This window comes from Krasilnikoviella flava (genome assembly GCF_900167525.1).
Lineage (GTDB): Bacteria > Actinomycetota > Actinomycetes > Actinomycetales > Cellulomonadaceae > Isoptericola > Isoptericola flavus.
Genome location: NZ_FUZQ01000006.1, coordinates 1 through 57,201, shown reverse-complemented (window position 1 = coordinate 57,201; position 57,201 = coordinate 1). Strand labels below are relative to the sequence as shown.

Here is a 57,201-nt window from a genome sequence, read left to right as displayed (position 1 = left end):
GCACGTCGGCGAGCACTTCTCCGTCGCGGGCGCGCTCACCACCCCGCGCAGCCCCCAGGCGCGGCCGCTCATCGTGCAGGCCGGGTCGTCCGAGGACGGCAGGACGCTCGCGGCGCGGTACGCCGAGGCCGTCTTCACGGCGCACCAGACCCTGGGCGACGCCCGGGCCTTCTACGCCGACCTCAAGACGCGGACCGTCGCAGCGGGGCGCGACCCCCAGGGCGTCAAGATCCTGCCCGGCATCGTGCCCGTCCTCGGGTCCACGGAGGCGGAGGCGCTCGCGGCCGAGCGTGAGCTCGACGAGCTCATCGTGCCCGAGTACGCGCGCCGGCAGCTCGCCGCGACCCTGCGCGTCGACCCCGAGGACCTGCCGCTGGACCGGCAGCTGCCCGCCGACCTGCCCGACGAGGACGAGATCGAGGGTGCCAAGAGCCGGTACACGCTGATCGTGGAGCTGGCGCGGCGCGAGCGGTTGACCGTCCGCGAGCTCATCGGCCGCCTCGGCGGCGGGCGCGGGCACCGCACCCTGGCCGGCACGCCCGAGCAGATCGCCGACGCCCTGCAGGAGTGGTACGACGCAGAGGCCGCCGACGGCTTCAACGTCATGCCGGCCGTGCTACCGCGCGGACTGGAGGAGTTCACGGGGCACGTCGTGCCGATCCTGCAGGAGCGCGGGCTGTTCCGCACCGCCTACGAGGGCACCACGCTGCGCGAGCACTACGGGCTCGAGCGGCCCGCGAGCCGGTACCCGTCGTCGACGGCGGGGGCCCGGACCACGGCCGAGCTCGCGGGGGTGGGGGCATGAGCGCCGACGTCCTCTGGTACATCCCCAACCAGGCGCGGCCGGGGCACCGTGGCGACTCCGTGACGGCGGACCACAACAGCCTCGACTCCCTCGCCGAGCAGGCGCTCGCCCTCGAGGAGCACGGCTGGGACGGCGCGCTGCTCGGCACCGGCTGGGGCCGCCCCGACACGTTCACCGTGGCGGCGGCTCTCGCCGCGCGCACCACGACGTTCAACCCGCTGATCGCGATCCGGCCCGGCTACTGGCAGCCCGCGCACCTCGCGTCGGCGGCCGCCACCCTCGATCACCTCACGGGCGGCCGGGTGCGGATCAACATCGTGTCGGGGCAGGACGGCGTCGCGCAGTACGGCGACGACGTCACCGACCGGGCGGCGAGGTACGCCCGCACGCGCGAGTTCCTGCAGCTGGTGCGCCGGCTGTGGACGCAGGACGACGTGACGTTCGACGGCGAGCACTACCGGGCCGCCGGCGCCACGCTGCCGCTGCGGCCCGTCGCCCGGGACGCGCGCCCGCACCCGACGCTCTACTTCGGCGGCGCGTCGCCGGAGGCGGAGGAGGTGGCGGCGGCCGAGGCGGACGTGCAGCTCTTCTGGGGCGAGCCGCTGGACGGCGTCGCCGAGCGGATCGAGCGGCTGCGCGCGCTGAGCGAGCGGGTCGGCCGGGGGCTCGCGCCGCTGCAGTTCGGGCTGCGCGTCACGACCTTCGTCCGCGACACGACCGACGAGGCCTGGCGCGACGCCGAGGCGAAGGTGGCGCAGCTCGCGGAGTCGTCGGGGCGGCAGGGCTGGCGCCGGGACGCCGACCACCGGGCCGCGGACCGGCCCGTCGCCGTGGGGCAGCAGCGACTGCTCGACCTCGCCGCGCGCGGCGACGTGCTCGACGAGAACCTGTACACCGCCCCGGCGCGTGCCGGGGGCGGCGGGGCCGGGACCACGTGGCTGGTGGGCTCGCCGTCCGACGTCGCGAAGTCGCTGCGCCGCTACCAGGACCTCGGCGTCACGCACTTCGTGCTCTCGGACACCCCGTACCTGGACGAGATCCGCCGCCAGGGCGAGCAGCTGCTGCCCCTGCTCCGCGACTGACTCGCGGCCCGCCTCTCAGGCGAGGCGGGAGAGGACGGCGTCGGTGAGGCCGGCGACGTCGTCCACGAGCGCGACGGCGCCGGCGTCCGCGAGCTCGCCGGGCGCGGCGTACCCCCACGTGACCCCGACGCAGCGGATGCCGTGCTCGGCCGCGCCGTGCACGTCGTGCTCGCGGTCGCCGACCATGATCGCGGGGCCGTCGGCCGGGACCACGGGGGAGGTGCGGCCGAGGGCGGCGAGGGCCTTGGCGATGACGTCGGCCTTGGTCGAGGTGCCCCCGTCGAGCGGGGCGCCGAAGACGTCGTCGACGAGCTCCGTCAGCCCGAACCGGTCGCAGATGGGCTTCGCGTAGACCTCCGGCTTGGAGGTCGCGACGGCGAGCGTGCAGCCGGCGGCCCGCAGGGCGCGCAGCACCTCGGGGATGCCGTCGAACACCCGGTTGTCGTACATGCCGCCCGCCGCGAACACCTCGCGGTAGGCGCGGACGGCCTCGTCGACCCGGTCGGCCGGGACGCCGTGCGCGGGGAACGACGCGGTGATGGGCGGGCCGACGAACGAGCGCAGCGTGGCGTCGTCGGGCACGGGCAGTCCGAGCGCGCCGTACGCGTGGCGGATGCCCGCGACGATGCCGGGCGCGGAGTCGGTGAGCGTGCCGTCGAGGTCGAGCAGGACGAGCGGGGCGGGGGAGCGGGTCACCCCGGCAGGGTACGTGGGCGGGCCCCGCCGCCTGCCGGGACGACCGGGGCTCAGACGGCCCGCGCGTGCTCGACCAGGCGGTCGAACGCGGCGTCGAGGGCGTCGTCCACCCGCTGCGCCTCGGGGTGCGCGTCGAACCAGGCGACCTGCTCGACGGCGGCCTGGTCGTAGGTGACGGTGGTGCCGAGCTCGGGGACCAGGGCGCGCACCTTGGCGCAGTCGAACAGCATCGTGTGCGCCTTGTCGCCGAGCAGGCCCGGCCCCACGTCGGGGAGCACGCGGGCGATCGTCTCGGAGGCGACGTGGACGAGCTCGGGCTCGTCCACGCCCGCGGCCGCGGCGAGCCAGCGGTAGACCTGGTCCCACGACGGGGCGTGCGTGCCCATGATCTGGAAGGTGTCGCCCACGGCGGCAGGGTGGCCGAGCAGGCCCACGAACCCGACCGCGAAGTCGTCCGTGTGGGTCAGCGTCCACAGCGAGGTGCCGTCGCCGTGCACGACGACGGGCTTCCCGGCGCGCAGCCGTGCGACGTCGGTCCAGCCGCCCATGGTGGGCAGCAGCGTGCGGTCATAGGTGTGCGACGGGCGCACGATCGTCGCGGGGAACCCGCGGTCCCGCCAGGCGCGGACCAGCACGTCCTCGCCCGCGATCTTGTCCCGGGAGTACTGCCAGAACGGGTTGCGCAGCGGCGTGGACTCGGTGACGGGCAGCCGAGCGGGCGGCGTCTGGTAGGCCGAGGCGGAGGAGACGAAGACGTACTGACCGACGCGGCCGGTGAAGCGCTCGACGTCGTGCGCCACATGGTCCGGGCGGAACGCGCGGAACTGCGCGACCACGTCGAAGTCCCGGCCCGCGAGGGCGGCGTCGACCGCGGCGTCGTCGGTCACGTCCGCCACGAGCGTCTCCACCTCCGGCGGCAGCGGCCGCGTGGTCGACGTGCCGCGGTTGAGGACCGTGACCCGGTGACCGAGGCCCACGGCTCGGGTGACGCTCGCGGCGCTGATGACGCCGGAGCCGCCGATGAACAGGACGTCGAGGGGGGGTGCGGATGCTCATGAGGACATCGTGCCCGCGGTGGGCCCGGCCCCGCTCCCGACGGGCCGGAGCTTGACAGGCGACAGCGGCAACTGGTTCCGTATGACAGAACTGAGTTCCGTGTGACGGACCATGGATAGACCGAGGGCATCGAAGGATGTCCCGCTCGACGAGGAGCAGAAGGAGGGGCGATGAGGCTCAGACAGCTGGCCGCAGCAGGGTCGGCAGCGCTCGTGGCGGTCGTGTTGACCGCCTGCGGCGCAGGGTTCACGACCGCCGCGGCAGGGGCCGGGGCGACCGAGGGTGCGGGAGCGCCCGAGGCGGAGCGGGTCTTCAAGGTGGCCTTCAACCAGAACGCCGACCAGCCGGAGGCCGTGGCGCTCACCCGCCTGGGGGAGCGGCTCGCGGAGCGGACCGACGGTCGCTACTCGGTGGAGGTGTATCCCAACGAGACGCTCGGGGCGCAGAAGGACACCGTGGAGCTGGTGCAGTCCGGCGCGGTCGACCTCGCCCTCGTCGCCGGGTCGCTCCTGGAGAACATCAACGCGGACTTCGTGGCCCTGAACATGCCGTACGTCTACGACTCCCAGGCGCACCAGGAGGCGGTGCTCAACGACCCCGCGATCACCGGCGACCTGTACTCCTCGCTCGAGGAGCAGAACATCCGCGTGCTCGGCGGGTTCTCGGCCGGGGTGCGCAGCGTGTACACCTCGGCGCACCCGATCGAGACGCCCGCGGACCTCGCCGGCCTCAAGATCCGCGTCATGGAGACCGACACCAACAGCCGGATGATGGACCTCATGGGCGGCGTCGGCACGCCCATGGGCCAGGGCGAGGTGTACACGGCCATCCAGTCGGGCGTCATCGACGGCGGCGAGAACAACGAGTCGATCTACCGCAACCTCAAGCACGACGAGGTCGCCCCGTACTACTCGTACACGAACCACCTCATGATCCCGGACTACCTCATCACCAACCCGGCCACCTTCGACGCGATGTCCGAGGCCGACCGCGGCGTGTTCCTGGAGGAGCTCGAGGCGGCGTACGACGAGTCCAGCCGGCTCACGACCGAGGTCATGGTCTCCAGCCAGCAGGCCGCCGAGGAGGCCGGCGCCGAGTTCAGCTCGCCGGACGTCGAGCCGTTCCGGGAGGCCGTCGCGCCGTTGCTCGACGAGAAGCTCACGACGCCCGCGTCCCGCCAGCTCTACGACCGCACCCGCGCGGTGGCCGAGCAGATGGCGGGCCGGACGGAGGGCGACCGGTGACGCGCGTCAAGAACGGCCTCGACGTCGTGCTGCGCTGGCTGTGCGTGCTGCTCCTGGCGGCGCTCGTGCTGGTCGTGGCGTGGCAGGTCTTCACCCGGCAGGTGCTGTCGGCCCCCAGCGTGTGGTCGGAGGAGCTCGCCAAGTACCTGTTCGTGTGGTTGAGCTTCTTCGGCACCGCCCTCGTGTTCGGGGAGCGCGGCCACATCGCCGTCGACTTCCTGGTGCGCCGGGCGCCCGAGCACCTGCAGCGTGCGGCCGCCGTGCTCGGCCAGGTCGTGACTTTCGCCTTCGCGGCGCTGGTGCTCGTCTACGGGGGCTGGCAGCTCGCCCTGCTCACCTGGTCGCAGGACGTCCCCAGCCTCCCCCTGATGGTCGGCTGGCTCTACCTGGTGCTCCCGATCTCGGGCGTGCTCGTGCTCTTCTACACCGTCTACCACCTGGTGGCCGTCGTGCGTGGCGTCGAGGACGCCACGACCGACGGCGAGCCGGACGCAGTCTGAGGGGGCTCACATGGAGGTGGCAGCAATCGCCGGGCTGGTCCTGATCGTCGGGATCGTCGCCCTCCTCGCACTGGGGATCCCGATCTCGGTGGCCGTCGGCACGTCGTCGGCGCTCGCCGCGATCACCGTGCTCGGCTTCGAGAACGGGCTCCTCACGTCCGCGCAGCAGATGTTCCGCGGTGTCAACAACTTCTCCCTGCTGGCGATCCCGTTCTTCGTGCTCGCCGGCGTGATCATGAACAACGGCGGGATCGCGCTGCGGCTCGTCAACTTCGCCAAGATGCTGGTGGGCCGCGCCCCCGGGTCGCTCGCCCAGACCAACGTCGCGGCCAACGCGATGTTCGGCTCGGTGTCCGGCTCTGCCGTGGCGGCGGTCGCCGCCGTCGGTTCGACCATGGGTCCCCTGCAGGCCAAGGAGGGCTACCCCAAGGACTTCGCCGCCGCGACCAACATCGCGTCCGCGCCGTCCGGCATGATCATCCCGCCGAGCAACCTGATGATCGTGTACTCGCTCGTGTCGAGCACGTCCGTCGCGGCGCTGTTCGTCGCCGGGTACGTGCCGGGCATCCTGTGGGCCGTGGTCTGCATGGTCATCGTGCACCTGTACGCACGCAAGCGGCCCGAGCTGCGCGTGACCGAGAAGCTGTCCGGGCCGGCGAGGCTCCGGGTCGCCGGGCAGGCCGTGCCCGCGCTCCTGCTGATCGTCATCGTCATCGGCGGCATCCTGGCGGGCGTCTTCACGCCCACCGAGGCGTCGTGCATCGCCGTCCTGTACTCGTTGGCCCTGTCGTTCGTGTACCGCTCGATCAAGGTGCGCGACCTGGGCGAGATCCTGCTCGAGTCCGGCCGGACGACGGCGATCGTCATGTTCCTCGTCGGCGTGTCCGGGGTGATGTCGTGGGTGCTGTCGTTCGCCCAGATCCCGCAGCTCGTCACCGAGGCCCTGCTGACCGTCAGCACGAACCCGTACGTGCTCATCGTGCTCATCGTGGTCATGCTGCTGATCATCGGGTGCTTCATGGACCCGACGCCGGCCGTGCTGATCTTCGCGCCGATCTTCCTGCCCGTGGTCACGGCCTTCGGCATGGACCCCGTGCACTTCGGGATCTTCATGGTGCTCGCGCTGTCCATCGGCACGATCACCCCGCCCGTCGGGCCCGTCCTGTTCGTGGGGGCCCGGGTGTCCGGCATGTCCATCGAGAGCGTCATGCGCCGCCTCGTGCCGTTCTTCGTCGGCCTGGTGCTCCTGCTGCTCATAGTGGCCATGACGCCCGCGCTGTCGCTCTGGCTGCCCGGACTCCTCGGGCTCACCTGACCGGGCCGCACCTCGGCCACCGTCCACCACCGACTCGGAGGTTTTCATGGAACAGCGTTACGCCACCGCCCCGGACCAGGTCCCGGGCATGACCACCCAGGACCTGCGCGACCGCTATCTCGTGCCCGACCTGTTCGTCGACGACGAGATCCGCACCGTCTACACCCACCACGACCGCGTGGTGCTGGGCGGCATCAGCCCGGTGTCCGCGCCGCTGACCCTGCCGGGCTATCCGGAGATCCGCTCGGAGCGGTTCTTCGACCACCGCGAGGCCGGCATCGTCAACGTCGGTGGCCCGGGCACGGTCACGGTGGACGGCACCGCGCACCGGCTCGCGCACGGCGCGTGCCTGTACGTGGGGCGGGGGGCGGCCGACGTCGTGCTCGCGTCCGACGACGTGTCCGGCTCCGCAGCAGGGGAGGCCGGGCCGGCCCGGTTCTACCTGTTCTCGGCGCCGGCGCACACCGCCTACCCGACCACGCTCGTGGAGCCCGGTCAGGGCACCGTGCGCGAGCTGGGCGACCAGGTCACGTCCAACCGGCGCACGCTGAACCAGTACATCCACGAGAACGGCGTGCGGTCCTGCCAGGTGGTCATGGGTGTCACGACGCTGCACCCCGGCAGCATGTGGAACACCATGCCGGCGCACACCCACGACCGGCGCACGGAGTGCTACCTGTACTTCGACCTGCCGACCGAGGCGCGGGTCGTGCACCTGCTGGGGGAGCCCACCGAGACGCGGCACATGGTCGTCGCGGACCGGGAGGCGATCATCTCGCCGAGCTGGTCGGTGCACTCGGGGGTCGGCACCGCCGCATACTCCTTCGTGTGGGCGATGGCCGGCGAGAACCAGGCGTTCGACGACATGGACGGCTTCGACGTCGCCACGATGCGCTGACCAGGATGCGCTGACGACGCGCGGACGCGCAGGGACGAGGAGGAACGGTCGATGAGCGAGGCGACGACGGCCAGCGAGAAGACGCTGATGGTGCTCGAGGCGGCGATGACGCACGGGCGCTTCAGCGAGATCGTGGCGGCGGTGGACCTGCCCAAGGCGACGGTGCACCGCATCCTCGCCACGCTCGTCGACCGCGACTTCATCCGTGTCGCCGACGGCGGGACGCACGTGCCCGGCCCGAAGATCCTGTCCCTGGCCGGAGCGGCGTACGACCGGGTGGACGTCTCGACGATCGTCCAGCCGTACGTGGACGACCTCGTGCGCCGCGTGCAGTGCACGGTGCACGTGGGCGTGCGCAGCGGCGACGAGATCATCTACCTCGTCCGCACGGACTCGGACAAGCCGTACCGGATGCCCTCGCGCGTCGGCGCGTCGATCCCGCTGCACACCTCCGCGATCGGCAAGTCCATCCTGGCGCGGCTCGACGACGACGCCGTCGAGCGCTTCGTCAACCGGGCCGGCCTGCCGCGGCGCACCGCGCGCAGCCTCGCGACGCTGGACGACCTGCGCGCGGAGCTCGACGACATCCGCCGCGACGGGTACGCCTTCGACCGCGAGGAGAACGTGCCCGGCGTGGTCTGCATCGGTACCGCCGTCCGCGACCACTCCGGGCACTCCAACTACGGCCTGTCGATCTCCTCGCTCGCCCTCGAGCACACGGAGGAGCAGCTCGCCGCGATGGCCGGCGACCTGCACAAGACGGCCGCCGACATCACCCACGCGCTCGGGGGCGACCGGTAGGGCCGTGCGCCCGCCCACCCCCGGGCCAGACGAAGGACGACACACGTGAGCACCAGCACCACCGACCGCCCCGCGGCTACCGGCCCGGGTCTCGACCCCGCCGTCGCCCGGATGTTCAGCCTCGAGGGGCGCACCGCGGCCGTGACCGGCGCCAGCAAGGGCATCGGCCTCGCGATCGCGGCGCTCCTCGCCCGGGCCGGCGCCGACGTGATCGGCGTGAGCACGACGATGCCGGACGGCGACTCGGACGCCCGCCGGGCCGTCGAGGCCGCCGGACGCCGGTTCACCCCGGTCGCCGCCGACCTGTCCGACCGGGACGCCGTCGCCGCGCTCGCCGCGACGCTGGTGGAGCGCGAGGTGGACGTGCTGGTCAACAACGGCGGCACCATCCGCCGCGCCCCGGCGGCCGAGCACCCGGACGCCGACTTCGACCACGTGCTCGAGGTGAACCTGCGCGCGGCGTGGACGCTCTCCCGCGAGGTCGGTCGCGCCATGCTGGCCCGCGGGGGCGGCAAGGTCATCGGCACCGCGTCGATGCTGAGCTTCCAGGGCGGCGTCAACGTGCCGGGCTACACGGCGTCGAAGTCGGCGCTCGCGGGCCTGACGAAGGCCCTCGCCAACGAGTGGGCCGGCCGCGGCGTCAACGTCAACGCCGTCGCGCCGGGCTACGTGGCCACCGCGAACACCGGGGCCCTGCGGGCGGACGAGGGGCGCAACGCCGAGATCCTCGCCCGGATCCCCGCGGGCCGTTGGGCCACGCCGGAGGACATCGCCGGCGCGGTGCTGTACCTCGCCTCGCCCGCGTCGGACTACGTGCACGGCGCCGTCATCCCCGTCGACGGGGGCTGGCTGGCGCGCTGAGGTCCGTTCCCGCTGGTCGAGCCTGTCGAGACGCCCGTTGGTCGAGCTGGTCGAAACCGGGTCTCGACAGGCTCGACCAGCGGCTTCGACAGGCTCAACCAGCGACGGGGGCGGCCGCCGGCGCGAGCGAGGCGGCACCCAGCGCGACGGCGTCGCGGCCCAGCGCCGAGGGCCGGACACGGACGGCGGCGCCGGAGACCGGGGGCTCGCGGAGCACGCTCTCGTCCACCCCGGGACCCAGGAGGTCCCAGGCGCCGGCCACCCCGCCGCCCACCACGACGTCCGTGACGTCCAGCAGCGTGGCGACGAGCACCGCCGCCCGGCCGACGGCGTCTGCGGCGGCGTCGAGCACACGTCGGGCGTGCGGGTCGCCGGCCCGGGCGTGGTCGGCGACCTGGCGCGCGCCGAGGACGGCGACGCCCGCGGCCCGCTCGTACGCGCGGGCGACCGCCCGCCCGGACGCGAGGGTCTCGAGATGACCGTGGCCGCCGCAGGTGCACGCCAGGTCGCCGAACCCGGTCACGTGGCCGATCTCGCCGGCAGCACCGCTCGGACCGCGGTACAGCTCGCCGCGGAGCACGAACGCGCCGCCGACGCCGGTGCCGAGCATGATCGCCAGGACGTCGTCCAGGCCGCGGGCGGCCCCCAGGCGGGCCTCGCCGAGGGCGAAGGCGTTCACGTCGTTCTCGACCTGCACCGGTACTCCGAGGTCCGCACCCAGCTCCGCGGCGAGCGGGAACCCGGCCCAGTCCCGGAACGAGTCCGACGCGGCCACGACGGTGCCGGTGGCGGCGTCGACCACCCCCGCCGCGCCGACTCCTGCGCCTACCAGCCGCGCGCCGGGCGTCGCGCCCAGCGCGGACCGCACGAGGCCCGCCGCCGTGGCGGCCATGGCCCCACCGCCCTCCCGTGCGGGGGTGGGGGCGTGCTCGCGGGCGACGACGCGCTCGCCGTCGAGCAGGACGACGGACGTGCCCGTGCCACCGATGTCCAGGCCGGCGACGACGTCTCGCCCGCCACCGTCCGGCGTGCCGTGCTGCCCGCCCACTCAGCGACCCCCGAGGCCGGCGGTGGCGATGCCCTTGACCAGGTGCTTCTGGAGGGCGATGACGATGATCGTCGTCGGGACCATCGAGATGATCGCTGCCGCCATCTGGAGGTCCCACCGGGTACCGTTCTGGCCGGAGAACGTCGCCAGGCCGATGGGCAGCGTGCCGTGCGACTGGTAGTCGACCACGGTGATGAGCGGCCACAGGTAGCTGTTCCAGAACGCCATGAAGGTGAAGACGGCGAGCACGGCGACGGCCGACGTGGCCAGCGGCAGGATGATCTGCCAGAACGTGCGGAACGGTCCCGCGCCGTCGACCCGGGCGGCCTCGTCCAGCTCGAACGGGATGCCCCGGAAGAACTGGCGCATGAGGAACGTACCGAAGGCCGTGAAGGCGAACGGGAAGATCAGCGACTGGTACGAGTCCACCCAGCCGAACCACTGCATGACGATGAACATCGGCACCACCAGGACCTCCTGGGGCACCATGAGCGTCACGAGGAAGAGGACGAAGACGACGTCTCGCCCCTTCCACCGCAGGCGTCCGAAGGCGTAGCCGGCGGTCGTCGAGACGGCGAGCACCACGAGCGTGCCGGCCACGGCGACGAAGAACGAGTTGCCGATGTACGTGGCGAACGGTCCGTAGGCGAAGACGTCGGCGAAGTTGCTCCACCGCACCTCCGAGCCCACGAGCGTCGGCGGCATCGAGAACATCTCGTTGTTCGGCTTGAGCGCGGAGAAGAAGGCGTACACCAGCGGCAGCGCGAAGAGGGCTGCGGCCAGGACGATGCCGACGTGCGCGAGGACGAGGCGGACCCGGCCGGTGCCGGAGCCGTCGCGGCGCGGGCGGGGCCCGGCGTCGGGGACGGGGTCGGCGGCCGCCGCGAGGGGCGGCGCCGTGAGGACCTCGGTGCGGTCAGTGCTCATAGTGCACCCACCTCTTCTGCGCCCGGAACTGGAACGCGGTCAGCCCGATGATGAGCACGAACAGGACCCAGGCCGCGGCCGCGGCGAGCCCGAGGTCCTGGAACTTGAATCCCTGGTTGTAGATGAACTGCACCAGGGGGAGGGTCGAGTTGCCGGGCCCGCCGCCGGTGAGCAGCTGGGGCTGGGCGAAGACCTGGAGCGCCGTGATGACGGTCATCACCGTGGCGAAGAAGATCGACGGCGACAGCATCGGCAGCACGACGCTGCGCAGCATGCGCCACCCCTGGGCGCCGTCGATCCGCGCCGCCTCGACGACGGGGGCCGGTAGCTGCTCGAGCGCGGCCGAGAAGATGAGCATGTTGTAGCCCATGCCCTGCCACACCGACATGACGACGACCATGACCATCGCCCAGTTCTGGTCGGCGAGGAAGTTGGGCAGCTCGACGCCGAACACGGACACGGAGATGCCGTTGAACAGGCCCTGCGGCTGCAGCAGCATCTTCCAGACGAGCGCGTTCGCGACGATCGGCGTGACGACGGGGATGAAGAACAGCACCCGGAACGCCGCCCGGCCGCGGATGCGCGGCCCGAGGGCGAGCGCGAGCGACAGCGCCACCACGAGGTTGAGCGGCACGTACAGCAGGGCGAAGACGGCGGAGTTGCGCAGCGCCGGCCAGAAGTCGGGGTTCTGGGTGAACAGGGCGACGTAGTTGCCGAGCCCGGCGAAGCTGCGCTCGCCGAACGCGGGCCAGTGGAACAGGCTCATCACGATCGAGAGCCCGACGGGGACGATGGTGAACAGGGCGAGGCCCACCAGGGCCGGGCTCATGAAGCCCAGCGCCTGGCGGGACTCGACCCGGCTCAGCCGGGAGCGGCTGGAGCGCCGCGTCCCGGCCGTGCTGGTCGTGGTCATCGGTAGGAGGCCCCTCTCGTGCGGCTCACTGGCCGAACTGCTGCTGGGTCTGGCCGAGGACGTCCGCCATCTCTGCCTGGCCGTTGTAGACGCTCACGAGGTTGGGCTGCAGGGCGGTGTTGACCTGGTCCCAGTTCTGGGTGGAGCGCTGGCCCTCGACGTCGGCGAACGCGGCGTCGAACGCGGCCTTGACGTCGTCGCGGACCGACGCGTCGAGCGACTCGAAGTACAGCGGCTGCGACTCGGCGCGCGCGGGGTAGCTGCGGCCGGAGGTCGCCATCGCGTCCTGGGCGTCCTTCCCGACGAGCGAGCCGAGCACCTGCAGCGCGGCCTCCTTGTCCTCGCAGCCCTTCGCGATGCCGTACCCGGAGCCGAGGACGAGGCTCGTGGAGCCGTTCTCGCCGGTGGGCAGCTCGACCATGCCGGCCTCGAACCCGGCGTCGTTGGCCAGGTAGGTCGCGGCGTTCCAGGTGCCGTCCACGGCCATCGCGGCGTTGCCGCCCGAGTACTGGTTCTCGCCCCAGCCGGTGTCGGAGGCGGACGCCGCGGGCAGCGCGACCTTCTGGTCGGTGACGAGGCCGGCGTACCACTCCGAGGCGTCGACGAACGCGGGGTCGGTGAGGGCGAGCGCCCCGTCCTCGCTCACCGGCTGCTTGCCGGACTGCGCGATCGGCAGGGCCATCCACTGGAACTCGCCCAGCCCGACGGCGAAGCCGGCGTTGGCGTCCGTCGTGGCGCCCTTCGCTGTCGCCTCGAAGTCGTCGAACGACCAGCCGGTCGCCGGCTCCGGGGCGCCGGCCGCGTCGATGAGGTCCTTGTTGTAGTAGACGAGCATCGTCGCGACGTCGTAGGGCACCCCGAGGAGCTTCCCGTCGTACGTCATGATGTCGAGCGCGCCGGGGGCGAAGTCGTCCTTGCTGAGGCCGGCGGCCTCGAGGTCGGCGTCCGTGAGGGGCTCGAACGCGTCGGCGTAGGTGGACAGGCGCTGGCCGTTCATCGACGTGATGCAGGCCAGGTTGCCCGACGACAGGTTGGTCGTGAGCTTCGTGAAGTAGTCGTTCCACGGGGCCGTCTGGAGGCGGACGTCGACGTCCGGGTTCTCCTTCTTGACGATCGCGAGCGTCTCGTTGAGCGCGTCCGTGTCGGACTGGCTGCCGGACCACATGTCCCAGACGATCGTGCCGTCGTCGGAGCCGCCCGAGCCGGAGCCGGAGCCGCACGCCGCGAGGCCGAGGGTCGCGAGGACCGCGGTGCCGGCGAGGAGGGGGGTGCGCATGCGCATGGGAGTTCCTCTCTGGTGGGTGCTGTGCGGGGCGGGGCGTCGGTGCCGCGCGCCCTGGAGCGAGGTGGGGCTAGGGAGGCGACGCCGCGGGGTGCCGACCGTCGTCGTCGGGCGTCCGCGGTGTCGTCATGGGCGTCTTCTCCTCGTCGAGATCCGAGCGGTGCCGTCCGAGGCCCCGGGGGTGTCCGACCGAGGGCTGCCGCCTTCGTTCGGTCGAACGTGGGCCCATCACATCACACGAATCAAAGTTTGCGAACTTAGTTCGGTAAACTCGTCCAAGGTTCGAGCCGATCGTGTGACCGGCTGGTCCTGACGCCGCTCGTGAGCCACGATGGGGCGTGTCAACTTTGTTCGATCGCGAAGGAACCTCGATGGTCGTCGACCCCGCTCCCGCCCAGGCAGCCGCCGACGCGCCCGTGACGTCGCAGATCGTCGCGCTGGTCTCCGCCGGCGTCGCGACGTCGCGGGCCGACCTCGCGCGCGAGCTGGGCGTGGCCCCGTCCACGGTCTCCGCCCGCGTCACCGAGCTCATCGACGCCGGCGTGCTCGACGAGGGCGGCGCGGGCGAGTCCCGGGGCGGGCGTCGCCCGCGGCTGCTGCGGCTGCGCCCCGAGGGCGGCCACGTGCTCGCCGCCGACCTGGGGGGCACGCACGCCCGCATCGCGGTCATGAGCCTCACCGGCCGGCTCGAGGCGGTCCGGGAGGTCCCCGTCGAGATCGCCGCCGGGCCGGAGACCGCGCTCGCCGCCGTCCTCGCCGAGGGTGCCGACCTGGCCACGCCGTTCGCGCCGGCATCCGCGCTCCGGGGGCTCGCGGTGGGCCTGCCCGGCCCCGTCGACGTCGAGACCGGCCGCGTCGAGTCCCCGGCGCGCATGCCCGGCTGGAACGGCTTCCCCGTGCGGGAGTGGCTGGCCGAGCGCGCCGGGGTGCCGGTGCTCGTCGACAACGACGTCAACCTCATGGCGCTGGGCGAGCACTTCTCCTACCCTCGCCGGGTCCAGCACTCCGTGACCGTGAAGGCCGGCTCCGGGATCGGCAGCGGCCTCATCGCCTCGGGCCGCCTGCACCGCGGGGCGACCGGGGCGGCCGGCGACATCACGCACTCCCGCGTGAGTGCCGCCGGGGAGATCCCTTGCTCCTGCGGCAAGCTCGGCTGCCTCGAGACGATCGCCTCCGGTGCCGCGATCGTGCGGCAGCTGCGCGACCGCGGGGTGGACGTCAGCACGACGGCCGACGTCGTGCGCCGCGCGGGCGACGCCGAGCCCGAGGCGACGACCCTCGTGCGCGAGGCAGGCCGGCACCTCGGCGAGGTGCTGTGCACCGTCGTGAACTTCGTGAACCCCGACGCGGTGTTCCTCGGGGGCGCCCTGTCCACGCTGGAGCCGTTCGTGGCCAGCGTGCGCTCCCAGCTCTACGAAGGCTGCCACCCGCTCGTGACCAAGAACCTCGTCATCACGCGCGCCACGACCGGCCCCGAGGCGGGCGTCATCGGCGCCGGTCGCCTCGTCGTGCAGCACGTCCTCGCCGACCCCGGCGCCTACCTGCTGCGCGGCTGACCCCAGGCCCCGCCGCCCCCACGGACATCGCGGGTCCGGGTCCCGGTCAGCGACGCACGCGCAGCACCGCGACGTGCGCGTCGTGGCGCAGCGCTGGCACGACGACGTCCCTGGCGGCGTCGCCGTCCGCGCCCGCGCGCCCGGCCGACGCTCCGTCGTCGAGCCAGGTGACGTCGGCGGCGCCCGCGAGCTCGGGCGCCAGTGCGACCAGCCCGCTGCCGGGCTCCAGGACGTGCACGAACACCTCGTCGCCGCGGCTCGTGTACGCGACCGGGCTGCGTCGTGGGTCGGGGCGGCCGGTCACGGGGTCGGACGGGACGTCGCCGCTGCGCACCCACGGCCGGGTGCCGTAGATCGCGTCGCCGTGCGCGCCGAGCCAGCGGCCGAGCGCCGCGAGGCGGTCGCGCTGCAGGCCGGGGATCGACCCGTCCGCGCGCGGCCCGACGTTGAGCAGCAGGTTGCCGTTCTTGCTCACGACGTCGACGAGCAGGTGGATCAGCTCGCGCTCGCCGATGGTGTGCTCCGGCCCCTCGGCCTCGTTGTAGCCGAACGACCACCCCAGCCCCCGCGTCGCCTCCCACGGGTGCGCCAGGGTCTCGGGCACGTGGGAGTACTCGCGCGTCCAGAAGCCGTGGAAGGGCACGCCCCACCGGTCGTTGACGACGCCGTCGGGCACGGCCTCGAGGTACTCACGCAGCAGCGCGGCCAGCCCGTGCGGCGCGGTCGTCTTGCCGGCGTCGGGCCAGTCGATGTCGTTCCACAGCACGTCGGGGGAGAAGCGGTCCACGAGCTCGCGCAGCTGCGCCGCGGCGTACCGGGCGAAGACGTCGTCGTCGCGACGCAGCCGGAACAGGTCCGTCGACGACTCGATCGGGGGGTACTCGCTGGTGTGCCAGTCGAGCGCGCCGGAGTAGTACAGGCCGAGGCGGGCCCCGGCATCCCGGGTCGCGCGGGCGATCTCCGCGATCAGGTCGCGGCCCGGGCCGCGACGTGCGGCGTTGAAGGGTGTGGTCGTCGTGTCCCAGAGGCAGAAGCCGTCGTGGTGCTTGGTGGTCGGCACGACGTAGCGCCCGCCGGCAGCGACGAGGTCGCCCACGAGCGCGTCGGCGTCGAACCCCGTGACGTCCCAGAGGTCGGCCAGGTCCTCGTACGACGTGCCCACGCCGTACCGCTCCTCGTGCCGGCGGCGCGTGGGGCTGCCGTCGATGCGCACGGTGTTGGCGTACCACTCGGCGTACTGGTGGTGGGCGTACGCGTCCTCGTCGGGCACGGACCCCTCGGCGTGCGGGGTGCCCCACGCGGGCACCGAGTAGACGCCCCAGTGGACGAAGAAGCCCAGCTTGGCGTCGCGGTACCAGTCGGGCACGACGGCGTCGGGGTAGGCGGGGGCGTCGGCACCCAGGTCGGGCCCGGTGCGCTCCTCGAAGTTCAGCACGGTCGGCTCCTCGGTGGTGGGGTCGTCGTGGTCGCGGGTGCTGCCGCGGTCAGCCGCGGCGCTCGGGCTCGCCGCGCCGGCGTAGCACGGGACGCAGGTCGGGGTCGGGCATGTCCGGGTCGAACGGGTACATCGGGCGTTCGATCCGGTGGTGGCCCAGGCGCAGCAGGTCCTGGTCCACGCCCCCGGGGGTGAGCGCGAGGCGCCAGTCGGCCGCCAGGTCGTAGAGCTCGGGCTCGAGGTAGCCGATCTTCACGACGACGACGTCCGCGCCGTGCGGGTCCAGGCCCAGCCGCGTGAAGTCGTGCAGGTGGTGGTACGGCTTGCGCCGCTCGGTGACGATCGCATGCACGCCGCCGCGTCGCACCACGACCACGGTGCCGGCGTCGGCGTCCCCCGGCGTGATCGAGAAGACCTCGCCGTCGATCTGCACGGGGCCGCGGGCCCGGCCGTCGACGTGCCCGCCGACCTCGACGTCGACCCGGCCCCCGACGCCCGCGCGCACCGCGGCTTCCACCGCCGCGGGGTCGAACACGGACGCATGGATCACCGTGGGCCCGTCGTCGGCGGCGAAACGGGCGTCGTCGAGCAGGGCGCCGAGCGACCAGGAGACGTCGCCGGCGCCGCCCGCCGTGGGGTTGTCGCCGGAGTCGGAGACGACGAACGGGCGTGGCGCGTCGTGCGGCCGCGCCAGCGCGAGGTCCAGGCACTCGCCGAAGGTGCCCGTGGGCGCGACGAACTCGAAGCCGTCCCGCGCGGCCCAGAACGCCTCCGCGAGCGCGCGGGCCTCGGCGGCGGCGAGGTCGGGGTCGTCGCCCGTGACGACGACGGCGGCCTGGCAGCGGGGCTCGTCGGCCCACGCGTAGCCGATCCAGACCGCGGCGTCGAGGACGCCGTCCTTCGCCTCGACGGCGGGCAGCCGGTCGTAGAGGCTCTTCGCCGGCTCCAGGCGCGTGCTCGTCTTCTCGCCGGGCAGCAGCACGGGCACCTGCACCCACGCCTGCCACGGTCGCCGGCCGGCCGGGTCGGCGCCGTGCGGGCCGCGCAGCCGCTCGAGCAGGTGGTGCACGGCCCGCTCGCGGGTGTTCGCCTCGTCCTCGTGGGGCGCCATGCGGTAGCAGGTGAGGAGGTCGACGGCGCGGGACAGCTCGGCCGAGACGTTGCCGTGCAGGTCCATGGACGCCGAGACGAGGGTGTCGGGGCCGAGCGCCTCGCGCACCGCGGCCGCCAGGTCGCCCTCGGCGTCGGTCGCACCGACGACGCTCATCGCACCGTGGATGTCGAGGTAGAACCCGTCGAGCGGGCCTCGGGCCGACACCTCGGCGCGGATGAGCTCGACGATCTCGTCGCGCATCGACCGGTAGACCTCGGGGTCGACCGCGCCTCCGGGCAGGGACCGGCCGTGCAGGAACGGGAGCCAGTCGGCGGCGGCGCCGCGCTCCGTGCCCGCGGCGAGGAAGGGGTAGCGGGCGCGCAGGTCGGCGCCTCGGCGGAGGGTGAAGGCCTCCCAGCCGCTCACGTGGGGCGAGAACGTGGAGGACTCGATCGAGATCCCCGCGATGCCCACGCGCGGCAGGGCGAGGCCGCCGCGCGCGACGGGCGGGAGCGGGGGCGACCAGACGGTGGAGGCGAGAGGGGGCACGGCGGTGTGGGCTCCTGTCGGGCGTGGAGATCCGATGTATCGGCGTCGGTCGCGAGGGTACTCATGAACACGCCCGGATGGACAGTCGAGATCGGATCGTTGATCGGGAATACGTCAGATGATTAGGCGTCTCGGGAGACTTCGGCCGGAAGGCTCAGCCCGACCGGGAGGGCTCGCGTCAGGACGTCGCGCAGCGCGGTGACCCGCTCCGCCCGTGCGGGCCCCGTCATCCGTTCCACGGGCGCGGTGATGCTCACGGCAGCGACGGGGCGCCCCGCGCGGACCAGCGCCACGGCGACGCAGGCGATGCCGGGCTCGTTCTCCTCCGTCTCGGTGGCGTACCCCCGTCGGCGAGCCTCGTCGAGGATCGCGCCCAGGGTGTCGTCCTTGCCGGTGTCGGGCCGGTCGTCCGGGGTCGCGGCCAGGATCGCCCGCCCCAGCGCCGTCGTCGCGACGGGGATGCGCCGCCCGACGGCGGACCACACGCGCAGCGGTCGCTGCGGCTCCACCTTGTCGAGGTAGACGACCTCCTGCCCGGCGAGCGTGCCGAGGTGCACGAGCTCGTCGACCTCGTCGCGCAGCGCCTCCAGCGCGGGGCGCAGCAGGCCGGGCAGGTTGTCCTCGGCGAGGTAGGCGGCGCCGAGCGACAGGACGGCGGGGCCCAGCGTGTAGGCGCCGTCGGGCCGCTGGTCCGCGTAGCCGCGGTGGCGCAGCGCGGCGAGGGTGCGGTGCAGGGTGGACTTGTTGGCGCCCACCTCGGCGGCGAGGTCGGCGAGGGCGACGCCGCCCGCACCGGCGCGGGCGAGCGCGTCGAGCGTGAGCAGGGCCTTGTCCACGCTGCCGAGCGGGCTGGGGGCGGTCATCGAGGTCCTTCCTCGGCACGGAGCCGATCCGCTAAGGTGTTCCGCAGTGAACAACAGACGTTCACCATAGCGAAACGGAGCCCGGATGTCTTCCCCCTCGACCCAGGCCGGCGACGTCGTCGCCGCGCTCGGCGCCCACCGCCTCGTGCCCGTCGTCGTGGTCGACGGCGCCGACGAGGGCGCCCGCCTCGCCGACGCGCTCGTCGCCGGCGGCCTCCCCGTCGCCGAGATCACGCTGCGCACCGCCGGCGGCATCGACGCGATCCGCGCCGTCGCGCGCACCCAGACCGACGTCGTCGTCGGTGCCGGCACGGTCACCACCGTCGACCAGGTCGACGCCGTCGTCGACGCCGGCGCGCGTTACATCGTGTCGCCCGGGCTGTCGGCAGCCGTCGTGCGCCGGGCCCAGGAGCACGGCGTGCCGGTCCTGCCCGGTGTCGCCACGCCCAGCGAGATCATGGCCGCGCTCGACCTCGGCATCGACGTCGTCAAGCTCTTCCCCGCCTCGGTCGTCGGCGGCCCGGCCGCGATCAAGGCGTTCTCCGCGCCGTTCCCCGGCCTGCGGTTCGTGCCGACCGGCGGCGTGAGTGCCGCGAACCTCGGCGACTACCTCCGGCTGGCGCCCGTGCTCGCCGTGGGCGGGTCGTGGATGGTCGAGAAGTCCCTCGTCGCCCAGGGCGACTGGGCCGAGATCACCCGCCGCACCGCCGACGCCGTCGCCCTCGCCGCCACCGCCTGAGCCCGCAAGGAGCAGACACCATGACGAACCCCTCGATCACCACCCGCCCCGCGGCCGAGTGCCGGTACGACGCCGTCGCGCTCGGCGAGGTCATGCTGCGCCTCGACCCGGGCGACCGCCGCGTGCGCACCACCCGCTCGTTCGACGTCTGGGAGGGCGGCGGCGAGTACAACGTGGCCCGCGGCCTGCGCCGCGCGTTCGGCCTGCGCGGCGCGATCGTCACCGCGCTCGCCGACAACGAGGTGGGCCGCCTCGTCGAGGACTTCATGCTCACCGGCGGCCTCGACACCTCCTGGGTGCAGTGGCGCGAGTACGACGGCATCGGCCGCAGCGTGCGCAACGGGCTCAACTTCACCGAGCGCGGCTTCGGCGTGCGCGGCGCCGTGGGCGTCAGCGACCGCGGTAACACCGCCGTCGCGCAGATGAAGCCCGAGGACGTCGACTGGGACGAGCTCTTCGGCTCCGGCGTGCGCTGGCTGCACACCGGCGGCATCTTCGCCGCGCTGTCGGAGTCGTCCGCCGACGTCGCCGAGGCGGCCATGACCGCGGCCAAGAAGCACGGCACGATCGTGTCCTACGACCTCAACTTCCGCCCGTCCCTGTGGAAGGGCATCGGCGGTGTGGAGCGGGCGCGCGAGGTCAACCGCCGCCTCGCCCACCATGTCGACGTCATGATCGGCAACGAGGAGGACTTCACCGCGTCGCTCGGCTTCGAGGTCGAGGGCGTGGACGAGAACCTCACCGACCTCGACACCGGCGCCTTCCGGGCCATGATCGGCACGGCCGCCGAGGCCTACCCGAACTTCCAGGTCATCGCCACGACGCTGCGCGGCGTGAAGTCGGCGTCCGTGAACGACTGGGGCGCCATCGCCTGGTCGCGCGCGGAGGGCTTCGTCGAGGCCACGCACCGCGCCGACCTGGAGATCTTCGACCGCGTGGGCGGCGGCGACTCCTTCGCCTCCGGCCTCGCCTACGGACTCATGGAGCTGGACTCGCTGCAGCAGGCCGTCGAGTACGGCGCCGCCCACGGCGCGCTGGCCATGACCACGCCGGGCGACACGACGACCGCGACCCTCGCCGAGGTCGCCAAGCTCGCCGGCGGCGGCAGCGCGCGCGTCCAGCGCTGAGCGCCGAGGTAGTTCGAGGGTCCGCGAAGTAGTGCAGATCCCCGCGAGATGGTGGTCCAGTCCACGACCTCGCGGGGATCTGCACTACCTCGCCGAGAACTGCACTCCCTCGCGAGGGTGCGGACTACCTCGGCGGGGGAGCGGTGGACTCGCGGACGACGAGCGCGGTGGCGAGGTTCACCCGCCGCGCCATCGGCGTCCCGCCGCGCGCGAGGTCGAGCAGCAGCCGCGTGGCGGTGGTCGCCATCTCGAGCAGCGGCTGGCGCACGGTCGTGAGCGCGGGCGTGGTCCAGTTCGCGAGGGGCAGGTCGTCGTACCCGACGACGGACAGGTCGCCGGGCACGGAGATCCCGCGCTCCTGCGCGGCCCGCAGCAGCCCGATCGCCTGCATGTCCGACCCGGCGAAGACGGCGGTGGGGCGCTCGGGCAGGTCGAGCAGCTCGCGGCCGGAGCGGTAGCCGGACTCCACCTCGAAGTCCCCCGACCGTACGAGCGCGGGGTCGAACGCGACGCCCGCCTCCTCGAGGGCGGTGCGGTAGCCGTCCAGCCGGGCGCGGCTGCACAGCATGTGCCCGGGGCCGGAGATGGCTGCCACCCGGCGATGGCCCAGCTCCAGCAGGTGGCGCGTGGCGGCGAGGCCGCCGTTCCAGTTGTCGGAGCCGACCGTGGGGACGTCGGGCGGGGGCTCGCCGTCCGTGTCGATGACGACGAACGGGATGCCGCGGGTGGTGAGGCGTGGCCGCTGCGCGGCGCTCAGGCTGGCGGCGACCAGCAGCACGCCCTCGGGCGGGCGGGAGAGCGTGGTCTCGAGCCACGCGCCGGGCGTGCGGTGCGTGCCGCCCAGCTCGGAGAGGATCACGCGGACGCCCGCCGCGGCGGCCGCGTCCTCGACGCCGCGGATGATCTCCGTGGACCACGCCGAGCCCACCCGGTGGAAGACGAGGTCGACCAGTCCGGCGCCGAGCGGCGGGGACGCCGCGCGCCGCCGCCGGTAGCGGTGCTGCTCGAGCGCCGCCTCGACCCGGGAGCGGGTGGCCGGCGCGACGTCCGTCCTGCCGTTCAGCACCTTGGACACGGTGGGTGCGGACACGCCGAGCTCCCGAGCGATCTCGGCGATCGTCGGTGCGGGGCCGCGGGAGGTGGGGGCGCTCATCGTCCGTCCTGTCGACGTCGCGGCGGCGCGCGAGTGCCGCACGCTCGACCGCAACTTTCGGCTCGACCGTACACGACCTGAACGGCTCCGGAGGGCACGGCGGGCGTGCTTCACCCAGGCTGTCAGGCGGCCCGGGCGCGCGGCAGGACGTCGTCCGGCACGGGGACCGTGAAGGCGAGAATTCCCGGAACACCAGGAGAAATGCGCCCGGCAGGCGCCTGGATCGGACCGCTGTGACCAGACCGTGACCTCGGGGGTGCTTGACCGTCCTCGCGAAGCGCCCCTACTCTCAGCCGCAGTTAGAGAACGTTTTCGAAGACGAAACTTTCGGACTGACGGCGCAAGGTTGCGACCGTCGGGACGCACGACGACGTGACGGGCTGGGGGATCCATGGCGCAGGGCGCAGGGACGGTGGCGACCGTGCCGCTGAGCGACGACGCACCGCCGTCGCCACCACCGCGGGACGAGCCGCGGCGGGTGGGACGCGCGCGCACCACGTGGCGGCAGGCGCTGCGCAAGGACTGGCGGCTGTACTCGTTCGTCGTCCTGCCGGTGCTGTTCTTCGTCGTCTTCAAGTACGTGCCGATGATCGGGAACGTCATCGCGTTCCGCCGGTTCCGGCCCGGCGGCAGTCCGCTGGGCGACGAGTGGGTCGGCTTCTACTACTTCGACATGTTCATCCACAACCAGCAGTTCTGGCAGGTGTTCGGGAACACCGTCGTCCTCGGGCTGCTGACGCTGGCCATCTGCTTCCCGCTGCCGATCATCCTGGCGCTCATGCTCAACGAGCTACGGTCGCGCCGGTTCAAGAAGATCGTGCAGACGATCTCCTACCTGCCGCACTTCATGTCGATCGTCATCGTGGCCGGCCTCGTCCTGCAGCTCACGTCCGTCAACGGCACCGTGAACCAGATCATGGGGCTCTTCGGCAGCGATCCCGTCGCCTTCATGCAGCAGCCCGACTGGTTCCGGAGCATCTACGTGAGCTCGGAGGTGTGGCAGACGGTCGGGTGGGGCACCATCCTCTATCTCGCCGCCCTGACCACGGTCGACGACCAGCTCTACGAGGCCTCGCGGATCGACGGCGCGAACCGGTGGCAGCAGACCTGGCACATCACCCTGCCGGGGATCCGCCCGACCATGATGGTGCTCCTCATCCTCAACATCGGCTCCTTCATGGCGGTCGGGTTCGAGAAGGTCCTGCTGCTGCAGAACCCCCTGATCTACTCCACCGCCGACGTGATCTCCACGTATCTGTACCGCGTGGGCATCCAGTCGGCCCAGTTCTCGTACGGCACGGCCATCGGCCTCTTCGAAGCCCTCATCGGGCTCGCCCTCGTCCTCTCCGCGAACTACGCGTCGCGCCGCATGGTTGGAGCCTCGCTGTGGTGACCGACACCCCGACCCCGGATCTCGCCGCCGTCCGCACGGAACCGACCACGGTCAAGGACACGCCCGGGTACCGGGCCTTCAAGATCGGCAACGTGGTCGTGCTGCTGATCGTGTGCGCGGTGACGCTCTACCCGTTCGTCAACCTCGTCGCGAAGGCGTTCTCGTCGGAGGGCTTCATCGCCGCGGGCGAGGTCAACCTCCTCCCGCGCGGGTTCAACCTCGAGACGTTCAGCGTGGTCATGGGTGACTCGCTGTTCTGGGTCAACTACAAGAACACGATCGTGTACACCGTGGTCGGCACGCTCATCTCGATGGTGCTCACCACTCCCTACGCGTACGCGCTGAGCCGCCCGGAGCTCAAGGGGCGCACATTCTTCGTGGGGATCGCCGTCTTCACGATGTTCTTCAGCGGCGGCCTGATCCCGAACTACATCCTCGTCGCCGACGTCCTCGGGATGCGGAACACGATGTGGGCGATCGTGCTGCCCGGCGCGATCTCGGTGTTCAACCTGCTCGTCATGAAGTCGTTCTTCGAGAACTTCCCGAGGGACCTCGAAGAGGCCGCAGCGATCGACGGCCTCACCACCTACGGGATCTTCGGGCGCATCGTGCTCCCGCTGTCCAAGGCCGTGCTCGCCACGATGACGCTCTTCTACGCGGTGGGCCTGTGGAACTCCTGGTTCAACTCCTTCCTCTACCTGGACCAGAAGGAGCTGTTCCCGGTCACCGTCTACCTGCGGAACCTCATCGCGGCGGCGTCGGGTTCGCCGGCGGCGGCCGCCGGCACGGACGCGATCCAGATCGGCGCCAACATCCAGTCGGTGACGATGCTGCTCACCGTGCTGCCGATCATCTGCTTCTACCCCTTCATCCAGAGGTACTTCGTCTCGGGCGTGATGCTCGGGTCCGTCAAGGGCTGACGGCGCCCGCCGCCGGTCAAGGCTCCCCCCAACGCAGGTCCCCGCTCCAGAGCGACGACGCTCGACACACGAGGAGAGACATGAAGAACACCAGGATGCGCGCGGCCGTCGCGGCCGTGTCGCTGACGACACTGGCCCTGGGCCTCGCTGCGTGCAGCACCGACGGCGGCAGCGGTGACGACGACGGTGCCACCGAAGGCGCCGCCGTCACCATCGACGACGAGCACTCCGTCGGCGCGATGGACGACTTCGCCGCGGGCACGACGTTCAAGGCGACGGAGCCCGTCGAGTTCTCGTTGATGTACCGGGACCACCCGAACTACCCGGTGAAGGAGGACTGGTCGATCTTCCAGCACCTCGAGAGCGACCAGAACGTCACGTTCGACCGCACGGACATCCCGCTGGCCGACTGGGACCAGAAGAAGGCGCTGCTCATCGGGTCCGGCGAGGGGTCCGAGCTCATGCCGGTGACGTACCCCGGCCAGGAGACCCAGTTCGTCTCGGGCGGTGCCCTCCTGCCCGTGTCGGACTACCTCGACTACATGCCGAACCTCAGCGAGAAGATCGAGAAGTGGGACCTGACGGCCGAGTTCGACAACCTGCGTCAGGACGACGGCAAGTACTACATCCTGCCGGGCATCCGTGAGATCCCCGACGTCCAGTACACCGTCATGGTCAACGAGCAGATGTGGTCCAAGGCGGGCATCACCGAGGACCCGGCCACCTGGGACGAGCTCGGCGACGACCTGAAGAAGGTCCAGGACGCCAACCCCGGCCTCGACTACGCGTTCTCCGACCGCTGGACGGACACCCAGACGAACGGCGCGCTGCTCAACACCATGGGGCCGAACTACGCCGCCGCCGGCGGCTGGGGCTACAACAACACCTGGTACGACCAGGACTCCGGGAAGTTCGTCTTCAACGGCTCCAGCGACGCCTACAAGCAGCTGGTCTCGACCCTGCACGGCTGGGTCGACAGCGGTGTCATGGACCCGGAGATCACGCAGTCCGACGACCAGGCCAAGCAGAAGTTCGTCTCCGGCAAGTCGGCCGCGGTCACCAGCAACACGCAGGAGATCACCGTCTACCGGCAGGCGCTCGCGGACGCGAAGAAGGACGTCGACGTGCGGCTGCTCACGATCCCCGGTGGCCCGGCCGGCAGCAACCTGCCGGCGAGCCGCCTCTCCTCCGGGCTGATGATCTCGAGCAAGGCGGCCGAGGACCCGCACTTCAAGGCGCTGCTGCAGTACATCGACTGGCAGTACTACTCCGACGAGGGCATGGAGTTCGCCCAGTGGGGCGTGGACGGGGAGACGTACAGCAAGGACGGCTCCGGCGTGCGCACCCTGAACGACGACATCGGCTACAACGCCATCAACGCGGACGCCCCCAAGAAGCTCAACACCGACTTCGGCTACAGCAACGGGGTGTTCCTGCTGGCGAACGGCTCGTCGCAGGACCTGCTGGAGTCCGTGATGTCGGACGAGGTCAAGGAGTGGACGCGGGCCGTGCTCGAGTCCAAGGAGGTCCTGCCGGTCGCCCCGGCCGCTCGGCTCGACGAGATGGAGCTGGAGCAGGCGTCGCTGCTGGACACGCAGCTCAAGGACGCCGTCGAGGCTGCGACCGCCGGGTTCATCACGGGTCAGCGCTCGCTCGACGAGTGGGACGCGTACGTCACCGAGATGGACGGTCTCGGTGCGACGCAGCTCGTGGACACCTACAACACCGCCCTGGCGCGGCAGGAGGGCTGACCCCTGATCCCCGTCGTCGTCCCCGACGCGCCTGCCGCCACGCTCTCCGACGCGTGGCGGCAGTGCGTCGGCACGGGCCGCCTCAACCTCGCGCTGCGCCGGGACTACCAGGAGTCGCTCGCCGTGGTGCAGCAGGAGATCGGGTTCCGGTACCTCCGGGGCCACGGGCTCCTGTCGGACGACGTCGGGATCCACCGCCCGTACGACGCGGCCGGGCACCGCGGCACCCGGTACTCCTTCACCTACGCCGACCAGATCCTCGACTCGTGGCTGGCGCTCGGCATCCGGCCGTTCCTGGAGCTGGGGTTCATGCCGTCGGCCCTCGCGTCGGGGGACCAGACGGTGTTCTGGTGGAGGGGCAACGTCACCCCGCCGCGCGACCACCGCGAGTGGGCGGCACTGGTGCAGGCGGTGGTGCGGCACGCGGTCGACCGCTACGGCCTGGCCGAGGTGCGGCGGTGGCCGATCGAGGTGTGGAACGAGCCGAACCTCGACGTCTTCTGGCAGGGCGCGTCGCAGGAGGCCTACTTCCGGCTCTACGAGGTCACGGCGGCGGCCGTGAAGGAGGTCGACGCCGACCTGCAGGTAGGCGGGCCCGCGATCTCGCCCGGCGCGGACGACTGGTGGGCGCCGTTCGCCGAGTTCGTCGAGGCGCGCGACGTGCCGGTCGACTTCGTGTCGTTCCACGCGTACACGACCGGGCCGGCCCAGCACGTGCCGTTCGGCACCTACCAGACGCTGCGGCACCCGCGGAACCTGCTGGACCAGTTCGCCGCCCCGGCGAAGCTGCTGGCCGGCACCCGCCTGGAGGGGGTGCCCGCGCACGTCACCGAGTTCAGCACCAGCTACCGCCCGGACAACCCCGTGCACGACACCGCCTACCAGGCGGCGGCCCTGGCGCCGGTGCTCTCCGAGGGTGGCGACCTCGTCGACTCCTTCTCCTACTGGACGTTCTGCGACGTCTTCGAGGAGGAGAACGTCCCGACGTCGATCTTCCACGGCGGTTTCGGGATGCTCGGGCACCGGCAGCTGCGCAAGCCCGTCTTCCACCTGTACGCGTTCATGGCGCGGATGGGCGACCAGCTGCTGCACCGCGGCGAGGACCACCTGGTCACGCGGGACGACCGGGGGCGCGTCACCGTGCTCGCGTGGCAGCCCGTGGCCGGCACGGCCGGGCCCGACGAGCCCGGCCGGCACGAGGTGCGCCTCAGCATCCCCGTCGCGGACCCGTCGGCCCGGCGCGCGTCGGTGCACCGGTCGCGCGTGAACGACGAGGAGGGCAACGCGGTCACCGCGTGGCGGCACCTCGGCCGCCCGGCGTCCCCGACCGCGCGGCAGCTCGACCTCCTGCACGAGGCGTCCGTCCCCGGGCGCTCGCACACCTCGCTCGACGTCGTGGACGGCCGGGTCGACCTGGCCATCACGCTCGCCCGGCACGAGGTGACGCTGGTCGAGATCGACCCGGTGCACGACGAGACGCCGGCGTGGCTGGACGACGCCCGCATCCTCGGCCGGGATCCCGGGCACCGGCCGGGACACGAGGTCGCGTGATGGCCGCGGGGGCCGGCGGGTCGGTCCGGGAATTCGGTGACGGCGTCCTCGGCCGGGTCACCGCGCGGATCTACTGGTACCTGGTGGTGGGGGTGCTCGTGGCGCTGGGAAACGTCCCGACGCTCGTGCTGCTCGCGCTCCTGGACCGGTCCACGGGCAATGCCCTCCTGGTCCCGCTCTGCCTCGTGCCGGCGGCGCCCTTCCTGTCCGCCGGCGTCTTCGCCCTGCACGCCCGAGCGGGCGCCGACGAGCCCGCCCCGGGGCGGGCGTTCGCGCGCGGGCTGCGGCTGGGCTGGCTCGACGTGCTGCGGCTGTGGGTCCCGGCGACGGCGGCGCTCGGCGTCGTCGCGACGTGCGTCGTGCACCGCGAGACCGCCGGCATCTCGGTGGCGTACGTCGTCGTGCTCGGCGTCGTCGGGCTCGCCGTGCTGCTCTGGGCGCTGCAGGCGCTGCTCCTCGCGTCGCTCTTCTCGTTCCGGGCCCGTGACGTGGCCCGGCTGTCCGTGTACTACCTCGGGCGGCGGCCGCTCGTCACCGTCGGCCTGCTCGCGCTCGTCGTGGTGGCGGGCGGCGTCGTGTGGCTGGCGGGCGAGGTGGTGCTCGCCGTCGTCGCCGCCGCCTGGCTCGCGTTCCTGCTCCGGACCGGGCAGCCCGTGCTCGACGACGTCCGGCACCGGTTCGTCGCCTGACCCCGCGCCGCGACCGCGCACCGTCCCCAACCCCGGAGGATCATCCGATGTCAGCCCGTCTGCCCGCCGCGACCCGGATCCGCTACGGCGGCGACTACAACCCCGAGCAGTGGCCGCGGGAGGTGTGGGAGTCCGACTACGCGGCGTTCGACCTCGCGTCGATCGACACAGTGACCCTCAACGTCTTCTCCTGGGCGACGTTGCAGCCCGACGAGGACACCTACGACTTCGCCCAGCTCGACGCGATCGTCGAGCGCGCCGTGGCGGGCGGGCGCGACGTCGTGCTCGCGACGTCCACCGGCGCGCTGCCGCCGTGGCTCGCGCACCGGCATCCCGAGGTGGAGCGCACGGACTTCCAGGGCCGGCGGCACGTGTTCGGGCAGCGGCACAACGCGTGCCCCAGCTCGCCGGTCTACCGGCGCCTGTCCGCAGAGCTCGCGGGCCGGGTCGCTGAGCGCTACGCGGGCACCCCAGGCCTGGTCGCGTGGCACGTGGGCAACGAGTACGGCGGGTTCGACGGCGGGTGCTGGTGCGACCTGTGCGCGGCCGGCTTCCGGGTCTGGCTGCGGGAGCGCTACGGCTCGCTGGCGCGGCTCAACGACGCCTGGAACGCGGCGTTCTGGTCGCACACGTTCAGCGACTGGGAGCAGATCGTGCCGCCCAACATGCTCAGCGAGCACTGGCGCGGGCCCGACCACACCGCCTTCCAGGGCATCACGCTCGACTACCGGCGGTTCATGTCCGACGCGATGCTCGCGAACTTCCGCGACGAGAAGGCGCGCATCCGGGAGCACGACGCCACCACGCCCGTGACCACCAACTTCATGGGCATGTTCCGGCCGATCGACTACCACCGCTGGGCCGCCGACCTCGACTTCGCGTCGTGGGACAACTACCCGCCCGGGCAGCGCGAGCACGCGCGCATGGCGCTGGCCCACGACGTCATGCGGGGGCTCAAGGACGGCGCGCCGTTCTGGGTCATGGAGCAGACGCCCACCATCACGGCCTCGCGCGACGTCAATCCGGTGAAGCGCCCCGGCGTGCTGCGGCTGTGGTCGTGGCAGGCCGTCGCGCACGGCGCGGACGCCGTCCTGTACTTCCAGATGCGGCAGTCCAAGGGCGCCTGCGAGAAGTACCACGGCGCCGTCCTCGACCACGCCGGCCGCACGGACACCCGGGCGTTCCGCGAGGTCGCGGCGCTCGGGGCCGAGCTCGACGCGCTCGGGGACGCCGTGCTCGGCGCGCGCACGCCCGCCCGCGTCGCCCTGCTCTTCGACTGGGACTCGTGGTGGGCCGCCGAGATGACGGACGGCTTCAACCGGCACGCGCGCTATGTCGACACGGTGCTCGCGTACTACCGCGCGCTGTGGCAGGCGGGCACCCAGGTGGACGTCGTGGCCACGACGGCGGACCTGTCGCGGTACGACGTGGTCCTCGCCCCGATGCTGCACGTGCTCAAGGGCGACGTCGCGGACCGGCTGGAGGGCGTGGTCGCGCGCGGCGGGTCGGTGCTCGCGTCGTACTGGTCGGGTCGCGCCGACGAGGACGCGAACGCGTTCCTCATGGACGCCCCCGGCCCGCTCGGCCCCCTGTTCGGCCTCCGCGTCGAGGAGACGGACTCCGCCGAGCCGGGCGTCGCCAACCCGGTCACCCTGAAGGACGGCGACGGCGACGATCTGGTCTCCGACGCCGGCCTCGTCTTCGAGATCGTCGTGCCGCAGGGAGCCGACGTCGTCGGCACGTACGGGGCCGAGTTCTACGCCGGCACCCCCGCCGTCACCCGCCACCGCCGCGGCGGGGGCGGCGGCGAGCCCGGCGAGGCCTGGTACGTCGCGACGGGGCTCGACGACGCCGGCGTCGCCTGGGTGGTGCGCCGCGTCCTCGCCCGGCACGGGCTCGTCGGCCCGTACGCCGACGCCGACGACGTGGAGCTCGCCGTCCGGGTGGGCGACGACGGTGCCCGGACGGCGTTCGTCCTCAACCACGCCGCCGTCGGCGTCGACGTGGCGGCGCACGCCTCCGGCACGGACCTGCTCACCGGCCGCCGGGTCGCTGCGGGGGACCCGCTGCACCTCGAGCCCACCGACGTCGTCGTCCTGCGCGAGGACTGAGCGCCCACCGAGGTGGTCCAGGTTCCCGCGAGGTAGTCCGAAACCTGCCGAGGTAGTTCAGATCCCGGCGAGGTAGTTTCGACTACCTCGCGGGAACCTGAACTACCTCGCCGAGTCTTGAACTACCTCGCGGCGGTGCCGATGACCGCCGCGCCGTCCCTCGTCACCGTGTACTCGACGGTGTCGCCGCTCCAGAAGTGGAACGTCAGCGTCACGGGCGCGCCGTCGGTGACCTCGGCGAAGAACGCCGGCCGCAGCAGGATCGCGTCGTCCTCGGGCGCGAACGCGACGTCGAACTCCTTGAACGACGTCCAGCCGTGCGGGCCGGCGTTGGTGCCGTCGTCGTACCGCGCCTCCATGGTGGCCAGCCGGTCGCCGCGGAAGTCGGTGGGGATCGAGAAGGCGTCGGTGGTGCCGGTCGCGCCGCCGAGGACCGGGGTGTCCGCGACCACGACGTCGATCGTCCACGGGACGCCGCGGGAGAACCGGGCGGTGAGCTCGGCCTGCTCGCCGAACCGGCCCTCGTCGGTCAGGCGGTCGAGCAGCGCGGTGGTGAGCGTGAGGTCGGTGCCCGCCAGGACGTAGTCGCGCTGCGGCTGCAGCCGGCGCCCCTCGAGCCACAGCCCGGTGAACCGGGTGCCGTGCGGCTCGAGCGTGACCGTCTGCGCCGTCCTCTCGCCCGGGCGCACGAAGATCTGGTCGGTCGTCGCCGTCCCGGAGCGGGTGCGCCAGCTCGACGAGATCTGGTGCCACAGCGCGTCGTCGCTCCAGGAGAACGACGCGCGGCCGAGGTGCTGGCCGTTGTCCCACAGCATCGTGGTGACGCCGGCGCTGCGCGCCTGGTGCCCGAGCTCCTCGAAGAACCGCAGCTTCTCGCCCTGCTCGATCGTGCCGGTATGGCGGTCGAAGCCGAGCAGCCCGTACTCGCCGAGGATGACGGGCACCCCCTGGTCGACGAACGTCGAGCGCACGCGGTCGAACGTGCCCGTCATGTCCGCCAGCGCGACGTCGTCGAACCGGGTGCCGCCCGCGACGTTCACGCTGAACGGCCAGTAGCCGTAGTAGTGCACCGTGGCCGCGAGCTGCGGGTCGTCGAGCTCGGCGAGGGTCGCGTCGAGCGCGTCGAGCCGCTCCTGGCCGGCGTTGGTGTGCAGGGTCGGGAGCACGAGGAGCCGGTCCGCGTTGTTCCCGCCCGAGGAGCGCACGACGTCGTGGAACGCGGCGTTGAGGTCGTGCAGCAGCGCGTCGCCCTGCGCGTCGTCCACCCCGGCGAACTGGGGCTCGTTGAGGCTCTCGAAGGTCAGGGTGCGCGGGGCGTCGCGGAACCGGTCGGCGAGCTGCTCCCACGTGGCGGTGAACTGCGCGGTCACCTCGTCCGGCCGGCTCGGCAGCTCGTGGGCCCATGTCCACGAGTCGTGGTGCACGTTGAGCAGCACGTACAGGTCCTCGTCGAGCGCCCAGTCGACGACCTGCTCCACCCGGTCGAGGAAGGCCGGGTCGATGGTGTGGTCCGGTGCGGGGCCCTCGTGCTGGCCCCACGTGACGGGGAGGCGGATGCTCCTGAAGCCCTGGTCCGCGACCTCACGGATCAGGTCGCGCGTCACCACCGGGTTGCCCCAGGCCGTCTCGTCGGCGCCGACGGCGTCGAACGAGTTGCCGAGGTTCCAGCCCGGCTGCATCGCCTTGACGGTCTGCTCGGCGGTGGGTGCCGGCGTCGGCCGGGCGGGTGGCTGCGGGTCGTGGGCCGCGGCGGACGGCGCCGCGGCCAGGGAGGACAGGAGGCCGGCCGCGAGGGCGGCGGCGGTCCGACGGGGAAGTCTCACGGGGTGCCCTTCGTCGCGCACGGATGGCGCTCCGGGGACACCGAGTCCGTCGAAGCGCTTCGACGAACTCAGTGTCCCGGGCAGCGACGTCGCTGGTCAAGGGTCCGCTGCCACGGAGGGTCGTCAGACCACGCGGCGGTAGGCCACCACGGCCGCGGTGCCGAAGACGGCGAGAAAGATGCCGCTGGCCAGCAGCGTCGCCGTCGCCGGCCCCGCGACCGGGCCGCCGAGCAGCAGGCCCTGGACGGCGTCGATCGCGCGGCTGACCGGGTTGACCTCGGCCCACGCCTGCAGCCAGCCCGGCATCGTCTCGACGGGGGCGGCCATGCCGGTGCCGAACACCAGGGGGAACGGCAGCAGGAACCCGATGGTCGAGACCATGATCTCGTTGCGCAGCAGCACGGCCACCAGCACCGTCAGCCAGCTGAGGGAGAAGCCGAGCACGATCGCGAGCCCGCACGCCGCGAGCGCGGGCACGAGGCCCGTCTCGACGCGGAAGCCGAGGGCGTACCCGACGGCGAACAGGACCACGAGGGCGATGACGTAGCGCACGGCGTCGGCGAGCACCGACCCGAGCAGCAGCGACGCGCGGGGCACGGGCATGCTGCGGAACCGGTCGAACACGCCCTTCTTCATGTCCTGCACGATGCTCAGGCCCGTGGCGACCTGCCCCGTGAGCACGGTCGTGAGCACGAGGATGCCGGGGAACAGGTACTGCAGGTACGCCTGAGTCGACCCGGCGACCGCGCCGCCGAACAGGTAGACGAAGAGCACGAGGAAGACGACGGGCAGGATCACGGCGTCCGCCAGCTCGCCCGGGTTGCGCAGCGTCTTCGTGAGGTTGCGGCGCGCCAGGGTGAGGCTGTGGCGGGCGAGCGGCCAGCGCCGACCGGCGGCCTGCCGGGCCGGCGGGGCCGGAGGCAGCCGGGTCTCGCCGGTGGCGGTAGGTGCGGTGGCGGCGGTCATGACTCCTCCTGCGGCGTGGTGGTGCGGCGGGCGGTCAGGGTGCGGAAGACCTCGTCGAGGCTGGGCAGCCGCAGCGCGAGCTCCGTGACGGCGAGCCCGGCCTCCTCGAGCCCGCGCACGACGGTGGCGAACTGCCGCTCGTCGTCCACGGACGCGGTGACGACGCCGCCCCGCGGCGGGGCGACCGGGCCGCCCGTCGCCCGCGCGACGACGTCCGCCACCGCCGCGGTCATGGCAGGGTCCCGTGGCCGCACGACGACCGTCTGCCCGCCGGCCTGCTGCTTCAGCCCCGCCGGGGTGTCGTGGGCGATGACGCGGCCCTCGTCGATCACGGTGATCCGGTCGGCGAGCGCGTCGGCCTCCTCGAGGTACTGCGTCGTGAGCAGCACGGTGGTGCCGTCGTCGGCGAGGGAGCGGATGGTCTGCCACAGCTCCTCGCGCTTGCCGGGGTCGAGGCCGGTGGTGGGCTCGTCGAGGAAGAGGATGCTCGGGCTGCCCACCAGGCTGGCTGCGAGATCGATGCGGCGGCGCACCCCTACCGGGTCCCGGCCCACGTCGATCCCGTCCACGACGGCCCGGCCCGCGTCCGCCCGCAGCAGCGTGGCGAGCACGCAGATGGCCGTGGTCTTGCCGGCGCCGTTCGGGCCGAGCACGCCCAGCACGGACCCGCGCTCGGCGTGGAGGTCGACGCCGTCGAGCGCCGTCGTCCGGCCGAACCGCTTGACGAGGCCCTCGGCCTCGAAGGCGGCGCTCATGCCCCGGCCCCCGCCACGGGCGGGGCGCCGAGGTGGCATGCGACGAGGGTGCCCGGGTCGTAGGCGCGGGCGACGGCGCGCAGCCGCGCGAGCGTCGTGGGCGGGTACGCGGCGCGCAGGTCGGCGTCCGTGGCGGTGCCCTGGAAGTTCACGTACGCGCCCGAGCCGTGCGCCGCGACGTCGCGCCAGCGGGCCAGCGCGTCCTCGACGACAGCGCCGGGCGCGTCCAGGGGCACCAGCGCGCCGCCGACCACCAGCGCCTCGGCGTCGCGGTGGGCGAAGGCCGTCTCGTCCGGCAGCACCCGCGAGACGGCGCCGCCCAGCGCGCGCACCCCGACCATGGTGGGCCGGTCGCCCTCGACCGCGGCGACCAGGGCCGCGACGACGTCGTCGTCGAGCCGCGGCACGACGACGTTCCGCGCGGCGAGCCGTACGCCCGGCGGGTGGTGCCCGCCCTCGGCGAGGGTCCTCGCGTACGGCACGGTCGCCACCGTGTCGGCGACGACGGTGCCGAGCCGGCGCAGGGGCTCGACCGAGCGCGCGGCTGCCGCCGGGTCGTCGTGCGACGCGCACACGAGCACGGTCGCCGACGCAGGGCCCCCACCGGCCGCCGGCGCGAGGACCAGCGTGCTGCTGAGCTCGTCGTCCGCGCCCCGCAGGTGGTCGCGCCAGCCGACGACGAGCCGCGCCAGGTCGTCCGCAGCGAAGGTGAGGCTGCCGAACAGCACGTCGCCCACCCGCGCGGCGACGAGGTCGAGGCTCGTCACCACGCCGAGCCCGCCCCCGCCCCGCAACGCCCAGAACAGCCCGGCGTGCGCGTCGGCGCTCGCGACGACGGTCCGGCCGTCGGCGAGCACCACCCGGGCGGCGACCAGGTTGTCGACGGTCAGGCCGTGCCGGCGCACCATCCAGCCGATGCCGCCGCCGAGCGTCAGGCCGCCGACGCCGACGCCCGCCGTGTCGCCAGCGGTGATCGCCAGGCCGTGCGGGGCGAGCGCCGCCGCGACCCGGCCCCACGTCGCCCCGGCGCCGACCCGCACGACGCGCCGGTGCGGATCGACCACCTGCACGGCGTCCATGTGGCGCAGGTCGATCACCAGCCCGCCGTCGTTCGTCGCGCGGCCGGTCAGCCCGTGCCCGCCCGACCGGACCGACACGGCCAGCCCCTCGCGGGCGGCGTGCGCCACCGCGACGGCCACCTCCGCCTCGTCGTGCGGGCGCACCACCAGCGCCGGGCGGCCGGTGGCGAACACGGTGCGGCGGGCGTCGTCGTAGCCGTCGTCGCCGGGGGCGAGGGCTTCGCCCATCCCGGCCGGTGCGGGCGCCGCGGTGCGGGGCGTCTGGATGCTCATGGCGGTTCTCCTCGTGCGTCGTCGCTGCTGCGTCGGAACTGCTGCGTCGGAGGTGCTGCGTCGTGGTGCGCGTCGTCGGCGGTCTCCGTCTCGTCGACCCGTGCTGCCGATCCTTCGCGGCGGGGCGCACCGGCGCGTCCACCCCTCGGCGACACCTGCGGCTACCGGGCCGGGCGGGCGCGGGGCCGCCACGTACCGCGCCGGGAGTACGTCAGGGTCGCTCCCGCCGGCGGATGCGGCGGCGTCCGGGGCGCCCCTACGCTGCCGGGATGGGAGACCCACGGGTACGCGAACGGGTCCTTGCGGCGGGCTGGCTGGTCTCGCTGGGCGTCGCCGCCGTGGCCGTGCTCCAGTGGCGCGCGTACGTCCGCGAGGTGGAGCAGCGGGCCGAGGACGCCGAGCGCACCCGCGACGAGGTGGCGCGGCGCCGTGCGGTCGAGGAGCGGCTGCGTATCGCGCGGGAGCTGCACGACTCGCTGACGCACAGCATCTCCGTGATCAAGGTGCAGGCGGGCGTCGCCGCCCACCTCGCGCGCAAGCGGGGCGAGGAGCCGCCCCCGGCGCTCCTCGCGATCCAGGAGGCCAGCACCGACGCCGCGCGCGAGCTGCGCTCCACCCTCGACGTGCTGCGCCGGGACGGGGAGCCCAACGGCAACGGGCTCGACCGGCTCACCACCCTCGTCGAGCGCGCCGAGGGCGCCGGCGTGCCCGTCGCGGTGACCGTCACCGGGGCGCGCCGGACGCTGCCCGCCGCGGTCGACGAGGCCGCGTACCGCGTGGTCCAGGAGGCGCTCACCAACGTGGCCCGGCACGGCGGCCCCGGCGCGACGGCGACCGTGCGCGTGGCCCTCGCGGCGCGCGAGCTCGTGCTCGAGGTGGACGACGACGGTCGCGGGTCGGCGGGCCCGCCCCAGGCCGGCCACGGCCTGACCGGCATGCGCGAGCGCGTGGACGCGCTCGGCGGCACGCTGCGGGCCGCGCCGCGCGACGCCGGCGGCTTCGGCGTGCGCGTGACGCTCCCGCTGCCCGGCGCCCGGCCGGCCGCGGACGGCGCGGCAGACCTGGGGACCCGGCCCGCCGCGGACGGTGCGGCGGCCCACGACGCCGCGCCGGACACGGTGGCCCGCTCGTGATCCGCGTGGTGCTGGTCGACGACCAGGCGCTCATCCGGTCCGGCATCCGCGCGCTGCTCGACGCGGAGGACGACGTGGAGGTGGTCGCCGAGGGCGCGGACGGGCACGACGGCGCGCGGCTGGCGCGGGAGCTGCGGCCCGACGTCGTGCTCATGGACGTGCAGATGCCCGGGCTGGACGGCATCGCCGCCACCCGCGAGATCGCCGCGGACGACGACCTCGCCGGGGTGCACGTCGTCATGCTGACGAACTACGGCATCGACGAGTACGTGTTCTCCGCGCTGCGGGCGGGGGCGTGCGGGTTCGTCGTGAAAGACACCGAGCCGGCCGACCTCCTGGAGGCCGTGCGCGCCGCGGTCCGGGGCGACGCGCTGCTGTCGCCCGCGATCACCCGCCGGCTGATCAGCGAGTTCGTCGCCCGCCCGCCCGACGCGATCGCCCCCGACGGCCTCGACCTGCTCACTCCCCGGGAGCGGGAGGTGGTGGCGCTGGTCGCCCACGGCCTGTCCAACGACGAGATCGCCGCGCGCATGGTGCTCAGCCCGCTGACGGCGAAGACGCACGTGAGCCGCGCCATGACCAAGCTGGGCGCGCGCGACCGCGCCCAGCTCGTCGTCCTCGCCTACGAGTCGGGGCTCGTGACGCCCCGCGGCACGCGCGCGCCCTCCTGACCCGACGCGCCGGGCCCGGGAGGCGAGGGTCAGCGCACGGGTCGCGCCAGGGCTGCCGGCACGACCAGGGTGTCCAGGCCGGGGCGCCACAGCGGGGTCGTCGTCCAGGCGAGGTCGAGGCGCGCGCCGGGCGTGCCGCGGGCCACGAGCCGGTGGGGCGACGTCGGCACGACGGCGTGCACCTCCACGGCGTCGCCGGCGCCGGCCGGCCGGGCCCGCAGCGCCAGCACCAGCGCGGGGTCGGTCACCGAACCCGTCCCGTACGGCTCGCCCGCCGCGGCCGCGTGCGGCCACGGGACGACGTGGGTGCGCCAGGCGTGCTCGGTCACGGCGAGGAGCCGTCCGCCGACGTCCACCTGCCAGGTGCCCGACCCGACGTCGTGCCCGCGCAGCGTCCACGGGACGGGGGAGACGACGTCCGACGGCGTCGGTTCGGGGTCGGGTTCCAGGCGCGGCGGCCAGGAGTCGAGGGCGGCGAGCCGGGAGCCGAGCCGCGCGACGGCGTCCGGGTCCGGCCGGAGCGGGCCGTCGGCCCCCCGAGCGGCGACGCGGTCGGCGAACCGCCAGCACGCGTCGAGCACCTCGTGCGTGGCGCGGGTCGCGCCGCGGTAGCCGATCGCCAGGCCGAGGTCGGGCAGGGCGAGGCCGAACTGCCCGTACGCGCCGTCGGCGCGGAAGCCGCGGCGGCTGCGCCACACCTGGTACCCGTAGCCCTGCGCCCAGTCGTGCGCCGCGTCCGGCGAGTCGGCGTTGTCCGACCACGGCCGCTGCATCGCGTCCACCCAGGCGGCGGGGATCACCTGGGCGCCGTCGTACCGGCCGCCGGCGGCCATCGCGACGGCGAGCCGGGCGACATGGTCGGTGGTCAGGTGCAGGCCGGAGAACCCCTGCTCGATCCCGAGCCCGCCGTCGTGGTGCGGCACCCACCAGGGGTCGCGGATGCCCAGCGGGTCCAGCACGCGCGGGCGCAGGTAGTCGGTCAGGCGCTCGCCGGTGAGCGTGGTGACGATCGACGAGAGCGTCATCGACGCCGGAGAGTTGTACACGAAGTGCGTGCCGGGCTCGTGCTCGGGCCGGGTGCCCAGCAGCCGCCGGGACGCGAACCCGATCTCGGCCACCTGCTCCGCCGTGTGCCCGGTGTTCATCGTCAGCAGGTGCCCCACCGTGATCCCGGTGGGGTCGGGCAGGTCGAGGATCTTCCCGGCCGGGTCGTCGACCGTCAGCTGGCCCTCGGCGACCAGGTGGCCGATCGCGACCGCCGTGAACGTCTTGGACACCGAGTAGACGAGGCCGGGCAGGTCCTCCCGGTAGGGCGCCCACGTGCCGCGGACCACCGGCACGCCGTGCCGCGCGACGACGAGCCCGTGCGGGTCGACGCCGGGGCGCTCGAGGTCGTCGAGCAGGTCGAGCACCGCGGCGGTCGGGATCCCCTGCCGTTCCGGGGTCGAGGGCGTCATGCGGCTTCTCCTTCGAAGGGGTGGGGCGGGGGGAGGCGTGGCGCGACGGCGTGGGGATCGCGCGCCGGCGGGGCGCCGTCTAGCCTGCGTCTCGTGCCGGAACCGCGTCAGCGCCGCGTCGCCGTCCTCGTGCTCGAGGGCGCGAAGCCCCTCGACGTGGGCATCCCCTCGCAGGTGTTCACGACCCGCCCGAGCATGCCCTACGAGGTGCGCGTCTGTGCGGCGGCGCGCGGGCTGGTCGCCGGCGGGGACGGGCTCTCGTACCACCTGGAGCACGGCCTCGAGGCGCTGGCCTGGGCCGACACGGTGTTCCTCCCGGGCTACCGCTTCCCGGACCGCGACGACCCGCCGGCCGCCGTCGTCGACGCGCTCCGGGCCGCGCACGCCCGTGGCGCCCGGCTGGCGGCCATCTCGACCGGCGCCTTCGCGCTCGCCGCGACGGGCCTGCTCGACGGTCGGCGCGCCACCACGCACTGGCACTACACGCGGGCGCTCGCGGCCAGGCACCCGCAGGTGCGCGTGGACGAGAACGTCCTGTTCGTCGACGAGGGCAGCGTGCTCACCTCGGCGGGCGCGGCCTCCGGGATCGACCTGTGCCTGCACCTGCTGCGCGGCGACCTCGGGGTCGCGGCGTCGAACCACGCCGCGCGCCGGCTGGTCGCCGCGCCCTACCGCAGCGGCGGCCAGGCGCAGTACGTGCCCCGCAGCGTGCCGGAGCCCCTGGGGGAGCGGTTCGCTGCCACGCGCGAGTGGGTGCTGCACCACCTGACCGACGACCTGACCCTCGAGGTCCTCGCCCGGCACGCCGCCGTCTCGCCGCGGACGTTCTCGCGCCGGTTCGCCGACGACACCGGGTACACGCCGATGGCCTGGGTGCTGCGTGCGCGCGTCGACGTGGCGCGGGAGCTGCTCGAACGCTCCGAGCGCAGCGTCGAGCAGATCGCCGCCGACGTCGGGCTCGGCACGGGCGCCAACCTCCGCGGCCACTTCCGGCGGATCCTCGGGACCACGCCCAGCGAGTACCGGCAGACCTTCGCCCGGGGGGAGTGACCCGGCCGGCGGCGTGGCGAGATCCTTGCGGACCATGGCGTGCGCGCCGGTGTTCCGGCCACGCGACGGCAGCGAGCCTGGACGACGACACGAGAGGACGTGATCGTCACATGACTCGCATCGCCATCAACGGGTTCGGCCGCATCGGGCGCAACGTGCTGCGCGCGCTGCTGGAGCGCGACAGCGACCTGGAGCTCGTCGCCGTCAACGACCTCACCGAGCCCGCGGCCCTCGCCCGCCTGCTCGCCTTCGACAGCACGGCGGGCCGGCTGGGCCGCCCGGTGACGGCTGAGGACGGCGCCATCGTCGTCGACGGCCACCGGATCGCCGTGCTCGCCGAGCGCGACCCGGCCGACCTGCCCTGGAAGGAGCTCGACGTCGACGTCGTGCTGGAGTCGACCGGCCGGTTCACCTCCGCCGACGCGGCGCGCGCCCACCTCGAGGCCGGCGCGCGCAAGGTGCTCGTGAGCGCGCCGTCCGCCGGCGCGGACGTGACGCTCGCCCCGGGCGTGAACACGGAGGCCTACGACCCGGCGACGCACACGATCGTCTCGAACGCGTCGTGCACCACCAACGCGCTCGCGCCCCTCGCGTCGGTGCTCGACGACGTCGCCGGCATCGAGCACGGGTTCATGACCACCGTGCACGCCTACACCCAGGAGCAGAACCTCCAGGACGCGCCGCACCGCGACGCCCGGCGCGCCCGCGCCGCGGCGGTGAACATCGTCCCGACGACGACGGGGGCGGCCAAGGCGATCGGGCTGGTGCTGCCGAGCCTGGCCGGGAAGCTCTCGGGCGACTCGATCCGGGTACCGGTGCCGGTGGGCTCGATCGTCGAGCTGAACGCCACCGTCTCCCGCGACGTGTCGCGCGAGGACGTGCTGGCCGCCTACCGCGCGGCCGCGGCCGGCCCGCTGGCCGGGGTGCTCGAGTACTCCGAGGACCCGCTCGTGTCCTCGGACATCGTCGGGAACCCGGCGTCGGCGGTCTTCGACTCGCTGCTGACCCGCGTCGACGGGCGGCACGTGAAGGTCGTGGCCTGGTACGACAACGAGGGTGGCTTCTCCCACCGGGTCGTCGACACCCTGGAGCTGCTCGCCGCCGGCTGACCGCCCTCCGCCGGCTCGGGCTGCGGGGTTACGTCGCCGATCCGGGGTTCGCCCGCCTGGCGGCGTGGAAGCGCGCCTTCTTCTCACGATTGCCGCACGTGTTCATGTCGCACCATCGTCGGGTGCGGCTCCGGCTGGTGTCGAAGAACGCCGCCTCGCAGGTCGGCGACGCGCAGAGGGCCAGCCGTCCGTCCCGTTCGCCCGCGACGATGCTGATCGCGTCGGCGGCGATCACGCCGAGGGCGTCCTGGACGGCGGACGGCGAGCTCAGGCGCCATCGCCGTTCGCCCTCGGGCGTCAGGACGGCGGCGGCACGTCCCCGGGTGCTGCAGTCGTTGATGACCCGGAGGGCGGGCGCGGGGAGCGGTTCTCCGAGCGCGGCCGCTGTCGCGGCGGCGTGGATCGACTCCCTCAGCTCCCGGGCCTGCTCGAGCTGGGCCGTGGTGCAGGAGCTCACGGCGAGGCCGCTCACCGCCAGCCAGTCGACGAGCCGGTGCGCCGTGGGGATGCGCTCGACGGCGTCGCCACGACGTTCCGTCAGGGTCGCCGTGAAGCTGGTCGCCAGCACCGTGCCGAGACGGAAGTCGGGGTACTCGGCGGACATGGAACCACCATAGCTAGTTGCCGGTTGCCCTCGAGGCTGCTAGAACCGTCGATGCAGGTTCCACTCGTTCGCCGACCCGGCAGGAGCAGCTCATGGATCGCCCGACCGACGACGTGCAGGCATTCGAGGCCCACGCCACCGACGCCGACCTCGACGACCTGCGGGCGCGACTGGCCGCGGCCCGGCTGCCGGAGGCAGAGACGGTCGACCGCGCCGTGCCCGGCGCGCGCCGGTGGGACCAGGGCGTCCCGCTCGCGGACCTCGCCGACGTCGTGGACTACTGGCGCACCGGGTACGACTGGCGGTCGTTCGAGGCGCGCCTCGACCAGATCGGCCAGTTCCGCACGACCATCGACGGTCTGGGGATCCACTTCCTGCACCGCCGGTCCGCTCGCGCGGACGCCACCCCGCTGGTCCTGACCCACGGCTGGCCGGGCAGCATCGCCGAGTTCGTCGACGTGGTGGACGAGCTGGCGGATCCACAGGACGCCGACGCACCGGCGTTCCACGTCGTCGTCCCGTCACTGCCCGGGTTCGGTTACAGCGACAAGCCGGCCAGCACCGGATGGGGGGTCGAGAAGATCGCGGCCGCGTGGGTGGAGCTGATGGGGAGGCTCGGCTACCGCACGTTCGCGGCCCACGGCGGCGACTGGGGAGGCAACGTCACCGCGGTCCTCGGCGGAACGTTCCCGGCGCACGTGCTGGGCATCCACACCACGTTCGCGTTGGCGCCGCCCGGGGTGACGACGGACGGGCTGACGGCGGTCGAGCGCAGACGGACCGAGGAGACCCGCGACTTCTGGCTCCACCACCGGGCCTACGCGAAGCAGCAGGCGACCCGGCCGCAGACCATCGGCTACTCGCTCGTCGACTCACCGGTCGGGCTTCTCGCCTGGATCCTCGACAAGTTCGCCGAGTGGTCGGACACCGAGGACAGCCCGTTCGAGACGATCTCCCGCGACAGGATCCTCGACGACGTCACCCTGTACTGGCTGACGCGGACCGGGGCATCGGCGGCCCGCATCTACCACGAGAGCCCCGGCTCGCTGGCCCCCGAGCTTCGGGTCGACGTCCCGTCGGCGATCACCATGTATCCCCGTGACATCGAGTCGCGCACCCCGCGTGCCTGGGCCCAGGAGCGGTACCGGCGGATCGTCCGGTGGGAGGAGCCCGAGGCCGGGGGCCACTTCCCGTCGCTGGAGGTCCCCGAGTACTTCGTCAAGGACCTGCAGGCGGGCCTCGCTGCCGTGCTGGCCGCCGGCGGTCGTGGATCATGACGGCGCCCCCCGCAGAGGGGGACGCGCGCCTCAGTAGATCGTGCGGCCGTGGGCGTCGGGGACGCCGGACTTGCGGACGAAGTACGTGTTCAGCTGGTCGCGCCACTCGGTGGCCGAGCGGAGCTGCTCCGCGAGGCGCTCGCGGACGCGGGCGTCGACGTCGTCGGGGACGAGCCCGGCGAGCGACTCCCATGCCGCGACCGTGTCGCGCACCCGCTCCACCCCCGCGAAGTGGGTGTCGTAGACGTGCTGGACGACGGTGACCCCGCTGTGCAGCACGTGCGAGTACGGCACGTGGTGGAAGAACAGCACCAGCTCGTCGGGGCAGGTCGCGAGGTCCTCGTACACGTCGCGCCAGGGCGCCGGGTACTGCCCGGTGAACCCCGTCCCGGTCGCCCGGGTGCGGTCCACGCCGATGCCGTCGCGGTCGGCGAAGTGATAGGTGCCCCACGGGGTGTACTCGTACCCGTCCACGTCGGGGCCGTAGTGGTGGCCGGGGCGGACCATGAACCCGACGCCGAGCGGCGCGGTGTACGACTCGTACGTGCGCCACGAGTCGTCCAGCACGGCGTGCAGCACCTCGCGGACGCGCGCGTCGACCGTGCCGTCCGGCCCGGCGAAGGTCAGCCCGACCCACTCGTCGAGGATCGCCGCCGGGTCGAGGGTCGGGTCCCACGCGAGCCGCCCGAAGGCGTACAGGTTCGCCTGCGCCAGCGGGTGCCCGGTCCAGAACCGGTCGTCGCCCACGTTCGCGACGGCGGCGATCCCGCCGCCGCGAGCGGTCGCGACGGCGGCCGAGGGGTCCGGGCCGCGCCCGGCGACGACGTCGCGCACCGCGGGGCCGCCGTCGCCCTCCCCGCTGGGCCGGAAGCCGAGGTTCTCGCTCCACCAGGGCGCGAGGTAGCAGGCGTGCCGCTGCTGTCCGGTGTACTCCTGGGTCACCTGCAGCTCGAGCGCGAGCCGGGTGCGGGGCATCGCGGCGAGGACGGGGGAGACGGGCTCGCGGGTCTGGAAGTCCATCGGCCCGTGCTTGACCTGCACCACGACGTTCTCGGCGAACCGGCCGTCGAGCGGTGCGAAGTGGTCGTACGCGGCCCGGGCACGGTCGGTGGAACGGTCGCGCCAGTCCTGCGTGTGGTCGTAGACGAACGCGCGCCAGTGCACGACGCCGCCGTGCGGCGCCACGGCGTCGGCCAGCAGGTTGGCGCCGTCCGCGTGGTCGCGCCCGTACGCGAACGGGCCGGGCTGCCCCTCGGAGTCGGCCTTGACCACGAACCCGCCGAAGTCCGGGATCGTGGCCCAGACGCGGTCGGCGGCGGCTCGCCACCAGGCGCGGACGTCGTCGTCGAGCGGGTCGGACGTCGGCAGCCCGCCGAGCGTCATCGGCGCGGCGAAGCTCACCGCGAGGTGGGCGCGCACACCGTACGGCCGCAGGGCAGCGGCGATCCGCGCGACGTCGGGCAGGTCGTCGGTGAGCAGGCGGGCCTCGCGCGCGTGCACGTTGACGTTGTTGATGCAGACCCGGTCGATCCCCGTCGCGGCCAGCAGCCGGGCGTAGGTCGTGACGCGGGACAGGTCGTCGCGGACGCGGCCCTCCGCGTAGAAGATCGAGCCGCCGGAGTATCCGCGCTCCACCTGCCCCATCACCGGGTGCACGTCCACGTTGTCCCAGTGGTCCAGCACGCGCAGCGTCAGGGCGGGGGCGTGCCGCTCGTCGGCGTCCGGCCCGGCGAACGCCGCCTCGCCGAGCCGCACCACGTGGAACCACCCGTGCAGCAGCGCCGTCGCCGTCGCCGCGGTCACCGTGACCCGGCCGCCCGCCCGCGCCAACCGGAACTCGCTCGACGAGTCGTCGGCGCCGGACGGGGCTGTACCCCCGTCGGGTGCCGACCATTCGGGGGACAGAGCGAGGAGGAGGTCGGGGGAGGCGTCGGGATCGACGACGGCGCCGCCGTGCGTCGTCGTCGCGTGCTCGACCTCACCCTGCAGCGTTGCCACGACCTCCCGGGAGTTGTCAGAGCCAGGTGGGGCTATACCGCCACGTGGCTCTGACACATCGGGAACGCGTACCGCGAGGCGGCGTCGCCCGGGGGCGGCCAGGGCGCAATCGGGCAGCCAGGCCGCGTGCGGTGCGGGTTCGACAACGATTTCGGACGACGTCGTCTCGTCGGTCATGACAGGCCTCTCGGTCGGGGTTCGACAAGCTCAACCGGCGGGTCTGCCGGTCGAGCCCGCCGCGACCACGGTCGGGGTCTGGACGGGCTCGGCCGACGGACGGATCACGCGGTGTGGCGGAACGCGTCCCACGCGCCGAGCAGGTACTGGACGCCCAGCGCGCGGTCGTACAGGCCGTAGCCCGGCCGCGGCTTGTTCGTGGTGTTCTCGTCCCACAGGTGGCGGCCGTGGTCGGGGCGCACGTAGCCCGTGTACCCGGCCTCGGCGTAGGCCTTCATGATGCCGGTCGTGTCGACGTCGCCCTCGCACGCCCGGTGCCCCACCTCGGTGAAGTCGCCGTTCGGGAAGTGCTTGATGTTGCGCACGTGGGTGAAGTGGATGCGGCCGGAGAAGCGGCGCACGGTGTCGGCCGCGAGCGGCGCCTGCGCCGGGTTGGCGGAGAAGCTCCCGAGGCAGAGCGTGAGGCCGTGGTTCGGGCTCGGGTGCAGGTCGAGCACGCGCTGCAGGTCGTCGGGCGTCGAGACGACGCGCGGCCAGCCGAAGACGTCGAACGGCGGGTCGTCCGGGTGCACGCCCAGCTTCACGTCCGCCTCCTCGCACGCGGGGATCACGGCGTCGAGGAAGTAGCGGTAGTTGGCGTACATGTCCTCGTGCGTGACGCCGACGTAGGCCGCGTTGAGCTCCGTGAAGCCCGCCAGCCGCTCGGGCTCCCAGCCGGGCAGCGTGAGGCCGTGCGAGCCGGCCTCCATGTCGGCGATGAGGCCCTCGGGCGTCATCTCGTCCACGACCGCCTTCTCGAAGTACAGCGCGGTGGAGCCGTCGGGCAGCGGGTGCCACAGGTCCGTGCGCAGCCAGTCGAAGACGGGCATGAAGTTGTAGCAGACGACCTTCACGCCGGCCCTGCCCAAGCGCCGGATCGTGGTCACGTAGTTCTCGATCGCCTCGTCACGGCCTAGCCCCAGCACCGTGCGGCCCAGCTTGATCGACTCATGCACGTTGACCGATTCGACCACCTCGGCGTCCAGGGTGCGGGTCACGCCCCGGGCGCGGGCCTCGTCGGAGAGCCCGGAGATGCGTGCCACCTCGGCGTCGATCTCCGCCTGCTCCCACACCTGGCCGGCCTGCTTGTGGTGCAGGCTCCACACGACCGTGTCCACGCCCGGGATCTGCCGGATGTGGTCCAGCGTGACCGTGTCGTTGCCCTCGCCGTACCAGCGGAAACCCATCTTCACTGCGTGACTCCTTGCTCTCGTCCGTGCCGCACGGCTGCTCAGGCGCGGGCGTAGGCCGCCTGGGGCAGGCGGTAGGTCAGGTCGGCGGCGACGTCGAGCGCCTCGTCGAGGTCGAGGCGGTGCTCCGCCACCAGGCGGGCCAGGTAGCCGGCGTCGACGCGGCGGGCCAGGTCGTGCCGCGCGGGGATGGAGCAGAACGCGCGGGTGTCGTCCACGAAGCCGCTCATGTTGCTGAATCCGGCCGTCTCGGTGGCCGCCTCGCGGAACCGCCGCATCGCGTCGGGCGCGTCGAGGAACCACCACGGCGCGCCCAGGCGCAGCGCCGGGTAGACGCCGGCCAGCGGCGCGAGCTCGCGCGAGTACACGTCCTCGTCCACCGTGAAGGCGATCATGCGGAAGCCCGGGTGATGGCCGAACGCGTCGAGCACCGGGCGGAGCGAGTGCGTGAACTCGGTGACGACCGGGATGTCGTAGCCCTTGTCCGGGCCAAACGCGGCGGACGGGCCGCTCGCGTGGTCGCGCAGCACGCCCGGGTGCAGCTGCATGACCAGGCCGTCCTCCGCCGACATCGCGGCCATCTGGAACAGCATGTGCCCGCTGAACGCCTGCGCCTCGGCGGCCGTCACGGTGCCGGCCAGCGCGGCGTCGAGGATGCGGCGCGCCTCGGCGTCGTCCAGCGGCGTCGTGTCGGCGTACAGGTGGCCATGGTCGGTGGCCCGCGCGCCCGCGGCGACGAATCGCTCGCGCTGCGCGCGCAGGGCCTCGAGGTAGCGGTCGTAGGTGGTGACGTCGACCCCGGCCGCCTCACCGAGCCGCGCGACGTCGTCGCGCCAGGTCGTGCGGTCGACGTGCAGCAGCGGGTCGGGGCGGAAGGTCGGCAGCACGCGGTCGCCGTAGCCGTCGGCGGCGAGCTTGGCGTGCGCGTCGAGGGTGGCCCACGCGGGGTCGGTCGTGGCGATGGCCTCGATGTTGAAGGCGTCGAGCAGCGCGCGCGGGCGGAACTCCTGCGCGGCGAGGCGGGCCGCGACCTGGTCGTACAGGGCGTCGGCGGTCTCGGCCGACGGGCGCTGCGTGACGCCGAGGATCTCGACCAGCACGTGCTCCAGCCAGTACCTGGTGGGCGTGCCGCGGAAGTGCTTCCAGCCTGCGCAGAAGCGGCGCCAGATCTCCCGCGGGTCGGTCTCTGCCGCCTCGTCCTCCGTGGAGCCGACGCCGAGCCGGGGCAGCGTCTCGCCCTGGGAGACCAGCATCCGCGTGAGGTAGTGGTCGGGCACGACGACGAGCTGGGCCGGGTCGCCGAAGGGCGCGTCGTCGGCGAACCACTCGACGGGCACGTGGCCGTGCATCGAGACGATCGGCAGGTCCCGCACCGCGGCGTAGATCTCCCGGGCCAGCGGCCGGGTGGTCGGGTCGGCGGGCAGTGCCCGGTCGGGGTGCAGGGTCCAGCGCTCGTCCACGTGCGTCTCCTCGTCGGATCGGGCCGTCGGCCCGCGACGACGACGTCACGGGTGGCCTTGGGATCGATTGCAGACATCGTGCCGTGGGCCTGCCGTGGTGCGCAACCCCCGTCCTGCGGATGGGTCTTGACGCATCCCGGGATCGTTTGCAGACTGACCGGCAGGCCGACGGCACGAGGGGAGCTCCGATGGCGAACGCGCACGACGTGGCACAGCTGGCCGGCGTCTCCGTGTCGACCGTGTCGCGGGCGCTCACCGCGCCCACGCAGGTCTCGGCGACCACGCGGGAGCGGGTGCTGGAGGCCGCCGAGCGGCTCGGCTACACGCCCAACCCGACGGCGCGCGGGCTGCGCCTCGGCCGCACGCACACCCTGGGCCTCCTGGTGCCGGACCTCGAGAACCCGTACTTCGCGTCGGTGACGAAGGGTGTCCAGGCGCGCGCCCGGGCGGCCGGCTACCCGGTGTTCGTCGCCGACTCCGAGGAAGACCCGACGGCGGAGCCCGGCCTCGTCGCGCAGTTCGCGGCGAGGGTGGACGGGATCGTCCTCGCCTCGCCGCGGTCGGACGACGAGGTGCTGCGCAAGGCCGTGGCGCACCTGCCGGTGGTGCTGGTCAGCCGCGACATGGCCGACCTGCCGTCGGTGGCGGTCGACGACGCCGACGGCATCGCCCAGGTGCTCGGGCACCTGCACGCGCTGGGGCACCGCCGCGTGGGGGTGGCCGCGGGCCCTGCGTCCTCGTGGTCGGGCGCGCGCCGGCTCGACGGCCTGCGGGCCGCGGCGGAGCGGCTGGGCGACGTCGCGCTCGTCGAGCTCGGGTCGTTCCGGCCCTACTTCTCGGGCGGCCTCGCGGCCGCCGACCACGCCGTCGCGCAGGGCGTGACGGCCGTCGTCGCGTTCAACGACCTCATGGCGCTCGGCATCCTCGACCGCCTGCGCGGCCGGGGCGTCTCCGTGCCGCAGGACATCTCCGTCGTCGGGTACGACGACGTGGACGTGGCGACGCTCGTCTCCCCGGCGCTGACCACCGTGCGGGTGCCGCGCACCGGGCTGGGACGTCGCGCCGTCGACCTCCTGCTCTCCTGGCTCGACGTCGGACACGTCGACGACCAGGCCCTCGCGAGAGCCCGGCACCGGCTGCCGGCAGAGCTCGTGATCCGTGATTCGACCGGGGTCCCGCCGGCATGACGTGCACCCCGGCACTCCCGCCCCGGCGTCGACGTCGACGCCGCGGCACCGTTCCCGGGCACTGTCGCCCGGGGGAAGGAAGGTAGTCATGCGACTCACCCGCTCCCACGCCGGCACCGTCGCCGTCGTCGGCGCCGCAGGCCTCGGGCTCCTGCTCGCCGCCTGCGCCCCGCCCGCCGCGGACGGCGGCGGCAGCGGCCCCGCCGTGACCGACGCGGCCGACGTCCCCGACACCCCGTCGGAGCCCGTCGAGCTCCACATCCTCGACGTCGCGGGCAACCAGAAGCTCACGGAGCCGATGGTCGACGCGTTCGTCGAGGCGAACCCCGACGTCATCTCGTCGGTCACCTGGGAGACCGGCGGTGCCCCTGACGTCACCGGCATCGTCAAGCCGCAGGTGGACTCCGGGAACCTCTCGGTGGACCTCGTGCTGACCGGCAACGACGGCCTGTCCGCGGGCATCGCGCAGGACCTGTGGGTGCCCGTGGTCGACGACTTCGGCGACCGCCTGTCGAACCAGGCGAACTACCTCGAGCCCGCCGCGGCGATGCAGGACCTCGCCGAGGGCTATGGCGTCGTCGTCACGTACTACCCGTCCGGGCCGCTGCTGCAGTACGACCCGAAGGTCGTGACCGCCCCGCCGACGACCCCGCAGGAGCTGCTCGACTGGGCGAAGGCGAACCCGGGCAAGTTCGGGTACGCCCGTCCCGCGAACTCCGGCCCGGGGCGCACGTTCCTCATGGGCCTGCCCTACATCCTGGGCGACAAGGACCCGAAGGACCCGGAGAAGGGCTGGGACAAGACCTGGGCCTACCTCAAGGAGCTGGGCCAGTACGTCGACAACTACCCGACCGGCACGGGGCAGGTCGTGACGAACGTCGGCGACGGCACCTGGAGCATGATCCCCACGACGACGGGCTGGGAGATCGAGCCCCGCACCGACGGCCGGCTGCCGAACACGCTCGAGGCGGGCGCGTTCGACGACTTCACCTGGGTGACGGACGCGCACTACGCGGCGATCCCGAAGGGTCAGTCGGCGGACAAGATCTCCGCGATCCTCCTGCTGCTGCAGGACGTCCTCACGCCGGAGCAGAACGCCAAGGCCTACGACCACGGCTACTTCTACCCCGGTCCCGCCGTCGAGGGCGCCACGCTCGACAAGGCGCCGCAGGAGTCGCAGGACACCATCGCGGAGTACGGCCGCGACTGGTACGACGACCTCATCGAGTCGGCCCCGTCCACGACGCCGCTCGCCCCGGACGCGATGGTCAAGGCCTTCGACATCTGGGACCGCGAGGTCGGCGCCGGCAAGTACACGGAGGAGTGAGGTCTCCATGGCGATCACGGCCGGCACGTTCGAGTCGTTGGAGCTGCGCGACGTCGGGCGCAGCTTCGGCGGCCACCAGGCGCTGGCGGGCCTCGACCTGACGGTCCGGGCGGGCGAGTTCATCGCCCTGCTCGGCCCGTCGGGCTGCGGCAAGTCGACGGCGCTCAACTGCCTGGCGGGCCTGCTCCCGCTGACCCACGGGCAGATCCTGCTCGACGGGCGCCGCGTGGACACGGTGCCCAGCGAGAAGCGCGGCTTCGGGATGGTGTTCCAGAGCTACGCGCTGTTCCCGCACCTCACCGTGGAGAAGAACGTCGCGTTCGGGCTGCAGATGCGCGGCCTGCCCCGCGCGGAGGTGTCCCGGCGGGTCGCGGAGGCGATCGGGCTCGTCAAGCTCGAGGACCATGCGAAGAAGCTGCCGGGCCAGCTGTCCGGCGGGCAGCAGCAGCGCGTGGCGATCGCGCGCGCGGTGGTGCTGGAGCCGTCGCTGGTGCTCATGGACGAGCCGCTCTCGAACCTCGACGCCAAGCTGCGGCTCGACATGCGCACCGAGATCCGCCGGCTGCACCAGGAGCTGGGCCTCACCACGATCTACGTGACGCACGACCAGGAGGAGGCGCTGTCCCTGGCCGACCGCCTCGTCGTGCTGCGCGAGGGCCGGGTGCAGCAGATCGGCACGCCCGACGATCTCTACGACCATCCCCGCAACTGGCACGTCGCGGACTTCATGGGCTACCGCAACATCCTCGCGGGCGGCCTCATGGATGGCGGAGACGGCGGGGACGGCGGCGCGACCGTCCGGGTCGGAGGGCTGACCCTGCGGGGGCGGCCCGTCGGCGAGGTCGGCGAGGGCGACGACGTCCGCGTGGCCGTGCGGCCGGACGACCTCACGGTGCTAGCCGGGGGCCGGGAGCCGCGCGACGGGAACGCTGTCGAGGGAGTCGTCGCCGTCGTCGAGTACCACGGGCGGGAGTTCGCCGTGGTGGTGCAGACGGCGGACGGCGCGACCCTGCACGTACGCACGCCGACCGCCCCCGCCGTGGGCGACGTCGTGCGCCTCACCGCGGCCGCGGACCGGGTGCTCGTCTTCCCGGCGGAGCTCTCGGCGGCGTCGGCGGCAGCCGACCGGGCGGAGGCGGTGACCGCGGCATGACCGCCGTCGCCGACCGCCCGGCGCGCAGCACCGCGAGCCTGCGGCACCGGCTGGCGGAGCGGGGCGTCGACTCGTCGCTGTGGCTCATGGTCCCGGCGCTGGTCTTCGCGCTCGCGCTGTTCGTGTACCCGTTCTCCTACGGGATCGGGCTCACCTTCCAGCCGAGCGTCGCCACCCAGGAGCAGTGGGGCGGCGGGATCCTGGCGAACTACGTGGCGTTCTTCCGCGACCCGTTCGTCTTCGACTCGATCTGGATCACGATGCGCCTGGCGCTGCCGGCGGCGTTGTTCAACGTGCTCGCGTCGATCCCCGTGGCGATGGTGCTGCGTCGCAGGTTCCGCTTCAAGCGGTTCATGACGTCGGTGCTGGTGCTGCCGATCACCCTCGGCACGGTGCTCACCGCGCAGGGCCTGCTGATCTTCGCGGGGCGCCAGGGCTGGCTCAACCGGTTCCTGATCGCCACGGGGCTGGTCGACCAGCCGGTGCAGCTCGTGAACAACTACACCGGCGTGATGTTCTCGCTGATCATCACCGGCTTCCCGTTCGCGTTCCTGCTGGTGTCGAGCTACCTGTCGGGCATCGACCCCTCGCTGGACTCGGCCGCCCGCACGCTCGGCGCCGGGTGGTGGCAGCGGTTCCGGCGCATCACGCTGCCGCTGCTCGCGCCCGGCCTCGCCACCACGTTCATCCTCACGTTCGTGCTGGCGTTCTCGGTGTTCCCGTCCGCCCGCCTCGTCGGCGACGCGATGGGCTCTACGCGCGTGATGTCGCTGATGGCGTTCCGCGCCTTCGGCGAGCAGAACGACTACGCGATGGCCTCGACCATCGCCCTGATGATGGGCGTCGTCGAGCTGATCGTCGTCGCGGTCGTGCTCGCCTGGCGGTCGTTGCTCTACAAGGGATCGACGGGAGGCAAGGGATGAGCGCGCTGGAGACACCGACGACGATGTCGGACGCGCCGCAGGGCTCGCCGCCCCGCGCGCGGGCCGCGGCGGGGCGGCCCCCGGGCGAGCGGTCGTTGGCCGCGTCGCCGTCCACCTGGTTCGTGTGGGCCGGGATGGCCGCGTTCCTCGTGTTCCTGCTCGGCATCATCGTCGCCGTGGTGGTCGACTCGTTCGGGCGGCAGTGGTTCGACACCTGGCTGCCGCTCGAGTGGACCACCGAGTGGTACGCGAGCTCGTGGGACCGGTTCGACCTCACGCACGTGGTGGGCGTGACCGTGGGCGTGGCGCTCGCCGTCGTCGTGCTGTCGGTGCTGATCGGCGTGCCGGCGGCGTACCTGCTGGCGCGGCGGAACTTCCCCGGCAAGCGGCTGGTGAACGTGCTGTTCCTGCTGCCGATCCTCATGCCGCCCATCACGTTCGGCATCCCGCTCGCCACCGTGATGTATTCCTTCGGCCTCGGCCGGTCGGTGATCGCGGTGATCCTCGTCAACCTGGTGCCGTCGGTGCCGTTCGTCATCCTGACGATGACGCCGTTCATCGAGCAGATCAACCCCGCGATCGAGTCCGCGGCGCGCATGTGCGGCGCGGGGATGCGGCAGGTGTTCACCCGGATCCTGGCCCCGCTGCTGGTTCCCGGCATCCTCGCCGCGTCGATCCTGGTGCTCGTGCGGACCGTCGGGATGTTCGAGCTGACGTTCCTCGTGTCGGGCCCGCAGTCCGACACGCTCGTCGTGGCGATCTACCGCGCCATGACGTCGGCGGGCGGCGGCGAGGCCCGCCAGCTCGTCTCCGCCATGGCGGTCATGTACACGGCGACGATGCTCGTCATGCTCGTGGCCGCCCTGAGATTCGTGAACCCGACCCAGCTGGTCGCCCAAGTGAAGGAAGCCCGTGACGACTGACCGACTCCACCGCTCCGCCCTCCCCGCGCACCTCGACCCGCCGGTGACGCCCGACCAGGTGGGCGTCGTGCACCTGGGCATCGGGGCGTTCCACCGGGCGCACCAGGCCGTGTTCACGGAGCTGGCCGCCCGTGCCACGGGCGACGGTCGCTGGGGCATCCTCGGCGTCACGCAGCGCTCGGCGTCCGTGCGCGACCAGCTGCGCCCGCAGGGCGGGGTCTACTCCGTACTCACCGCGGGCACCCACGAGACACGGCTGGACCTGGTGGGGGCGGTGCTCGACGTCGCCTGGCCGGCCGAGGAGACCGCGCGGGTGCTGGCGACGGTCGCGGCGCCCACGACGCACGTCGTGACCCTGACGGTCACGGAGAAGGGCTACGCCCGGGGGGCGGACGGCGGGCTCGACGTCGAGCGCGTGCGCCCCGACCTCGAGGCGCTCGCCGCCGAGCATGCGGCTGCGCGGGGAGCGACGCCGGAGGGCGAGCCCGGCTCCGTGCCCGGCGAGCACGTGGTGCCGGGGACGACGGCGGTCGGGCTGCTGGTGCGCGGCCTCGCGGCCCGCTGGCGCGCGGCGCAGGCGGCGGGAGAGCGGCGCCCGATCACGGTGCTGACCTGCGACAACATGGTCGACAACGGGCGGGTGCTGGAGCGGCTGGTGGGCGACGCCGTGGGCGCGGCCCTGCCCGGCGCGGAGGGTGACGGGCTGCGGTCGTGGCTGGCGACTGACGTCGCGTTCCCGTGCTCGATGGTCGACCGGATCGTGCCGGCCACGACGCCGGACCAGCGGGACGCGGTGGAGCGCGAGCTCGGGGCCCGCGACGAGGGGCTCGTCGTCGGCGAGCCGTTCCGCCAGTGGGTGATCGAGGACCGGTTCGCCGGCCCGAGGCCGGCCTGGGAGCGGGCGGGGGCGACGTTCACCGCCGACGTGGCGCCGTGGGAGCAGGCCAAGCTGCGCCTGCTCAACGGCACGCACTCCCTGCTCGCGTACGCCGGGCGCCTGGCGGGGCACGCGACCCTCGCGGAGGCCGTGACCGACCCCGCGCTGCACGAGCGGGCCCGCGCGTTCATGCTCTCCGACGCGCTGCCGACCCTCACGCCGCCGGACGGTGCCGACCTGCGCGCGTATGCGGAGTCGCTGCTGGAGCGGTTCGCGAACCCGGCCACGGGCCACACCACGGTGCAGGTCTCGATGGACGGCACGCAGAAGATCCCGTTCCGGTGGGGCGGCATCGTCGCGGACCGCCTCGCGGCGGGCGCGGTGCCGGCCGGCGCGGCGTTCGGCCTGGCGGCGTGGAGCGAGGTGGTGCGCCGCGAGGCGGCGGCGGGGCGTCTGGTGGACGACCCCCGTGCGCAGGAGCTGGCCGGCGTGGTGGCCGAGGCCGGCGGGGGCGATCCCGCCGCGGCGGCGCCCGCGGACGTCGCGCGGGCGCTGCTGGCCCTGCCCGGCCTGCTGCCGGAGGGTGTCGGCACGGACGTCCGGCTGGTGGACGCGGTGCTGGCCCAGGTGCCGGCTCTCGCGGAGGTCTGACCTCCGCCCCGCGGCCCCGGACCTCCACCCGGCGCCTCGCCCCGCACCGGGGCGCCGCTCCTCGCCTGCGGGTTCGTCCTGGCGGTGGAGCGCCACGTAGGCTGCCCGCCGGATGTGAGCGAACACACTCCGGCGGGCCGGGCGACACCCTTTCGAGGGCGGCGGGCCGACGGTCGCGCGGGGACGCGTCGGCCGCGTTGCGAGATCGTGATGTGACTCGGAGCACCGCGGGGCTGGACAACGCTTACCGAAACGTGTTTTATCGATTCAGTCGGCGCGGAACGAGGAGTCAACGGGGCGTCCTCGTTGCCGACGATCGTGGACGATCGACGAGCGAGGAGGCTCACATGAGGATCACGCGGAAGGCCGCCGGCGCGGCTGCGGCGACGGTCGCCGTCGCCCTCACCCTCACCGCCTGCGGTGGCGGGACCGACGCTGCGGAGCCCGGCTCCGCGGAGAAGGTGAGCACCGACGAGGACATCACCATCTCTCTCGCCTGGTGGGGCGAGCCGGCCCGAGCCGAGATGTACGAGGAGGCGGTGGACCTCTTCGAGGAGAAGCACCCCAACATCACGGTGCAGACCCAGTTCCAGGACTGGGACGGCTACTGGACCTCCCGGGCCACCGAGGCGGCCGGCGGTGCGCTGCCGGACGTGATCCAGATGGACCTGTCCTACCTGCGCCAGTACGGCGCCACGGGTCAGCTCCTCGACCTCGACGGCCAGTCCGGCGTCAACCTCGACACCGGCGGCGTGGACGACTCGCTGCTGGCCTCCGGGCAGATCGACGGCAGCCAGTTCGGCGTCCCGACGAGCACCAACACGCTCGCCACGTTCTACAACGCCGACCTGCTCAAGAAGGTGGGCGTCGAGCCGCTGGCCGAGGGGTACACCTGGGACGACTACAGCGAGTGGATCCAGGAGGTCACCGAGGCCGGTGCCGGCGAGGACCCGGCCCTCTACGGCGGCACGGACTTCACCGGCACGTTCTGGTTCTTCCTGCAGTGGCTCATCCAGCAGGGCGAGGAGCCGTTCAGCGAGGACGGCGAGCTCAACTTCGACGAGGCGCAGCTGACCGAGTGGCTGAACCTGGGCCAGGGGCTGCGGGACTCCGAGGCGATCTTCCCGATCCAGAAGACCAAGCAGCTCGAGCCCCTCGGCGGCTTCCACGTCAACCAGGTCGCCTCCGAGTCCACCTGGGACAACTTCCTCGCGGGGTACGTGGCCGAGTCCGGCGAGGACATCCAGATGCTGCCGATCCCGTCCGGAGAGAACGGCCCGGCGCAGTTCTGGAAGCCGTCGATGCTGCTGTCCGCGTCGGCCCAGACCGAGCAGCCGGAGGCCGCGGCGGCGCTGATCGACTTCCTCATCAACGAGCCGGAGGTCGGGAAGATCTTCGGTACGTCGAAGGGCGTGCCGGCGGTGCAGGCGCAGATCGACGCGATGGACGTCGAGCCGGGCTCGGTCGACGAGCAGGTCGTCCAGTACGAGGAGGACGTCACGGACGTCGTCACCGAGCCCGCCCCGGTGCCGGTCGAGGGCTTCGGCGAGATCGAGGCGGAGTTCAAGCGCCTCGGCGAGGAGCTGCAGTACGGGAACGTCACGGTGGACGAGTTCGTCACGCAGTGGTTCTCCTTCGCGGACGGCGCGGTGAAGCAGTCGTGACTGCCGTGACTTCTGACACCTCGCTCGACGACGCTCGGGGGGCGCGGCCTGCGCCCCCCGAGCGGGGGCGCCGCTCGCGCCGGCGTGACGTCGGGGCGGGGTTCGCGTTCTTGTCGCCGTGGTTGGTGGGGTTCGTGGTGTTGACGGCGTTCCCGATGGTGGCGTCGTTGTATCTGGCGTTCACGGACTATGACTTGTTCCGGCCGCCGTCGTGGGTGGGGTTGGAGAACTTCACGAAGCTGTTCGAGGACCCGCGGTTCTGGACGTCGGCGCGGGTGACGGCGATCTATGTGCTGGTCGGGACGCCGATCAAGCTGGCGGCGGCGTTGGCCGTGGCGATGGTGTTGAACATGAGGCACCGGGGTCAGGGTGCGTACCGGTCGATCTTCTATGCGCCCTCGTTGATCGGTGCTTCGGTGTCGATCGCGATCGTGTGGAAGGCGATGTTCATCGACAACGGGATCGTGGACCGGATCGGGCAGCTGTTCGGGCTGCCGGCCGGGGGTTGGGTGGGTGACCCGTCCAAGACGATGCCGATGTTCGTGCTGCTGGCGGTGTGGACGTTCGGCGCCCCGATGGTGATCTTCCTGGCCGGGTTGAAGCAGATCCCGGGCGAGCTGTACGAGGCGGCCGCGGTCGATGGTGCGGGCCCGATCCGTAAGTTCTGGCGGATCACGATCCCGATGCTGTCCCCGGTGCTGTTCTTCAACCTGCTGCTGGAGACGATCGGCGCGTTCCAGGTGTTCGGGTCGGCGTTCATCATCTCCGGCGGCACGGGTGGTCCGGCGGACTCGACGCTGTTCTACACGCTGTACCTGTACATCAAGGGCTTCGCGCAGTTCGACATGGGGTACGCCTCGGCCATGGCGTGGGTCCTGGTCGTGGTCGTGGGAGTGATCACCGCGATCCTGTTCAAGACCTCGAACGCCTGGGTCCACTACTCCGGAGACAACCGATGAGCGCCCCGACTCTTTCCCAGCCCGCACCGGTGCGTGAGCGGGGCGTGATCGACACGTCCCTGCGGCAGGCCGCGCGGCGGCGCAAGGGGGTCCGGTCGGTCGGGTTCCACGCGTTCAT

The 57,201-nt window shown here is 73.0% G+C and carries 49 protein-coding genes (1 of these 49 only partly in view); 30 read left to right on the top strand and 19 right to left on the bottom strand.

From position 1 onward, the window contains the following. Positions 1-805: the 3' portion of an LLM class flavin-dependent oxidoreductase gene (locus B5Y66_RS16375; protein WP_079575593.1), read on the top strand. 593 nt of this gene lie to the left of the window's left edge; 805 of the gene's 1,398 nt are visible here — the last part of the coding sequence; the start codon falls outside the window, past its left edge; the stop codon is at positions 803-805. Then, positions 802-1,887, top strand: a complete 1,086-nt coding sequence (locus B5Y66_RS16370) for an LLM class flavin-dependent oxidoreductase (protein ID WP_079575592.1) — start codon at positions 802-804, stop codon at positions 1,885-1,887. The genes B5Y66_RS16375 and B5Y66_RS16370 overlap by 4 nt, the downstream gene beginning before the upstream one ends. A 15-nt stretch (positions 1,888-1,902) precedes the next feature. Here B5Y66_RS16370 and B5Y66_RS16365 read toward each other — a convergent pair whose 3' ends face one another. Then, entirely contained in the window at positions 1,903-2,583 is a 681-nt protein-coding gene (locus B5Y66_RS16365) for an HAD hydrolase-like protein (protein WP_079575591.1), read from the bottom strand. 50 nt (positions 2,584-2,633) lie between these two features. Next, positions 2,634-3,560 carry an NAD-dependent epimerase/dehydratase family protein gene (locus B5Y66_RS16360; RefSeq protein ID WP_245807177.1) on the bottom strand — a complete coding sequence of 309 codons (927 nt, stop codon included), beginning with the start codon at positions 3,558-3,560 and terminating at the stop codon, positions 2,634-2,636. A gap of 249 nt (positions 3,561-3,809) precedes the next feature. On the opposite strand from B5Y66_RS16360, the gene B5Y66_RS16355 reads away from it, so the two are divergent. The 6 genes from B5Y66_RS16355 (at position 3,810) to B5Y66_RS16330 (ending at position 9,258) form a co-directional block, all read left to right on the top strand. Further along, the gene (locus tag B5Y66_RS16355; protein ID WP_079575589.1) at positions 3,810-4,883 is read left to right on the top strand and encodes a TRAP transporter substrate-binding protein; all 1,074 of its coding nucleotides are present in this window, start codon (positions 3,810-3,812) and stop codon (positions 4,881-4,883) included. Further along, a complete protein-coding gene (locus B5Y66_RS16350) occupies positions 4,880-5,383 on the top strand; it encodes a TRAP transporter small permease (RefSeq protein ID WP_079575588.1) in 504 nt (167 codons plus the stop codon). The genes B5Y66_RS16355 and B5Y66_RS16350 overlap by 4 nt, the downstream gene beginning before the upstream one ends. Positions 5,384-5,393: 10 nt before the next feature. After that, a complete protein-coding gene (locus tag B5Y66_RS16345; protein ID WP_079575587.1) occupies positions 5,394-6,698 on the top strand; it encodes a TRAP transporter large permease in 1,305 nt (434 codons plus the stop codon). 46 nt (positions 6,699-6,744) lie between these two features. After that, positions 6,745-7,596 (top strand): 5-dehydro-4-deoxy-D-glucuronate isomerase, encoded by an 852-nt coding sequence (gene kduI / locus B5Y66_RS16340; RefSeq protein ID WP_079575586.1) that lies wholly within the window; start codon positions 6,745-6,747, stop codon positions 7,594-7,596. A gap of 51 nt (positions 7,597-7,647) precedes the next feature. Further along, positions 7,648-8,397, top strand: coding sequence for an IclR family transcriptional regulator (locus B5Y66_RS16335; RefSeq protein WP_079575585.1), 750 nt, complete (start codon positions 7,648-7,650; stop codon positions 8,395-8,397). Positions 8,398-8,508: 111 nt separating this feature from the next. Continuing rightward, a complete protein-coding gene (locus B5Y66_RS16330; protein ID WP_079575987.1) occupies positions 8,509-9,258 on the top strand; it encodes an SDR family oxidoreductase in 750 nt (249 codons plus the stop codon). A 94-nt stretch (positions 9,259-9,352) separates the two neighbouring features. Here the strand turns inward: B5Y66_RS16330 and B5Y66_RS16325 are convergent, their stop codons facing one another. Genes B5Y66_RS16325 through B5Y66_RS16310 form a run of 4 tightly spaced genes read right to left on the bottom strand, consistent with a single transcriptional unit; the run spans position 9,353 to position 13,422 of the window. Further along, positions 9,353-10,306 carry an ROK family protein gene (locus tag B5Y66_RS16325; protein ID WP_079575584.1) on the bottom strand — a complete coding sequence of 318 codons (954 nt, stop codon included), beginning with the start codon at positions 10,304-10,306 and terminating at the stop codon, positions 9,353-9,355. After that, positions 10,307-11,233 carry a carbohydrate ABC transporter permease gene (locus tag B5Y66_RS16320; RefSeq protein ID WP_079575583.1) on the bottom strand — a complete coding sequence of 309 codons (927 nt, stop codon included), beginning with the start codon at positions 11,231-11,233 and terminating at the stop codon, positions 10,307-10,309. Beyond that, positions 11,223-12,146 carry a carbohydrate ABC transporter permease gene (locus B5Y66_RS16315; RefSeq protein ID WP_079575582.1) on the bottom strand — a complete coding sequence of 308 codons (924 nt, stop codon included), beginning with the start codon at positions 12,144-12,146 and terminating at the stop codon, positions 11,223-11,225. The genes B5Y66_RS16320 and B5Y66_RS16315 overlap by 11 nt, the downstream gene beginning before the upstream one ends. A gap of 25 nt (positions 12,147-12,171) precedes the next feature. Further along, complete coding sequence (locus B5Y66_RS16310; protein ID WP_139820939.1) at positions 12,172-13,422, bottom strand: ABC transporter substrate-binding protein; 1,251 nt, start codon at positions 13,420-13,422, stop codon at positions 12,172-12,174. Between the two features lie 377 nt (positions 13,423-13,799). Here B5Y66_RS16310 and B5Y66_RS16305 point away from each other — a divergent pair, with 377 nt between their 5' ends. Next, positions 13,800-14,984 (top strand): ROK family transcriptional regulator, encoded by a 1,185-nt coding sequence (locus B5Y66_RS16305; RefSeq protein ID WP_079575580.1) that lies wholly within the window; start codon positions 13,800-13,802, stop codon positions 14,982-14,984. A 46-nt stretch (positions 14,985-15,030) separates the two neighbouring features. Here the strand turns inward: B5Y66_RS16305 and B5Y66_RS16300 are convergent, their stop codons facing one another. From B5Y66_RS16300 to B5Y66_RS16290, 3 genes are all read right to left on the bottom strand, one after another. After that, positions 15,031-16,419 carry an alpha-L-fucosidase gene (locus B5Y66_RS16300; RefSeq protein WP_079575579.1) on the bottom strand — a complete coding sequence of 463 codons (1,389 nt, stop codon included), beginning with the start codon at positions 16,417-16,419 and terminating at the stop codon, positions 15,031-15,033. Positions 16,420-16,468: 49 nt separating this feature from the next. Beyond that, entirely contained in the window at positions 16,469-17,995 is a 1,527-nt protein-coding gene (locus tag B5Y66_RS16295) for a M81 family metallopeptidase (protein WP_322788704.1), read from the bottom strand. 188 nt (positions 17,996-18,183) lie between these two features. Next, positions 18,184-18,924, bottom strand: coding sequence for an IclR family transcriptional regulator (locus B5Y66_RS16290; RefSeq protein ID WP_079575577.1), 741 nt, complete (start codon positions 18,922-18,924; stop codon positions 18,184-18,186). A gap of 85 nt (positions 18,925-19,009) precedes the next feature. Between B5Y66_RS16290 and eda the strand changes: the two genes are divergently transcribed. Next, positions 19,010-19,663: a bifunctional 4-hydroxy-2-oxoglutarate aldolase/2-dehydro-3-deoxy-phosphogluconate aldolase gene (gene eda / locus B5Y66_RS16285; RefSeq protein ID WP_079575576.1), complete on the top strand. Its 654-nt coding sequence runs from the start codon at positions 19,010-19,012 to the stop codon at positions 19,661-19,663. 20 nt (positions 19,664-19,683) lie between these two features. After that, positions 19,684-20,790, top strand: a complete 1,107-nt coding sequence (locus B5Y66_RS16280) for a sugar kinase (RefSeq protein ID WP_079575575.1) — start codon at positions 19,684-19,686, stop codon at positions 20,788-20,790. 124 nt (positions 20,791-20,914) lie between these two features. Here the strand turns inward: B5Y66_RS16280 and B5Y66_RS16275 are convergent, their stop codons facing one another. Beyond that, positions 20,915-21,943, bottom strand: coding sequence for a LacI family DNA-binding transcriptional regulator (locus B5Y66_RS16275; RefSeq protein WP_079575574.1), 1,029 nt, complete (start codon positions 21,941-21,943; stop codon positions 20,915-20,917). Between the two features lie 391 nt (positions 21,944-22,334). Here B5Y66_RS16275 and B5Y66_RS16270 point away from each other — a divergent pair, with 391 nt between their 5' ends. The 6 genes from B5Y66_RS16270 (at position 22,335) to B5Y66_RS16245 (ending at position 30,358) form a co-directional block, all read left to right on the top strand. Continuing rightward, positions 22,335-23,336, top strand: coding sequence for an ABC transporter permease (locus tag B5Y66_RS16270; RefSeq protein WP_079575573.1), 1,002 nt, complete (start codon positions 22,335-22,337; stop codon positions 23,334-23,336). Then, positions 23,330-24,256, top strand: a complete 927-nt coding sequence (locus B5Y66_RS16265; protein WP_079575572.1) for a carbohydrate ABC transporter permease — start codon at positions 23,330-23,332, stop codon at positions 24,254-24,256. The genes B5Y66_RS16270 and B5Y66_RS16265 overlap by 7 nt, the downstream gene beginning before the upstream one ends. A gap of 80 nt (positions 24,257-24,336) precedes the next feature. Continuing rightward, entirely contained in the window at positions 24,337-26,007 is a 1,671-nt protein-coding gene (locus B5Y66_RS16260) for an ABC transporter substrate-binding protein (protein ID WP_079575571.1), read from the top strand. A gap of 3 nt (positions 26,008-26,010) precedes the next feature. Then, positions 26,011-27,558, top strand: a complete 1,548-nt coding sequence (locus B5Y66_RS16255; RefSeq protein WP_139820938.1) for a GH39 family glycosyl hydrolase — start codon at positions 26,011-26,013, stop codon at positions 27,556-27,558. Beyond that, the gene (locus B5Y66_RS16250; protein ID WP_079575569.1) at positions 27,558-28,247 is read left to right on the top strand and encodes a hypothetical protein; all 690 of its coding nucleotides are present in this window, start codon (positions 27,558-27,560) and stop codon (positions 28,245-28,247) included. Before B5Y66_RS16255 ends, B5Y66_RS16250 begins: the two co-directional genes overlap by 1 nt. 47 nt (positions 28,248-28,294) lie before the next feature. Then, the gene (locus B5Y66_RS16245) at positions 28,295-30,358 is read left to right on the top strand and encodes a beta-galactosidase (protein ID WP_079575568.1); all 2,064 of its coding nucleotides are present in this window, start codon (positions 28,295-28,297) and stop codon (positions 30,356-30,358) included. 122 nt (positions 30,359-30,480) lie between these two features. Here the strand turns inward: B5Y66_RS16245 and B5Y66_RS16240 are convergent, their stop codons facing one another. The 4 genes from B5Y66_RS16240 to B5Y66_RS16225 all read right to left on the bottom strand — a co-directional run bounded on the left by B5Y66_RS16240 (position 30,481) and on the right by B5Y66_RS16225 (position 35,254). Then, positions 30,481-32,181, bottom strand: coding sequence for a cellulase family glycosylhydrolase (locus B5Y66_RS16240; RefSeq protein WP_079575567.1), 1,701 nt, complete (start codon positions 32,179-32,181; stop codon positions 30,481-30,483). A 123-nt stretch (positions 32,182-32,304) separates the two neighbouring features. Beyond that, positions 32,305-33,147 carry an ABC transporter permease gene (locus B5Y66_RS16235; protein WP_079575566.1) on the bottom strand — a complete coding sequence of 281 codons (843 nt, stop codon included), beginning with the start codon at positions 33,145-33,147 and terminating at the stop codon, positions 32,305-32,307. Next, on the bottom strand, positions 33,144-33,902 hold the full coding sequence (locus B5Y66_RS16230) for an ATP-binding cassette domain-containing protein (protein ID WP_079575986.1): 759 nt from the start codon (positions 33,900-33,902) through the stop codon (positions 33,144-33,146). Before B5Y66_RS16230 ends, B5Y66_RS16235 begins: the two co-directional genes overlap by 4 nt. After that, complete coding sequence (locus B5Y66_RS16225) at positions 33,899-35,254, bottom strand: FAD-binding oxidoreductase (protein ID WP_139820936.1); 1,356 nt, start codon at positions 35,252-35,254, stop codon at positions 33,899-33,901. The genes B5Y66_RS16230 and B5Y66_RS16225 overlap by 4 nt, the downstream gene beginning before the upstream one ends. Before the next feature lie 269 nt (positions 35,255-35,523). On the opposite strand from B5Y66_RS16225, the gene B5Y66_RS16220 reads away from it, so the two are divergent. Together B5Y66_RS16220 and B5Y66_RS16215 are read left to right on the top strand one after the other, a co-directional pair. After that, positions 35,524-36,387 carry a sensor histidine kinase gene (locus B5Y66_RS16220; RefSeq protein WP_217700832.1) on the top strand — a complete coding sequence of 288 codons (864 nt, stop codon included), beginning with the start codon at positions 35,524-35,526 and terminating at the stop codon, positions 36,385-36,387. Further along, entirely contained in the window at positions 36,384-37,058 is a 675-nt protein-coding gene (locus tag B5Y66_RS16215) for a response regulator (RefSeq protein ID WP_079575564.1), read from the top strand. Before B5Y66_RS16220 ends, B5Y66_RS16215 begins: the two co-directional genes overlap by 4 nt. A 29-nt stretch (positions 37,059-37,087) precedes the next feature. Here the strand turns inward: B5Y66_RS16215 and B5Y66_RS16210 are convergent, their stop codons facing one another. Further along, a complete protein-coding gene (locus tag B5Y66_RS16210; RefSeq protein ID WP_079575563.1) occupies positions 37,088-38,515 on the bottom strand; it encodes a serine hydrolase domain-containing protein in 1,428 nt (475 codons plus the stop codon). Positions 38,516-38,599: 84 nt separating this feature from the next. Here B5Y66_RS16210 and B5Y66_RS16205 point away from each other — a divergent pair, with 84 nt between their 5' ends. Both B5Y66_RS16205 and gap read left to right on the top strand, forming a co-directional pair. Further along, positions 38,600-39,565, top strand: a complete 966-nt coding sequence (locus B5Y66_RS16205) for a GlxA family transcriptional regulator (RefSeq protein WP_217700840.1) — start codon at positions 38,600-38,602, stop codon at positions 39,563-39,565. 110 nt (positions 39,566-39,675) lie between these two features. Continuing rightward, positions 39,676-40,674: a type I glyceraldehyde-3-phosphate dehydrogenase gene (gene gap, locus B5Y66_RS16200; protein ID WP_079575561.1), complete on the top strand. Its 999-nt coding sequence runs from the start codon at positions 39,676-39,678 to the stop codon at positions 40,672-40,674. A 28-nt stretch (positions 40,675-40,702) separates the two neighbouring features. Here gap and B5Y66_RS16195 read toward each other — a convergent pair whose 3' ends face one another. Next, positions 40,703-41,278: a CGNR zinc finger domain-containing protein gene (locus tag B5Y66_RS16195; protein WP_079575560.1), complete on the bottom strand. Its 576-nt coding sequence runs from the start codon at positions 41,276-41,278 to the stop codon at positions 40,703-40,705. 92 nt (positions 41,279-41,370) lie between these two features. Between B5Y66_RS16195 and B5Y66_RS16190 the strand changes: the two genes are divergently transcribed. Then, positions 41,371-42,555: an epoxide hydrolase family protein gene (locus tag B5Y66_RS16190; protein ID WP_079575559.1), complete on the top strand. Its 1,185-nt coding sequence runs from the start codon at positions 41,371-41,373 to the stop codon at positions 42,553-42,555. Positions 42,556-42,585: 30 nt separating this feature from the next. On the opposite strand, the gene B5Y66_RS16185 is transcribed toward B5Y66_RS16190, so the two are convergent. The 3 genes from B5Y66_RS16185 to uxaC all read right to left on the bottom strand — a co-directional run bounded on the left by B5Y66_RS16185 (position 42,586) and on the right by uxaC (position 47,419). Further along, positions 42,586-44,730: an alpha-glucuronidase gene (locus B5Y66_RS16185; protein ID WP_079575558.1), complete on the bottom strand. Its 2,145-nt coding sequence runs from the start codon at positions 44,728-44,730 to the stop codon at positions 42,586-42,588. A gap of 104 nt (positions 44,731-44,834) precedes the next feature. Then, entirely contained in the window at positions 44,835-45,956 is a 1,122-nt protein-coding gene (locus B5Y66_RS16180; protein WP_245807200.1) for a mannonate dehydratase, read from the bottom strand. A 44-nt stretch (positions 45,957-46,000) separates the two neighbouring features. Further along, the gene (gene uxaC, locus B5Y66_RS16175) at positions 46,001-47,419 is read right to left on the bottom strand and encodes a glucuronate isomerase (RefSeq protein ID WP_079575556.1); all 1,419 of its coding nucleotides are present in this window, start codon (positions 47,417-47,419) and stop codon (positions 46,001-46,003) included. A gap of 188 nt (positions 47,420-47,607) precedes the next feature. Here uxaC and B5Y66_RS16170 point away from each other — a divergent pair, with 188 nt between their 5' ends. From B5Y66_RS16170 to B5Y66_RS16135, 8 genes are all read left to right on the top strand, one after another. Continuing rightward, positions 47,608-48,606 carry a LacI family DNA-binding transcriptional regulator gene (locus B5Y66_RS16170; RefSeq protein WP_079575555.1) on the top strand — a complete coding sequence of 333 codons (999 nt, stop codon included), beginning with the start codon at positions 47,608-47,610 and terminating at the stop codon, positions 48,604-48,606. 88 nt (positions 48,607-48,694) lie between these two features. Further along, positions 48,695-49,933 (top strand): extracellular solute-binding protein, encoded by a 1,239-nt coding sequence (locus B5Y66_RS16165; protein ID WP_079575554.1) that lies wholly within the window; start codon positions 48,695-48,697, stop codon positions 49,931-49,933. Positions 49,934-49,940: 7 nt separating this feature from the next. Next, positions 49,941-51,086 carry an ABC transporter ATP-binding protein gene (locus B5Y66_RS16160; RefSeq protein WP_079575553.1) on the top strand — a complete coding sequence of 382 codons (1,146 nt, stop codon included), beginning with the start codon at positions 49,941-49,943 and terminating at the stop codon, positions 51,084-51,086. After that, positions 51,083-52,009: an ABC transporter permease gene (locus tag B5Y66_RS16155; RefSeq protein ID WP_079575552.1), complete on the top strand. Its 927-nt coding sequence runs from the start codon at positions 51,083-51,085 to the stop codon at positions 52,007-52,009. The genes B5Y66_RS16160 and B5Y66_RS16155 overlap by 4 nt, the downstream gene beginning before the upstream one ends. Further along, positions 52,006-52,932: an ABC transporter permease gene (locus tag B5Y66_RS16150; protein WP_176168908.1), complete on the top strand. Its 927-nt coding sequence runs from the start codon at positions 52,006-52,008 to the stop codon at positions 52,930-52,932. Before B5Y66_RS16155 ends, B5Y66_RS16150 begins: the two co-directional genes overlap by 4 nt. Further along, positions 52,922-54,460, top strand: coding sequence for a mannitol dehydrogenase family protein (locus B5Y66_RS16145; protein WP_079575551.1), 1,539 nt, complete (start codon positions 52,922-52,924; stop codon positions 54,458-54,460). The genes B5Y66_RS16150 and B5Y66_RS16145 overlap by 11 nt, the downstream gene beginning before the upstream one ends. A 347-nt stretch (positions 54,461-54,807) precedes the next feature. Continuing rightward, complete coding sequence (locus B5Y66_RS16140; RefSeq protein ID WP_079575550.1) at positions 54,808-56,124, top strand: ABC transporter substrate-binding protein; 1,317 nt, start codon at positions 54,808-54,810, stop codon at positions 56,122-56,124. 5 nt (positions 56,125-56,129) lie between these two features. Beyond that, complete coding sequence (locus B5Y66_RS16135) at positions 56,130-57,083, top strand: carbohydrate ABC transporter permease (RefSeq protein ID WP_079575983.1); 954 nt, start codon at positions 56,130-56,132, stop codon at positions 57,081-57,083. Positions 57,084-57,201 lie beyond the last annotated feature (118 nt).

Excerpts from the sequence above, each read along its gene's own strand:
- B5Y66_RS16270 (WP_079575573.1), top strand. The coding sequence starts at position 22,335 with ATGGCGCAGGGCGCAGGGACGGTGGCGACCGTGCCGCTGAGCGACGAC.
- kduI (WP_079575586.1), top strand. The coding sequence starts at position 6,745 with ATGGAACAGCGTTACGCCACCGCCCCGGACCAGGTCCCGGGCATGACC.
- B5Y66_RS16185 (WP_079575558.1), bottom strand. The coding sequence starts at position 44,730 with ATGACCGACGAGACGACGTCGTCCGAAATCGTTGTCGAACCCGCACCG.
- eda (WP_079575576.1), top strand. The coding sequence starts at position 19,010 with ATGTCTTCCCCCTCGACCCAGGCCGGCGACGTCGTCGCCGCGCTCGGC.
- B5Y66_RS16290 (WP_079575577.1), bottom strand. The coding sequence starts at position 18,924 with ATGACCGCCCCCAGCCCGCTCGGCAGCGTGGACAAGGCCCTGCTCACG.
- B5Y66_RS16195 (WP_079575560.1), bottom strand. The coding sequence starts at position 41,278 with ATGTCCGCCGAGTACCCCGACTTCCGTCTCGGCACGGTGCTGGCGACC.
- B5Y66_RS16345 (WP_079575587.1), top strand. The coding sequence starts at position 5,394 with ATGGAGGTGGCAGCAATCGCCGGGCTGGTCCTGATCGTCGGGATCGTC.
- B5Y66_RS16155 (WP_079575552.1), top strand. The coding sequence starts at position 51,083 with ATGACCGCCGTCGCCGACCGCCCGGCGCGCAGCACCGCGAGCCTGCGG.
- B5Y66_RS16170 (WP_079575555.1), top strand. The coding sequence starts at position 47,608 with ATGGCGAACGCGCACGACGTGGCACAGCTGGCCGGCGTCTCCGTGTCG.
- B5Y66_RS16190 (WP_079575559.1), top strand. The coding sequence starts at position 41,371 with ATGGATCGCCCGACCGACGACGTGCAGGCATTCGAGGCCCACGCCACC.
- B5Y66_RS16370 (WP_079575592.1), top strand. The coding sequence starts at position 802 with ATGAGCGCCGACGTCCTCTGGTACATCCCCAACCAGGCGCGGCCGGGG.
- B5Y66_RS16210 (WP_079575563.1), bottom strand. The coding sequence starts at position 38,515 with ATGACGCCCTCGACCCCGGAACGGCAGGGGATCCCGACCGCCGCGGTG.
- B5Y66_RS16225 (WP_139820936.1), bottom strand. The coding sequence starts at position 35,254 with ATGAGCATCCAGACGCCCCGCACCGCGGCGCCCGCACCGGCCGGGATG.
- B5Y66_RS16180 (WP_245807200.1), bottom strand. The coding sequence starts at position 45,956 with ATGGGTTTCCGCTGGTACGGCGAGGGCAACGACACGGTCACGCTGGAC.
- B5Y66_RS16315 (WP_079575582.1), bottom strand. The coding sequence starts at position 12,146 with ATGACCACGACCAGCACGGCCGGGACGCGGCGCTCCAGCCGCTCCCGG.
- B5Y66_RS16165 (WP_079575554.1), top strand. The coding sequence starts at position 48,695 with ATGCGACTCACCCGCTCCCACGCCGGCACCGTCGCCGTCGTCGGCGCC.
- B5Y66_RS16305 (WP_079575580.1), top strand. The coding sequence starts at position 13,800 with ATGGTCGTCGACCCCGCTCCCGCCCAGGCAGCCGCCGACGCGCCCGTG.
- B5Y66_RS16245 (WP_079575568.1), top strand. The coding sequence starts at position 28,295 with ATGTCAGCCCGTCTGCCCGCCGCGACCCGGATCCGCTACGGCGGCGAC.
- B5Y66_RS16310 (WP_139820939.1), bottom strand. The coding sequence starts at position 13,422 with ATGCGCACCCCCCTCCTCGCCGGCACCGCGGTCCTCGCGACCCTCGGC.
- B5Y66_RS16220 (WP_217700832.1), top strand. The coding sequence starts at position 35,524 with ATGGGAGACCCACGGGTACGCGAACGGGTCCTTGCGGCGGGCTGGCTG.
- B5Y66_RS16335 (WP_079575585.1), top strand. The coding sequence starts at position 7,648 with ATGAGCGAGGCGACGACGGCCAGCGAGAAGACGCTGATGGTGCTCGAG.
- B5Y66_RS16230 (WP_079575986.1), bottom strand. The coding sequence starts at position 33,902 with ATGAGCGCCGCCTTCGAGGCCGAGGGCCTCGTCAAGCGGTTCGGCCGG.
- B5Y66_RS16280 (WP_079575575.1), top strand. The coding sequence starts at position 19,684 with ATGACGAACCCCTCGATCACCACCCGCCCCGCGGCCGAGTGCCGGTAC.
- B5Y66_RS16330 (WP_079575987.1), top strand. The coding sequence starts at position 8,509 with ATGTTCAGCCTCGAGGGGCGCACCGCGGCCGTGACCGGCGCCAGCAAG.
- B5Y66_RS16260 (WP_079575571.1), top strand. The coding sequence starts at position 24,337 with ATGAAGAACACCAGGATGCGCGCGGCCGTCGCGGCCGTGTCGCTGACG.
- B5Y66_RS16275 (WP_079575574.1), bottom strand. The coding sequence starts at position 21,943 with ATGAGCGCCCCCACCTCCCGCGGCCCCGCACCGACGATCGCCGAGATC.
- B5Y66_RS16235 (WP_079575566.1), bottom strand. The coding sequence starts at position 33,147 with ATGACCGCCGCCACCGCACCTACCGCCACCGGCGAGACCCGGCTGCCT.
- B5Y66_RS16355 (WP_079575589.1), top strand. The coding sequence starts at position 3,810 with ATGAGGCTCAGACAGCTGGCCGCAGCAGGGTCGGCAGCGCTCGTGGCG.
- gap (WP_079575561.1), top strand. The coding sequence starts at position 39,676 with ATGACTCGCATCGCCATCAACGGGTTCGGCCGCATCGGGCGCAACGTG.
- B5Y66_RS16150 (WP_176168908.1), top strand. The coding sequence starts at position 52,006 with ATGAGCGCGCTGGAGACACCGACGACGATGTCGGACGCGCCGCAGGGC.
- B5Y66_RS16320 (WP_079575583.1), bottom strand. The coding sequence starts at position 11,233 with ATGAGCACTGACCGCACCGAGGTCCTCACGGCGCCGCCCCTCGCGGCG.
- B5Y66_RS16160 (WP_079575553.1), top strand. The coding sequence starts at position 49,941 with ATGGCGATCACGGCCGGCACGTTCGAGTCGTTGGAGCTGCGCGACGTC.
- B5Y66_RS16250 (WP_079575569.1), top strand. The coding sequence starts at position 27,558 with ATGGCCGCGGGGGCCGGCGGGTCGGTCCGGGAATTCGGTGACGGCGTC.
- B5Y66_RS16140 (WP_079575550.1), top strand. The coding sequence starts at position 54,808 with ATGAGGATCACGCGGAAGGCCGCCGGCGCGGCTGCGGCGACGGTCGCC.